The 43,006-nt window shown below is 55.5% G+C and carries 52 protein-coding genes and 4 tRNA genes (1 of these 56 running past the window's edge); 2 read left to right on the forward strand and 54 right to left on the reverse strand.

What is annotated here, in order from left to right; translation table 11 throughout:
• Window positions 1-8, reverse strand: partial view of a GlxA family transcriptional regulator gene (locus ACI512_RS31825; RefSeq protein ID WP_236378408.1) — the beginning only. 952 nt of this gene lie to the left of the window's left edge; only the first 8 of its 960 coding nucleotides appear in the window; the start codon lies at window positions 6-8; its stop codon lies off the left edge, out of view.
• 96 nt (window positions 9-104) lie between these two features.
• On the opposite strand from ACI512_RS31825, the gene ACI512_RS31830 reads away from it, so the two are divergent.
• The gene (locus ACI512_RS31830) at window positions 105-665 is read left to right on the forward strand and encodes a cysteine hydrolase family protein (protein WP_231808508.1); all 561 of its coding nucleotides are present in this window, start codon (window positions 105-107) and stop codon (window positions 663-665) included.
• A 21-nt stretch (window positions 666-686) separates the two neighbouring features.
• Here ACI512_RS31830 and tam read toward each other — a convergent pair whose 3' ends face one another.
• From tam to ACI512_RS31850, 4 genes are all read right to left on the reverse strand, one after another.
• The gene (gene tam / locus ACI512_RS31835) at window positions 687-1,448 is read right to left on the reverse strand and encodes a trans-aconitate 2-methyltransferase (protein WP_231808507.1); all 762 of its coding nucleotides are present in this window, start codon (window positions 1,446-1,448) and stop codon (window positions 687-689) included.
• 106 nt (window positions 1,449-1,554) lie between these two features.
• Entirely contained in the window at window positions 1,555-2,313 is a 759-nt protein-coding gene (locus ACI512_RS31840) for a DUF4365 domain-containing protein (protein ID WP_236378410.1), read from the reverse strand.
• A 169-nt stretch (window positions 2,314-2,482) separates the two neighbouring features.
• On the reverse strand, window positions 2,483-2,995 hold the full coding sequence (locus tag ACI512_RS31845; protein WP_236378411.1) for a single-stranded DNA-binding protein: 513 nt from the start codon (window positions 2,993-2,995) through the stop codon (window positions 2,483-2,485).
• Between the two features lie 9 nt (window positions 2,996-3,004).
• Window positions 3,005-4,399 (reverse strand): MFS transporter, encoded by a 1,395-nt coding sequence (locus ACI512_RS31850; RefSeq protein WP_064052234.1) that lies wholly within the window; start codon window positions 4,397-4,399, stop codon window positions 3,005-3,007.
• A gap of 178 nt (window positions 4,400-4,577) precedes the next feature.
• Between ACI512_RS31850 and uvrA the strand changes: the two genes are divergently transcribed.
• The gene (uvrA, locus tag ACI512_RS31855; RefSeq protein WP_015886132.1) at window positions 4,578-7,412 is read left to right on the forward strand and encodes an excinuclease ABC subunit UvrA; all 2,835 of its coding nucleotides are present in this window, start codon (window positions 4,578-4,580) and stop codon (window positions 7,410-7,412) included.
• A 65-nt stretch (window positions 7,413-7,477) separates the two neighbouring features.
• Here the strand turns inward: uvrA and bfr are convergent, their stop codons facing one another.
• From bfr to birA, 49 genes are all read right to left on the reverse strand, one after another.
• Entirely contained in the window at window positions 7,478-7,942 is a 465-nt protein-coding gene (gene bfr / locus ACI512_RS31860; protein ID WP_015886133.1) for a bacterioferritin, read from the reverse strand.
• Between the two features lie 155 nt (window positions 7,943-8,097).
• Window positions 8,098-9,546 (reverse strand): catalase, encoded by a 1,449-nt coding sequence (locus ACI512_RS31865; protein WP_236378413.1) that lies wholly within the window; start codon window positions 9,544-9,546, stop codon window positions 8,098-8,100.
• Window positions 9,547-9,784: 238 nt separating this feature from the next.
• Complete coding sequence (rplQ, locus tag ACI512_RS31870) at window positions 9,785-10,171, reverse strand: 50S ribosomal protein L17 (RefSeq protein WP_003176402.1); 387 nt, start codon at window positions 10,169-10,171, stop codon at window positions 9,785-9,787.
• Window positions 10,172-10,212: 41 nt separating this feature from the next.
• Window positions 10,213-11,214 (reverse strand): DNA-directed RNA polymerase subunit alpha, encoded by a 1,002-nt coding sequence (locus ACI512_RS31875; RefSeq protein WP_003176403.1) that lies wholly within the window; start codon window positions 11,212-11,214, stop codon window positions 10,213-10,215.
• A 22-nt stretch (window positions 11,215-11,236) separates the two neighbouring features.
• Window positions 11,237-11,857: a 30S ribosomal protein S4 gene (gene rpsD / locus ACI512_RS31880; RefSeq protein ID WP_003176404.1), complete on the reverse strand. Its 621-nt coding sequence runs from the start codon at window positions 11,855-11,857 to the stop codon at window positions 11,237-11,239.
• A gap of 18 nt (window positions 11,858-11,875) precedes the next feature.
• Window positions 11,876-12,265 carry a 30S ribosomal protein S11 gene (gene rpsK, locus ACI512_RS31885; RefSeq protein ID WP_002555466.1) on the reverse strand — a complete coding sequence of 130 codons (390 nt, stop codon included), beginning with the start codon at window positions 12,263-12,265 and terminating at the stop codon, window positions 11,876-11,878.
• A 30-nt stretch (window positions 12,266-12,295) separates the two neighbouring features.
• Window positions 12,296-12,652 carry a 30S ribosomal protein S13 gene (rpsM, locus tag ACI512_RS31890; protein ID WP_003210063.1) on the reverse strand — a complete coding sequence of 119 codons (357 nt, stop codon included), beginning with the start codon at window positions 12,650-12,652 and terminating at the stop codon, window positions 12,296-12,298.
• Between the two features lie 129 nt (window positions 12,653-12,781).
• Window positions 12,782-12,898 carry a 50S ribosomal protein L36 gene (gene rpmJ / locus ACI512_RS31895; RefSeq protein ID WP_002555468.1) on the reverse strand — a complete coding sequence of 39 codons (117 nt, stop codon included), beginning with the start codon at window positions 12,896-12,898 and terminating at the stop codon, window positions 12,782-12,784.
• 28 nt (window positions 12,899-12,926) lie between these two features.
• Window positions 12,927-14,255 carry a preprotein translocase subunit SecY gene (gene secY / locus ACI512_RS31900; RefSeq protein WP_003176406.1) on the reverse strand — a complete coding sequence of 443 codons (1,329 nt, stop codon included), beginning with the start codon at window positions 14,253-14,255 and terminating at the stop codon, window positions 12,927-12,929.
• Window positions 14,256-14,693, reverse strand: a complete 438-nt coding sequence (gene rplO / locus ACI512_RS31905) for a 50S ribosomal protein L15 (RefSeq protein WP_003176407.1) — start codon at window positions 14,691-14,693, stop codon at window positions 14,256-14,258. It abuts the gene before it with no gap.
• A gap of 3 nt (window positions 14,694-14,696) precedes the next feature.
• A complete protein-coding gene (gene rpmD / locus ACI512_RS31910) occupies window positions 14,697-14,873 on the reverse strand; it encodes a 50S ribosomal protein L30 (RefSeq protein ID WP_003176408.1) in 177 nt (58 codons plus the stop codon).
• A 2-nt stretch (window positions 14,874-14,875) separates the two neighbouring features.
• Window positions 14,876-15,376 (reverse strand): 30S ribosomal protein S5, encoded by a 501-nt coding sequence (gene rpsE / locus ACI512_RS31915; RefSeq protein ID WP_003176409.1) that lies wholly within the window; start codon window positions 15,374-15,376, stop codon window positions 14,876-14,878.
• 3 nt (window positions 15,377-15,379) lie between these two features.
• Window positions 15,380-15,730, reverse strand: a complete 351-nt coding sequence (rplR, locus tag ACI512_RS31920) for a 50S ribosomal protein L18 (RefSeq protein ID WP_015886135.1) — start codon at window positions 15,728-15,730, stop codon at window positions 15,380-15,382.
• A 10-nt stretch (window positions 15,731-15,740) separates the two neighbouring features.
• Window positions 15,741-16,274, reverse strand: coding sequence for a 50S ribosomal protein L6 (gene rplF / locus ACI512_RS31925; protein WP_003176412.1), 534 nt, complete (start codon window positions 16,272-16,274; stop codon window positions 15,741-15,743).
• Between the two features lie 12 nt (window positions 16,275-16,286).
• Window positions 16,287-16,679, reverse strand: coding sequence for a 30S ribosomal protein S8 (gene rpsH / locus ACI512_RS31930; RefSeq protein WP_010566853.1), 393 nt, complete (start codon window positions 16,677-16,679; stop codon window positions 16,287-16,289).
• Between the two features lie 208 nt (window positions 16,680-16,887).
• Window positions 16,888-17,193, reverse strand: a complete 306-nt coding sequence (gene rpsN / locus ACI512_RS31935) for a 30S ribosomal protein S14 (protein ID WP_003176414.1) — start codon at window positions 17,191-17,193, stop codon at window positions 16,888-16,890.
• A gap of 13 nt (window positions 17,194-17,206) precedes the next feature.
• Complete coding sequence (gene rplE / locus ACI512_RS31940) at window positions 17,207-17,746, reverse strand: 50S ribosomal protein L5 (protein WP_003176415.1); 540 nt, start codon at window positions 17,744-17,746, stop codon at window positions 17,207-17,209.
• Between the two features lie 20 nt (window positions 17,747-17,766).
• Entirely contained in the window at window positions 17,767-18,081 is a 315-nt protein-coding gene (rplX, locus tag ACI512_RS31945) for a 50S ribosomal protein L24 (protein ID WP_003176416.1), read from the reverse strand.
• Window positions 18,082-18,092: 11 nt separating this feature from the next.
• A complete protein-coding gene (rplN, locus tag ACI512_RS31950) occupies window positions 18,093-18,461 on the reverse strand; it encodes a 50S ribosomal protein L14 (protein WP_002555479.1) in 369 nt (122 codons plus the stop codon).
• A gap of 23 nt (window positions 18,462-18,484) precedes the next feature.
• Window positions 18,485-18,751 carry a 30S ribosomal protein S17 gene (gene rpsQ, locus ACI512_RS31955; RefSeq protein ID WP_003176419.1) on the reverse strand — a complete coding sequence of 89 codons (267 nt, stop codon included), beginning with the start codon at window positions 18,749-18,751 and terminating at the stop codon, window positions 18,485-18,487.
• A gap of 2 nt (window positions 18,752-18,753) precedes the next feature.
• On the reverse strand, window positions 18,754-18,945 hold the full coding sequence (gene rpmC / locus ACI512_RS31960; protein ID WP_002555481.1) for a 50S ribosomal protein L29: 192 nt from the start codon (window positions 18,943-18,945) through the stop codon (window positions 18,754-18,756).
• Window positions 18,945-19,358 carry a 50S ribosomal protein L16 gene (gene rplP / locus ACI512_RS31965; protein WP_003176421.1) on the reverse strand — a complete coding sequence of 138 codons (414 nt, stop codon included), beginning with the start codon at window positions 19,356-19,358 and terminating at the stop codon, window positions 18,945-18,947. The genes rpmC and rplP overlap by 1 nt, the downstream gene beginning before the upstream one ends.
• 12 nt (window positions 19,359-19,370) lie before the next feature.
• A complete protein-coding gene (gene rpsC / locus ACI512_RS31970) occupies window positions 19,371-20,057 on the reverse strand; it encodes a 30S ribosomal protein S3 (protein WP_003176422.1) in 687 nt (228 codons plus the stop codon).
• Window positions 20,058-20,070: 13 nt separating this feature from the next.
• Window positions 20,071-20,403, reverse strand: a complete 333-nt coding sequence (gene rplV, locus ACI512_RS31975; RefSeq protein ID WP_003103908.1) for a 50S ribosomal protein L22 — start codon at window positions 20,401-20,403, stop codon at window positions 20,071-20,073.
• An 11-nt stretch (window positions 20,404-20,414) separates the two neighbouring features.
• Window positions 20,415-20,690 (reverse strand): 30S ribosomal protein S19, encoded by a 276-nt coding sequence (gene rpsS / locus ACI512_RS31980; protein WP_003232420.1) that lies wholly within the window; start codon window positions 20,688-20,690, stop codon window positions 20,415-20,417.
• A gap of 16 nt (window positions 20,691-20,706) precedes the next feature.
• Window positions 20,707-21,531: a 50S ribosomal protein L2 gene (rplB, locus tag ACI512_RS31985; protein WP_003176423.1), complete on the reverse strand. Its 825-nt coding sequence runs from the start codon at window positions 21,529-21,531 to the stop codon at window positions 20,707-20,709.
• A gap of 14 nt (window positions 21,532-21,545) precedes the next feature.
• The gene (rplW, locus tag ACI512_RS31990; RefSeq protein WP_002555488.1) at window positions 21,546-21,845 is read right to left on the reverse strand and encodes a 50S ribosomal protein L23; all 300 of its coding nucleotides are present in this window, start codon (window positions 21,843-21,845) and stop codon (window positions 21,546-21,548) included.
• Window positions 21,842-22,444: a 50S ribosomal protein L4 gene (gene rplD, locus ACI512_RS31995; RefSeq protein WP_003176424.1), complete on the reverse strand. Its 603-nt coding sequence runs from the start codon at window positions 22,442-22,444 to the stop codon at window positions 21,842-21,844. Before rplD ends, rplW begins: the two co-directional genes overlap by 4 nt.
• Window positions 22,445-22,456: 12 nt before the next feature.
• Complete coding sequence (gene rplC, locus ACI512_RS32000) at window positions 22,457-23,092, reverse strand: 50S ribosomal protein L3 (RefSeq protein WP_003194649.1); 636 nt, start codon at window positions 23,090-23,092, stop codon at window positions 22,457-22,459.
• An 81-nt stretch (window positions 23,093-23,173) separates the two neighbouring features.
• Window positions 23,174-23,485, reverse strand: a complete 312-nt coding sequence (rpsJ, locus tag ACI512_RS32005; protein WP_003186070.1) for a 30S ribosomal protein S10 — start codon at window positions 23,483-23,485, stop codon at window positions 23,174-23,176.
• A gap of 159 nt (window positions 23,486-23,644) precedes the next feature.
• Window positions 23,645-24,838, reverse strand: a complete 1,194-nt coding sequence (gene tuf / locus ACI512_RS32010) for an elongation factor Tu (protein WP_003176426.1) — start codon at window positions 24,836-24,838, stop codon at window positions 23,645-23,647.
• A 30-nt stretch (window positions 24,839-24,868) separates the two neighbouring features.
• A complete protein-coding gene (gene fusA / locus ACI512_RS32015; protein ID WP_015886136.1) occupies window positions 24,869-26,974 on the reverse strand; it encodes an elongation factor G in 2,106 nt (701 codons plus the stop codon).
• A 30-nt stretch (window positions 26,975-27,004) separates the two neighbouring features.
• Window positions 27,005-27,475 carry a 30S ribosomal protein S7 gene (gene rpsG, locus ACI512_RS32020; protein WP_002555493.1) on the reverse strand — a complete coding sequence of 157 codons (471 nt, stop codon included), beginning with the start codon at window positions 27,473-27,475 and terminating at the stop codon, window positions 27,005-27,007.
• 118 nt (window positions 27,476-27,593) lie between these two features.
• Complete coding sequence (gene rpsL, locus ACI512_RS32025) at window positions 27,594-27,965, reverse strand: 30S ribosomal protein S12 (RefSeq protein WP_002555494.1); 372 nt, start codon at window positions 27,963-27,965, stop codon at window positions 27,594-27,596.
• Between the two features lie 216 nt (window positions 27,966-28,181).
• A complete protein-coding gene (gene rpoC, locus ACI512_RS32030) occupies window positions 28,182-32,381 on the reverse strand; it encodes a DNA-directed RNA polymerase subunit beta' (RefSeq protein WP_015886137.1) in 4,200 nt (1,399 codons plus the stop codon).
• 64 nt (window positions 32,382-32,445) lie between these two features.
• Window positions 32,446-36,519 (reverse strand): DNA-directed RNA polymerase subunit beta, encoded by a 4,074-nt coding sequence (rpoB, locus tag ACI512_RS32035; protein ID WP_015886138.1) that lies wholly within the window; start codon window positions 36,517-36,519, stop codon window positions 32,446-32,448.
• A gap of 219 nt (window positions 36,520-36,738) precedes the next feature.
• Window positions 36,739-37,104, reverse strand: coding sequence for a 50S ribosomal protein L7/L12 (rplL, locus tag ACI512_RS32040; protein WP_003210093.1), 366 nt, complete (start codon window positions 37,102-37,104; stop codon window positions 36,739-36,741).
• 78 nt (window positions 37,105-37,182) lie between these two features.
• Window positions 37,183-37,683, reverse strand: a complete 501-nt coding sequence (gene rplJ / locus ACI512_RS32045; protein ID WP_015886139.1) for a 50S ribosomal protein L10 — start codon at window positions 37,681-37,683, stop codon at window positions 37,183-37,185.
• A gap of 199 nt (window positions 37,684-37,882) precedes the next feature.
• A complete protein-coding gene (rplA, locus tag ACI512_RS32050) occupies window positions 37,883-38,578 on the reverse strand; it encodes a 50S ribosomal protein L1 (protein WP_003232403.1) in 696 nt (231 codons plus the stop codon).
• Window positions 38,578-39,009, reverse strand: coding sequence for a 50S ribosomal protein L11 (gene rplK, locus ACI512_RS32055; protein WP_003176435.1), 432 nt, complete (start codon window positions 39,007-39,009; stop codon window positions 38,578-38,580). Before rplK ends, rplA begins: the two co-directional genes overlap by 1 nt.
• A gap of 117 nt (window positions 39,010-39,126) precedes the next feature.
• Complete coding sequence (nusG, locus tag ACI512_RS32060) at window positions 39,127-39,660, reverse strand: transcription termination/antitermination protein NusG (RefSeq protein ID WP_003176436.1); 534 nt, start codon at window positions 39,658-39,660, stop codon at window positions 39,127-39,129.
• A 9-nt stretch (window positions 39,661-39,669) separates the two neighbouring features.
• Complete coding sequence (gene secE / locus ACI512_RS32065; RefSeq protein WP_003194658.1) at window positions 39,670-40,038, reverse strand: preprotein translocase subunit SecE; 369 nt, start codon at window positions 40,036-40,038, stop codon at window positions 39,670-39,672.
• 45 nt (window positions 40,039-40,083) lie between these two features.
• Window positions 40,084-40,159: transfer RNA gene (locus tag ACI512_RS32070), tRNA-Trp, on the reverse strand.
• A 161-nt stretch (window positions 40,160-40,320) separates the two neighbouring features.
• Window positions 40,321-40,396 (reverse strand) — tRNA-Thr (locus tag ACI512_RS32075).
• Window positions 40,397-40,422: 26 nt separating this feature from the next.
• Window positions 40,423-40,496, reverse strand: a tRNA-Gly gene (locus tag ACI512_RS32080).
• A 23-nt stretch (window positions 40,497-40,519) separates the two neighbouring features.
• Window positions 40,520-40,604: transfer RNA gene (locus ACI512_RS32085), tRNA-Tyr, on the reverse strand.
• A gap of 143 nt (window positions 40,605-40,747) precedes the next feature.
• Entirely contained in the window at window positions 40,748-41,194 is a 447-nt protein-coding gene (locus tag ACI512_RS32090; protein WP_015886140.1) for a hypothetical protein, read from the reverse strand.
• A gap of 7 nt (window positions 41,195-41,201) precedes the next feature.
• Window positions 41,202-41,951: a pantothenate kinase gene (locus tag ACI512_RS32095; RefSeq protein WP_231808501.1), complete on the reverse strand. Its 750-nt coding sequence runs from the start codon at window positions 41,949-41,951 to the stop codon at window positions 41,202-41,204.
• Window positions 41,941-42,900, reverse strand: a complete 960-nt coding sequence (gene birA / locus ACI512_RS32100) for a bifunctional biotin--[acetyl-CoA-carboxylase] ligase/biotin operon repressor BirA (RefSeq protein ID WP_236378415.1) — start codon at window positions 42,898-42,900, stop codon at window positions 41,941-41,943. The genes ACI512_RS32095 and birA overlap by 11 nt, the downstream gene beginning before the upstream one ends.
• Window positions 42,901-43,006 lie beyond the last annotated feature (106 nt).

Here is a 43,006-nt window from a genome sequence, read left to right on the forward strand (position 1 = left end):
ACGACCATTGTCAGTTTTCCCCCTGTTATTGTCGGTGCAGCCAATCCTAAGTGCAGGCGCCAGCTAACATACTGGGCCCATCAACCCATCACGAGGCAACACACATGGCCAAGCAAGCGCTCATCCTAATCGATATCCAGAACGACTACTTCCCCCAGGGCAAGTGGCCACTCGACGGCGTGGAGGCCGCGGCAGACAAAGCCGCGCAGGTGCTGCAGGCTTTCCGTCAGGCCGGCGATGCGGTGATTCATGTGCGTCATGAGTTCACGTCCGATGAAGCGCCGTTCTTCACGCCAGGCTCCGAGGGCGCGCACCTGCATAGCAAAGTGCTGAACGAGGGTAGTGAGCCGGTGGTGCTCAAGCATTTCGTGAATGCGTTTCGCGAGACCAACCTGCGTGCCTTACTGGAGCAACGCAGCATCACCGAAGTGGTGGTAGTCGGCAGCATGAGCCACATGTGTATTGACGGCGTGGTACGGGCGGCGGCGGACCTGGGTTACAAGGTCACGGTGATTCATGATGCGTGTGCGACGCGGGATCTGGAATTTAATGGCACGGTGATTCCAGCGGCGCAGGTGCATGGGGCTTATATGGCGTCGCTGGCGTTTGGTTATGCGGGCGTGGTGTCGGCGGATGAATACTTGAAGGCGCAAGCGGCGTCTTGACCACCGCTTGCTCAGGGCATATCAGCGAGTCGCGATGATGAACAAGCGCGGGAATGGCAGCAGTACGGTGCCGTCAGCCAGCGCTGGGTAAGCCTGGGTGATCCGCGCTTTGTATGCCTGAAGAAAAGCGGCTTTTTCGTCGTCACTCAACGGCGCCAGGAATGGACGTAGGGCTGAGGCCTTGAACCATTCCACCACGGCGCCGTGGTCCGCCAGCGGGTGCTGGTAGGTGGTGCGCCACACATCGACGGTGCTGCAATGTGTGCTCAGCAGCTCGTAGTAGTAACTCGCGGTGTGGCGCTCATTGTGTTTGACCGCGCCGATTTTGGCAGACCATGGGCCATCGGCCGCGACTTCGCGGGCGAGACGGTGGGCGGGTTCATCAAGGTTGTCCGGGGTTTGCACCGCCAACGTACCGCCTTGCGTCAGGTGCTTGATCAGGTGCGGATACAGCGTGGCATGGTCCGGCAGCCATTGCAGGGACGCGTTGGCCAGGATCACATCGAAGGCTTGCGCGGGGTTCCAGGCACCGATATCCGCCAGCTCGAAGTTCAGCGCGGGCAGGCGTTTACGGGCGTCGACCAGCATGTCGTCGGAGCTGTCCATGCCGGTGACGTGCGCGTGCGGGAAGCGCGCGGCCAGCACCTCCGTGGAGTTGCCGGGACCGCAGCCCAAGTCCACGGCATGGCGCACTTCAGCATTCGGAATGGCCGCGACCAAGTCACGGACAGGACGGGTGCGCTGCTGTTCGAACATCGTGTACTGCTGGGCTGACCAGGTCATCACGGCTTTCCTTGTTTTTGAGGGTGGGCGACAGCCTAATTCTTGTGACCTGCAATGCACAAACGCCAGTGCCTGTTCATGCCGGCGGAAAGAGCATCGTCGCCAATCAAAGGTGAGCAACCTCCAGACGCCGCCCCATCACCTCTCCACGATCAAAGGCCGCTATGGCCTGATCGATTTCCTCCTGGCACTCAGGGAAAAATTCAATCACCCACTCACGAATTCTCTCGAGTAAACCTTCGTCTCGCTTTATTTCATTCCTCAAAAACACCGCGTACCCATAGGAAAGGGTTAACACTTCATCTGACGCAAAAAAACGTAACCACTTAACCATCGCCTCCACATCACCACCAAAATTCAACATCAGATCAAGGCACCTGATGAGCTGCGCCGACGCGTTGTGCAACGTGTAATCACCCATCGTTAAGCACGCCTGACAGTGTTCGCCGGCAATCTCCTCAAGCAATGCGAAGCCACTCTCATCCAGTTCCTCGGACTCATCCAGACTAATCGCGCCATGGTTTGCCCGATTGCGCTCGGCCAGCAGAAACCTGATCGTGCCGCTCTCCACTTCAACCACGAAAAGGAAGACCGGCAGTGGCGAAATAGAAAGGTAGTTTTCAGTACTTTGCTTGAGTTTCAGGGCTCGTACCTTCTTTCTGGAGCCTTTGACTTGAACCTTGAAGATGATCCCAGTCGCATGACCACGCTCGCTGAATACTTCAACCTCGCCGTCGATGCCATAGTCTTTATCTTTTTCCAGACGGCGATAAATCCAGCCCCTGGCCGTGATAGCCCGTTCTACCAGAGACTCAGCCAGAGTCCCTATGACGTGAGAAGCTGGACGTTTAGGTAATGCCCTCATTGCTAGCTATCCCCCTCCAAAAGTGGCTTACATCATGCGGCCCCTGCTGAGGTCTACAGCGTGGCCAGCCATGTGATCTTTACTTTCTCGCAGGCAAAGAAAAAGCCCCGGAGGCTTATGCACCGGGGCTTTCAGGGTAAAACTCTACATCAAGTCTCTGAGCCGTATCCTAGAACGGGATATCGTCATCAAAACTGTCGAAATCCGGAGCCGGTTGCGGAGCGGCCTGTTGTGGCGCTGGACGCGACTCACGTTGTGGCTGCTGGCTTGGCTGTGGACGCGACTGCTGTGGACGCGGTGCCGAGTTGGTGCCGCCCTGGCCCTGTTGGTCGCCCTGTGGACGGCCGCCCAGCAGTTGCATGGTGCCTTGCATGTCGACCACGATTTCGGTGGTGTAACGCTTGATGCCGTCTTTTTCCCACTCGCGGGTTTGCAGTTTGCCTTCGATGTAGACCTGCGAACCTTTACGCAGGTATTCACCGGCGATCTCTGCAACCTTGCCGAACATCGACACACGGTGCCATTCGGTTTTCTCGACCTTCTGGCCGCTCTGCTTGTCGGTCCACTGCTCGCTGGTCGCCAGACTCAGGTTGGTCACGGCGTTACCGTTAGGCAAGTAGCGAACTTCGGGATCCTGGCCGCACGTACCGACCAATATGACTTTGTTAACCCCACGGGCCATAACGTTCTCCTAGGCTGGGCGCGCTGTCGGCACTGGGTTGACCAGTTGCTCGAGCGTCGCGCGATCCAATAATTCGGTGTCCAATTTGATGTAAATGGCCGCCTCTTCTGCGACCACAACTGCATCTGTTACCCCTACGACGGCCTTCAGGCGCTCTACCAGGCCGCTTTCACGGATCGCCTCAGGCGATAGCGGCAGACGCAGACTTGTGACGTAGGGAGGTTCGCGCATGGTAACAGCAAAGGCGAGCCAAAGTGCAGCCAGCCCGGCGCATCCGAGGAAGACAACCGACAAACCGCCATGCTGGAACATCCAGCCCCCCATGATGCCGCCCAGTGCCGAACCCAGGAACTGGCTGGTGGAGTACACCCCCATGGCCGTGCCTTTGCCGCCCGCCGGTGAAACCTTACTGATCAGCGAAGGCAATGACGCCTCCAGCAGGTTGAACGCGGTGAAGAACACCACCGTGCCGATTACCAGCGCCCGTAGGCTGTCGCCGAACTGCCAGAAGAATAGCTCAGTGAGCATCAGCGTCGCGACGGCGCCGAGCAGAACTCGTTTCATTTTGCGTTTTTTCTCGCCATAGATGATGAACGGGATCATGGCGAAGAACGAAATCAGCAGCGCTGTGAGGTAGACCCACCAGTGCTGTTCCTTGGGCAGGCCGGCTTTTTCCACCAGTGCCAGGGGCAGCGCGACAAAGCTGCACATCAGCATCGCGTGCAACACGAAGATACCTAAATCCAGGCGCAACAGGTCGGGATGCTTGAGCGTCGGCAACAGTACCTTGCGGGCCACACCCGACTCACGGTGCTGCAACGTCCCGGTGGAACGCGGCACCATAAAGGCCACGATCACAATACCGAACAGCGCCATGCCGCCGGTGGCCAGGAACAGCCCGTGCAGTCCGAACGCGCGGGTCAGCAAGGGGCCGACCACCATGGCTACGGCAAATGACAGGCCGATGGTCATGCCGATCATGGCCATGGCTTTGGTGCGGTGTTGTTCGCGAGTCAGGTCCGACAACAGCGCCATGACCGCCGCGGAGATCGCGCCGGCGCCTTGCAGGATACGACCGGCGATCACGCCCCAGATCGAATCTGATTGGGCTGCGAGCACACTGCCGAGGGCAAACACGATCAGCCCTAGGTAGATCACCGGGCGACGGCCAATGCGGTCGGAAATGATCCCGAACGGAATCTGAAAAATCGCCTGGGTCAGGCCATAGGCGCCAATCGCCAGGCCGATCAATGCGGGGGTCGCGCCTGCGAGATCCATTCCATAGGTCGCCAGCACCGGCAACACCATAAACATGCCCAGCATACGGAAGGCGAACACCAGGGCCAGACCGCTTGCCGCTCGGGTCTCGCCGCTACTCATGCGTTCGCTGTGGGGATCGTGCATGGAAAAACCTCGTGTGAACCGGCGGCGATTCTACCAGTCCCATCGATTGAGAGGGTATATGCGGCGCTTTGCCGCGCAGCTTTCATCTAAGGCTGCAAGCGGCCTTTTGACAGTGTATATTCATCCAGTCTTTAGCCGTATACTCCGGCATTATTTACGCCCGCCGTGCGAGGCCATCTTGGACAAGATCCTGATTCGTGGGGCTAGAACCCACAACCTGAAGAATATCGACCTGACCCTACCCCGGGACAAACTGATCGTCATCACCGGCTTGTCCGGCTCCGGCAAATCGTCCCTGGCGTTCGACACGCTGTATGCCGAAGGCCAACGTCGCTATGTGGAATCGCTGTCGGCCTACGCCCGCCAGTTCCTGTCGATGATGGAAAAACCCGACGTCGACACCATTGAAGGCCTGTCGCCGGCGATCTCCATCGAGCAGAAGTCGACTTCCCATAACCCGCGCTCCACCGTGGGCACCATTACCGAGATCTATGACTACCTGCGCCTGCTGTATGCGCGCGTAGGTATCCCGCGTTGCCCCGACCATGACATTCCCCTGGAAGCCCAGACCGTCAGCCAGATGGTGGACCTGGTGCTGGCCCAGCCGGAAGGCGCCAAGCTGATGCTGCTGGCACCGGTGATCCGTGAGCGCAAGGGCGAACACCTTTCCGTCTTCGAAGAGCTGCGTGCGCAAGGTTTTGTGCGCGCGCGGATCAACGGCAAGCTGTATGAGCTGGACGAAGCGCCGAAACTCGACAAACAGAAGAAACACTCGATTGATGTAGTCGTCGACCGCTTCAAAGTGCGCGCCGACCTGCAGCAGCGCCTGGCGGAATCTTTCGAAACCGCGTTGAAGCTGGCCGACGGCATTGCCCTGGTGGCGCCGATGGATGACGAGCCGGGCGAAGAGATCATCTTCTCCGCGCGCTTTGCCTGCCCTATCTGCGGCCACGCCATCAGCGAGCTGGAACCCAAGCTGTTTTCCTTCAACAACCCGGCTGGCGCCTGCCCGACCTGTGATGGCCTGGGGGTGAAGCAATTCTTTGACATCAAGCGCCTGGTCAACGGTGACCTGACGCTGGCGGAGGGGGCGATTCGCGGCTGGGACAGGCGCAACGTCTATTACTTCCAGATGCTCGGGTCGTTGGCGTCGCACTATAAATTCAGCCTGGAAGTGCCCTTCAACCAACTGCCGGCGGACCAGCAGAAGGTCATTCTCCACGGCAGCGGTTCACAGAATGTCGACTTCAAGTACCTGAACGACCGTGGCGATATCGTCAAGCGCTCACACCCGTTCGAAGGTATCGTGCCGAACCTCGAGCGTCGCTACCGTGAGACCGAGTCGGCGAGCGTACGCGAAGAGTTGGCGAAATTCCTCAGCACCCAGCCTTGCCCGGATTGCCGCGGTACTCGCCTGCGCCGTGAAGCCCGGCATGTTTGGGTGGGCGAGAAAACCTTGCCGGCGGTGACCAACCTGCCGATTGGTGATGCCTGCGAGTACTTCGGTGTGCTCAAGCTGACGGGCCGCCGTGGGGAAATCGCCGATAAGATTCTCAAGGAAATCCGTGAGCGGCTACAGTTCCTAGTCAACGTTGGCCTGGATTACCTGTCGCTGGATCGCAGTGCCGATACCTTGTCCGGCGGTGAAGCCCAGCGGATTCGCCTGGCCAGCCAGATTGGTGCCGGCCTTGTGGGCGTCTTGTACATCCTTGATGAACCGTCGATCGGCCTGCACCAGCGTGACAATGATCGCCTGCTGGGCACGCTGAAACACCTGCGGGATATCGGCAACACGGTAATTGTGGTCGAGCACGATGAAGACGCGATCCGCCTGGCGGATTACGTCGTCGACATTGGCCCGGGCGCTGGCGTGCATGGCGGGCATATTGTCGCCGAGGGCACGCCCGCCGAAGTCATGGCTCATCCGGATTCACTGACCGGCAAATACCTTTCCGGCCGTGTGAAGATCGCAGTGCCGGCAAAACGTACACCGCGCAACAAGAAGCTGGCGCTGCACCTCAAGGGCGCGCGTGGCAACAACTTGCGCAATGTCGACCTGGAGATTCCACTGGGTCTGCTGACCTGCGTGACCGGTGTTTCCGGCTCGGGCAAATCGACGCTGATCAATAACACGCTGTTCCCCTTGAGTGCCACCGCCCTGAATGGCGCGACCACCCTGGAAGCGGCTGCCCACGACAGCATCAAAGGCCTGGAACACCTGGATAAGGTGGTCGATATCGATCAGAGCCCGATTGGCCGCACGCCGCGCTCCAACCCGGCGACCTACACCGGGTTGTTCACGCCTATTCGTGAGCTGTTTGCTGGCGTGCCGGAGTCCCGCTCAAGGGGTTACGGGCCTGGCAGGTTCTCGTTCAACGTCAAAGGCGGTCGCTGTGAAGCCTGCCAGGGCGATGGCTTGATCAAGGTGGAGATGCACTTCCTGCCGGACATCTACGTGCCGTGCGATGTATGCAAGAGCAAGCGCTACAACCGCGAAACCCTGGAGATCAAGTACAAGGGCAAGAGCATCCACGAAACCTTGGAAATGACCATCGAGGAAGCACGGGTGTTCTTTGATGCGGTCCCGGCGTTGGCGCGCAAGCTGCAGACACTGATGGACGTGGGTTTGTCGTATATCAAGCTGGGCCAATCGGCGACTACGCTGTCAGGTGGTGAGGCGCAGCGGGTCAAGCTGTCTCGCGAGCTGTCCAAGCGCGATACCGGTAAGACCCTGTATATCCTCGATGAGCCGACCACCGGCCTGCACTTCGCGGATATCCAGCAACTGCTGGACGTGTTGCACCGCCTGCGCGACCACGGCAATACCGTGGTGGTGATCGAGCACAACCTTGATGTGATCAAGACCGCGGATTGGCTGGTCGACCTGGGGCCGGAAGGCGGCTCCAAGGGTGGCCAGATCATCGCCGTTGGCACACCGGAGCAGGTCTCCGAAATGCCGCAGTCGCACACCGGTTACTACTTGAAACCGTTGTTGGCACGCGACCGGGCCTGAGTTATTCAGGCCCAATAAAAAGCCCCTGTCACTTTGCAGTGACAGGGGCTTTTTTATAGCCGGAATCAGAACTGCGATTGCAGATAATTCTCCAGGCCCACCAGCTTGATCAGGCCCAGCTGCTTTTCAAGCCAGTAGGTATGATCTTCTTCGGTGTCATTCAACTGCACCCGCAGAATTTCCCGAGTGACATAGTCGTTGTGCTGCTCGCAGAGCTCGATACCCTTGCAGAGCGCGGCACGGACCTTGTACTCGAGGCGCAGGTCGGCAGCGAGCATGTCAGGTACCGTGGTGCCCACATCCAGATCATCGGGACGCATACGCGGCGTGCCTTCGAGCATGAGGATACGGCGCATCAGTGCGTCGGCGTGCTGTGCCTCTTCTTCCATCTCGTGGTTGATACGCTCGTAGAGCTCGGTAAAGCCCCAGTCTTCGTACATGCGCGAGTGGATGAAATATTGGTCACGAGCAGCCAGTTCGCCCGTCAGCAACGTGTTGAGGTAATCGATTACGTCGGGGTGACCTTGCATCGCCCTACATCTCCCTGCTTGAAAGTCTGTAGTTTGAACCATGATGACTTGAAGGTCACGGGACCAACGGCAGAAAAGTGAACATTTCCGGAGAAAAGTAGCTGAAATAACGCAAAAACCGCCCAAATGAGGGCGGTTCTGCTTATCGTTTAGAGTTAGTTAAGCGATACACCCAGTGCAGATGCGACCCCTTCTCCATAAGCAGGATCTGCCTTGAAGAAGTACTGCAACTGACGCTGAACAACGTCGCTGGAAACGCCCGCCATGGCGCCGGCAATGTTGCTGATCAGCAGGGCTTTCTGCTCATCATTCATCAGGCGGAACAACGCACCCGCGTGGCTGTAGTAATCGCTGTCTTCGCGATGATCATAACGATCCGCCGCGCCACTCAGTGCCAATGCCGGCTCGGCATACTGCGGAGCCTGCTTCGGTGCATCGGCGTAGCTATTTGGCTCGTAATTTGGAGCCGCACCGCCATTGCTGCCGAATGCCATCGAACCATCACGCTGGTAGCTGTTAACCGGGCTGCGTGGCGCGTTCACCGGCAGGTGCTGGTGGTTGGTGCCGACACGGTAGCGGTGGGCATCAGCGTAAGCGAACACACGACCTTGCAGCATGCGGTCCGGCGACAAACCAACGCCTGGAACCATGTTGCTTGGACCGAAAGCAGCCTGCTCAACCTCAGCGAAGTAGTTAAGCGGGTTACGGTTCAGCTCCAGCTCACCGACTTCGATCAATGGGAACTCTTTCTGCGACCAGGTCTTGGTCACGTCGAAAGGGTTCTCGTAGTGAGCGCCGGCCTGGGCTTCAGTCATGATCTGGATGCACACACGCCATTTCGGGAAATCACCGCGCTCGATAGCGCCAAACAGATCGCGTTGGGCGTAATCAGGGTCGGTACCGGCCAAGCGTGCAGCGTCAGCAGGCGACAGGTTCTTGATACCTTGCTTGGTCTTGTAGTGCCATTTGACCCAGTGACGCTCGCCCTTGGCGTTGATCAGGCTGTAGGTGTGGCTACCGAAGCCGTGCATGTGACGGTAGCCGTCCGGGATACCACGGTCCGAAAACAGGATGGTGACCTGGTGCAACGCCTCAGGGGAGTGCGACCAGAAGTCCCACATCATCTGCGCACTTTTCAGGTTGCTTTGCGGCAGGCGCTTTTGGGTGTGGATGAAGTCAGGAAACTTCAATGGGTCACGAATGAAGAACACAGGGGTGTTGTTACCCACGATGTCCCAGTTGCCCTCTTCGGTATAGAACTTCAGGGCGAAACCACGAGGGTCACGCTCGGTGTCAGCCGAACCGCGCTCACCGCCCACAGTGGAAAACCGCAGGAACGTCGGCGTTTGTTTGCCGATGGACTCAAACAGCTTGGCGCTGGTGTATTGCGTGATGTCTTGTGTGACCGTGAAGGTGCCATAGGCGCCCGAACCCTTGGCATGTACACGACGCTCAGGAATGTTTTCACGGTTGAAGTGGGCAAGCTTCTCGATCAGGTGAAAATCGTCGAGCAGCAACGGGCCACGCGGGCCGGCGGAACGGGAATTCTGATTGTCCGCAACGGGAGCTCCGCTGGCGGTAGTAAGGATTTTATTCTGGCTCATGCTCAATTTCCCTCAGGTCGGACTTGGAACTGCCGGCTAATCGGCTTGGAGGGAGTATTGATCATCAATATGACGCCTACAAATTCATTAAATTGTAGTCCCCGATAGAAAATAACTACCAATATACCCAAGCCTAATAGTGCCGAGCATAGCTCGAGTAAGCTTGTACAAATCGCGCTTTTATTACGCGCACAAAAAACCGGGCACTAGGCCCGGTTCTTCGTTACAGCTTGTCGTCTTACTCGGCGCTTACAGCTTCGCCGGCAGTAGCACGATCAACCAACTCGACGTACGCCATAGGCGCGTTGTCGCCAGCGCGGAAACCGCACTTGAGGATGCGCAGGTAGCCACCCTCACGGGTAGCGTAACGCTTGCCCAGGTCGTTGAAGAGCTTACCAACGATAGCTTTCGAACGAGTACGGTCGAAAGCCAGACGGCGGTTAGCCAGGCTGTCTGTCTTGGCCAAAGTGATCAGCGGCTCAGCAACGCGACGCAGTTCTTTAGCTTTCGGCAGTGTAGTTTTGATCAGCTCGTGCTCGAACAGCGACACCGCCATGTTTTGGAACATGGCCTTGCGGTGCGAGCTGGTACGGCTCAGGTGACGACCACTTTTACGATGACGCATGGTTCATTCCTTACCAAACTCACGTTCGGTGATTACGACGATCAGGCAGTCGCCTTGTCGTCCTTCTTAAGACTTGCAGGCGGCCAGTTGTCGAGGCGCATGCCGAGGGACAGACCGCGGGAGGCCAGAACGTCCTTGATTTCAGTCAAGGATTTCTTGCCCAGGTTCGGAGTCTTCAACAGTTCTACTTCGGTACGCTGAATCAGGTCACCGATGTAGTAAATGTTTTCCGCCTTAAGGCAGTTAGCCGAACGTACAGTCAGTTCCAGATCGTCAACCGGGCGAAGCAGGATCGGATCGATCTCGTCTTCCTGCTCGATTACCACTGGTTCGCTGTCACCTTTGAGGTCGACGAACGCAGCCAACTGCTGTTGCAGGATGGTTGCAGCGCGACGGATAGCCTCTTCAGGGTCCAGAGTACCGTTGGTTTCCAGATCAATAACCAGCTTGTCCAGGTTAGTACGCTGCTCGACACGGGCGTTTTCCACCACGTATGCGATACGGCGAACCGGGCTGAACGAAGAGTCAAGCTGCAAGCGACCAATGCTGCGGCTTTCGTCTTCATCGCTCTGACGCGAGTCGGCCGGTTCATAACCACGACCACGAGCTACGGTGAGCTTCATGTTCAGGGCGCCGTTAGACGCCAGGTTAGCGATTACGTGATCGGGGTTAACGATCTCGACATCATGATCCAGCTGAATATCGGCAGCGGTAACCACCCCCGAACCCTTCTTCGACAAGGTCAGCGTAACTTCGTCACGGCCGTGCAGCTTGATAGCCAGACCTTTAAGGTTCAACAGGATTTCAATTACGTCTTCCTGTACACCTTCGATGGCGCTGTACTCGTGGAGCACACCGTCAATCTCGGCCTCGACTACTGCACAGCCGGGCATTGAGGACAACAGGATGCGGCGCAGCGCGTTGCCCAGGGTGTGGCCAAAACCACGCTCGAGAGGCTCGAGAGTAATTTTGGCGCGGGTTGGACTGACAACCTGCACATCAATGTGGCGGGGTGTCAGGAACTCATTTACCGAAATCTGCATGGATGCACCTATTTTCTAGCCCTTACTTGGAGTAGAGCTCGACAATCAGGCTTTCGTTGATGTCGGCGGACAGATCACTGCGAGCAGGAACGTTCTTGAAAACGCCCGACTTCTTCTCAGTGTCTACTTCTACCCATTCTACGCGGCCACGTTGGGCACACAGATCGAGAGCTTGGACAATGCGAAGTTGGTTTTTTGCTTTCTCGCGGACTGCGACCACGTCACCAGCACGAACCTGGTAGGACGGAACGTTTACGGTCTGACCGTTAACGCTGATCGATTTGTGCGATACCAGCTGACGGGATTCGGCACGAGTCGAACCAAAGCCCATACGGTATACAACGTTGTCCAGACGGCATTCGAGCAGTTGCAGCAGGTTTTCACCGGTTGCACCTTTCTTGCCAGCAGCTTCTTTGTAGTAGCCGCTGAACTGACGCTCGAGAACGCCGTAGATACGACGGACCTTCTGCTTTTCACGCAGTTGGGTGCCGTAATCGGACTGGCGACCGCGGCGTTGGCCGTGGATACCAGGTGCTGCTTCAATGTTGCACTTCGATTCGATCGCGCGCACGCCGCTCTTCAAGAAGAGATCGGTGCCTTCACGACGAGCGAGTTTGCATTTTGGACCAATGTAACGAGCCATTCTTTACAATCTCCTGGATTACACGCGGCGCTTCTTCGGCGGACGGCACCCGTTGTGCGGGATTGGCGTCACGTCGGTGATGCTGGCGATCTTATAGCCACAGCCGTTCAAAGCACGGACAGCAGACTCACGACCTGGACCTGGACCTTTGACGTTAACGTCGAGGTTTTTCAGGCCGTATTCCAGCGCAGCTTGACCAGCACGTTCAGCAGCTACTTGAGCAGCAAACGGGGTGGACTTGCGGGAACCGCGGAAACCCGAACCACCGGAGGTAGCCCAAGAAAGCGCGTTACCTTGACGGTCGGTGATGGTCACGATGGTGTTGTTAAAAGATGCATGGATGTGGGCGATGCCATCAACCACTGTCTTTTTAACTTTTTTACGAGGACGAGCAGCAGGTTTTGCCATGATAATTTTCCTGTCGATTCGCGTGGGCGATTACTTGCGGATCGGCTTACGCGGACCTTTACGGGTACGCGCGTTAGTCTTGGTACGCTGACCGCGTACTGGAAGACCACGACGATGACGCAGACCACGGTAGCAACCGAGGTCCATCAAACGCTTGATTTTCATGTTGATTTCGCGACGCAGGTCACCTTCAGTGGTGAACTTCGCCACTTCGCCACGCAACAGCTCAATCTGCTCGTCGCTCAGATCTTTGATCTTTGCGGCTGGGTTTACCCCAGTATCTGCGCAAATTTTCTGCGCAGTAGTGCGACCAACACCATAGATGTAGGTCAGCGAGATAACAGTGTGCTTGTTATCTGGAATGTTAACGCCTGCAATACGGGCCATTCAGTGGGACTCCAATTGACAGCTACCTACGCCCCGGAAGCCAAGAAATAGGGCGCGAGATAATATCGCTGTAATAACAAATAATCAACCCGGCAGCGCACTAGCTGCCGGGCTTCAAGCGGATCACACTCAGCCTTGGCGCTGTTTGTGACGCGGTTCCGCGCTGCAAATTACTCGAACAACACCTTCGCGGCGAATAATCTTGCAGTTACGGCACAGCTTTTTCACCGATGCACGAACTTTCATCACCAACTCCTCGAACCTTATGGGGTACTCAGCGCAACATGCCGCTGCCGTAGCCCTTCAGGTTGGCTTTCTTCATCAGGGATTCGTACTGGTGCGAAACGAGGTGCGATTGTACTTGGGACATGAAGTCCATCACAACCACGACCACGATCAGCAACGAGGTCCCGCCAAGGTAGAACGGAACGTTTGCTGCAACCACCAGGAACTGGGGAAGCAAGCACACGGCCGTCATATATAGAGCACCGAACAGGGTCAAACGAGTCAGAACGCCATCAATGTAGCGCGCAGACTGCTCACCTGGACGGATGCCCGGAATAAAGGCACCGGACTTCTTCAGGTTTTCCGCTACGTCTTTCGGATTGAACATCAACGCCGTATAGAAGAAGCAGAAGAAAATAATCCCTGCACTAAACAGCAGAATATTCAACGGCTGACCAGGAGCGATCGACTGAGAGAGGTCCTGCAGCCAGCCCATATTTTCAGACTGACCAAACCAGGTACCCAACGAAGCCGGAAACAGCAAAATGCTGCTCGCGAAAATTGCCGGAATAACACCGGCCATATTCACTTTCAGCGGCAAGTGGCTGGTCTGCGCAGCAAAGACCTTACGGCCCTGCTGACGCTTGGCGTAGTGAACAGCAATACGACGCTGGCCACGCTCAATGAACACCACAAAACCGATAATCGCTACTGCCAGCAAACCGATGGCAACCAGGGCGAAAATATTGATATCACCCTGACGCGCAGACTCGAAAGACTGCCCGATTGCTCTCGGAAGACCGGCGACGATACCTGCGAAAATCAACATCGAGATACCGTTACCAACACCACGCTCAGTAATCTGCTCACCCAGCCACATCATGAACATCGCACCAGCCACAAACGTGGATACCGCGACGAAATGGAAGCCAAAGTCACCAGTGAACGCAACACCCTGCCCGGCCAAGCCAACGGACATGCCGATAGCTTGAACCAGGGCGAGGATGACAGTGCCGTAGCGGGTGTACTGGCTAATCTTGCGACGGCCAGCTTCACCTTCCTTCTTCAACTGCTCCAGCTGCGGGCTGACGGCGGTCATCAGTTGCATGATGATCGATGCCGAGATGTACGGCATGATCCCCAGTGCAAAGATGCTCATCCGTTCCAGCGCGCCGCCGGAAAACATGTTGAACAAGCTAAGAATGGTCCCCTCATTCTGTCGAAACAGGTCTGCGAGTCGGTCCGGGTTGATACCTGGAACCGGGATGTGTGCGCCTATTCGGTAGACGATAATCGCCAGGAACAGAAAACGCAGACGAGCCCAAAGTTCAGACATACCGCCTTTGCCGAGCGCTGAGAGAGCACCTTGCTTAGCCATTTATTCCTCGAACTTGCCGCCAGCTGCTTCGATAGCCGAACGCGCACCTTTGGTGGCGCCGATTCCCTTGCCGATAGTGACAGCGCGAGTCACTTCACCGGACAGCATGATTTTCACACGCTGTACGTTGACGTTGATCACGTTGGCATCTTTCAGGGTCTGCACAGTAACGATGTCGCCTTCCACTTTAGCCAGCTCGGACAGACGCACTTCTGCGCGATCCATAGCTTTCAGGGATACGAAACCGAACTTAGGCAGGCGACGATGCAGCGGCTGTTGACCGCCTTCAAAGCCTGGAGCGATGGTGCCACCGGAGCGGGAGGTTTGACCTTTGTGGCCACGGCCACCAGTCTTACCCAAACCGCTACCGATACCACGGCCCGGACGATGCTTTTCGCGACGGGAACCCGGCGCTGGACTCAGATCATTGAGTTTCATCGATTAACCCTCTACACGCAGCATGTAGTAAGCCTTGTTGATCATCCCGCGATTCTCGGGAGTATCCTGGACTTCTACAGTGTGACCGATGCGACGCAGACCCAAACCTTTAACGCACAGTTTGTGGTTAGGGATGCGGCCGGTCATGCTTTTGATCAGCGTTACTTTAACGGTAGCCATGATCAGAAGATCTCCTTGACAGTCAGACCACGCTTGGCAGCGATGGACTCAGGAGATTGCATAGCTTTCAAACCTTTGAAAGTGGCGTGAACCACGTTTACCGGGTTAGTCGAGCCGTAGCACTTGGCCAGAACGTTCTGAACACCAGCCACTTCGAGGACAGCACGCATAGCGCCGCCAGCGATGATACCGGTACCTTCAGAAGCAGGCTGCATGTACACCTTGGAAGCGCCATGGGCGGATTTCATTGCGTACTGCAGAGTGGTGCCGTTCAGATCAACTTGGATCATGTTGCGACGAGCAGCTTCCATTGCCTTCTGGATCGCAGCAGGCACTTCACGTGACTTGCCACGGCCGAAGCCAACACGCCCTTTACCATCACCTACCACGGTCAACGCGGTGAAAGTGAAGATACGGCCGCCTTTAACGGTTTTGGCTACGCGGTTAACTTGAACCAGCTTCTCAATGTAGCCTTCGTCGCGCTTTTGGTCGTTATTTGACATAACTTAGAACTCCAGCCCAGCTTCACGAGCAGCATCAGCCAGCGCTTTCACGCGACCGTGGTACTTGAAGCCAGAGCGGTCGAAAGCCACTTGCGAGACGCCGGCGGCCTTAGCACGCGTAGCGACCAGCTGGCCAACCTTTGTGGCCGCGTCGATGTTGCCAGTGGCACCATCACGCAGTTCTTTATCCAAAGTCGAGGCGCTTGCCAGGACTTTGTTGCCGTCGGCCGAGATGACCTGGGCGTAGATGTGCTGCGACGAGCGATACACGCAGAGACGCACGACTTCGAGTTCGTGCATTTTCAGGCGTGCTTTGCGAGCGCGACGCAGTCGAGTAACTTTTTTGTCGGTCATTTGCTATGCCCTACTTCTTCTTGGCTTCTTTACGACGGACGACTTCGTCCGCGTAGCGCACACCTTTGCCTTTGTACGGCTCTGGTGGACGGAAGTCGCGGATCTCAGCGGCCACCTGACCTACCAGCTGCTTATCGATGCCCTTGATCAGGATATCGGTTTGGCTAGGGGTCTCAGCGGTGATGCCTTCCGGCAGTTCGTAATCCACTGGGTGCGAGAAGCCAAGGGCCAGGTTCAAAACCGTGCCTTTTGCTTGCGCTTTGTAACCAACACCGACCAGCTGGAGCTTACGCTCGAAGCCTTGGCTTACGCCTTGGACCATGTTGTTTACCAACGCACGCGTGGTACCGGCCATTGCGCGAGTTTGTTGATCGCCATTGCGAGCAGCGAAACGCAGCTCACCAGCTTCTTCAACGATCTCAACGGACGAATGGATGTTCAGTTCAAGAGTACCCTTGGCACCCTTCACCGAAAGCTGTTGGCCTGCGAATTTGACTTCGACACCGGCTGGCAGCTTAACGGGGTTCTTAGCGACGCGTGACATGCTTATCCCCCCTTAGAACACAGTGCAAAGAACTTCGCCGCCGACACCGGCAGCGCGCGCAGCACGATCCGTCATCACACCTTTGTTGGTGGAGACGATAGACACACCCAGACCGCCACGAACTTTCGGCAGATCTTCGGCGGACTTGTACTGACGCAGGCCTGGACGGCTAACGCGCTTCACTTCCTCGATGACCGAACGGCCTTCGAAGTACTTCAGCTCGATGGACAGCAGTGGCTTGGTTTCGCTGCTGATCTGATAACCCGCAATGTAGCCTTCGTCTTTCAGGACTTTGGCAACAGCTACCTTCAACTTGGAAGATGGCATGCTTACGACGGACTTTTCAGCCATCTGGGCATTACGGATACGAGTTAGCATGTCCGCTAACGGGTCCTGCATACTCATGGGCTAGACGCTCCTAATACAAAAAAATTAGCCTTGCGGCTACATATGTCGCCGAGAATCTCCGAGCGTAAAAAACACGGGCTCAGGCGAGCCGCGTATTTTAGACACACTACGGAAATGAAACAAGCCCCAAAAGGGGCTTGTTCCAGATTCAAGGTCACCGGCGGTCAGTATCTTGCGACTCAGACCACCCGGACGTTGAAAGTACTTACCAGCTGGCTTTAACCAGACCTGGTACGTCACCACGCATTGCCGCTTCACGCAGTTTGTTACGGCCGAGGCCGAACTTGCGGTAAACGCCGTGTGGACGACCGGTCAGGCGGCAGCGGTTACGCATGCGCGAAGCGCTTGCGTCACGTGGCTGCTTCTGCAGGGCAACTGTAGCTTCCCAACGCGCTTCTGGACTTGCGTTCAGATCAACGATGATTGCTTTCAGTGCTGCACGCTTCTTGGCGTACTTGGCAACCGTGAGCTGACGCTTCAGCTCGCGGTTTTTCATGCTCATCTTGGCCATGGTCCTACTCCAATCAGTTGCGGAACGGGAATTTGAAAGCACGCAGCAGGGCGCGACCTTCATCATCGTTCTTGGCAGTGGTGGTCAGGGTGATGTCCAGACCGCGGAGAGCATCGATCTTGTCGTAGTCGATTTCCGGGAAGATGATCTGCTCTTTCACGCCCATGCTGTAGTTACCACGACCATCGAAGGACTTGGCATTCAGGCCGCGGAAGTCGCGAACCCGAGGCAGGGAGATCGACAGCAGACGATCCAGGAATTCGTACATACGCTCACGGCGCAGAGTCACTTTGACGCCGATCGGCCAACCTTCACGGACTTTAAAGCCAGCGATGGATTTCCGAGCGTAAGTCACAACGACTTTTTGACCGGTGATCTTTTCCAGGTCAGCTACAGCGTGTTCGATGACTTTTTTGTCGCCGACCGCTTCGCCAAGACCCATGTTCAGGGTGATTTTGGTAACGCGTGGAACTTCCATCACGTTCGAAAGCTTAAGTTCTTCCTTAAGTTTCGGTGCGATTTCTTTCCAGTAAATCTCTTTTAGTCGTGCCATGGTCTTCTACCTAGCAGTGTTCAAGCATCAACCGCTTTTTGGGTCGACTTGAAGACACGAATTTTCTTGCCATCTTCTACTTTGAAACCAACGCGGTCAGCCTTGTTGGTTTCGCCGTTGAAAATGGCGACGTTAGAAGCGTCCAGTGGAGCTTCTTTTTCGACGATACCGCCTTGTACGCCCGACATCGGGTTAGGCTTGGTATGACGCTTAACCAGGTTCAGACCACCGATAACCAGACGGTTATTAGCGAGAACCTTAAGCACCTTACCGCGCTTACCTTTGTCTTTGCCGGCGATCACGATGATCTCGTCGTCACGACGAATCTTTTGCATGTCGGATCTCCTTACAGCACTTCTGGGGCGAGCGAGACGATCTTCATGAACTTCTCAGTACGAAGTTCACGGGTCACTGGCCCAAAGATACGGGTGCCGATCGGCTCTTGCTTGTTGTTCAGAAGAACAGCAGCGTTGCCATCAAAGCGGATAATGGAGCCATCAGCACGGCGTACACCGTGACGAGTGCGGACTACAACAGCAGTCATCACTTGGCCCTTTTTCACTTTACCGCGAGGAATTGCTTCCTTCACGGTAACTTTGATGATGTCACCGATACCAGCGTAACGACGATGGGAGCCACCCAGCACCTTGATGCACATAACGCGGCGAGCGCCGCTGTTATCGGCCACATCGAGCATGGATTGAGTCTGAATCATATAATTTCTCCGACCCCTAGTCCTTAGACTTCCACAGCGCGTTCGAGAACATCAACCAGCGCCCAAGACTTGGTCTTGGCCAGCGGACGAGTTTCACGAATAGTGACTTTGTCGCCGATGTGGCACTGGTTGGTTTCGTCGTGCGCGTGCAGCTTAGTCGAACGCTTAACATATTTACCGTAGATCGGGTGCTTAACGCGACGCTCGATCAAAACGGTGATGGTTTTGTCCATCTTGTCGCTGACAACACGGCCAGTCAGCGTACGGACAGTCTTTTCGGCTTCAGCCATGATCACTTACCTGCCTGCTGGTTGAGCACAGTCTTCACGCGAGCAATGTCACGCTTAACTTGCGAGAGCAGATGAGACTGCCCCAACTGGCCAGTTGCTTTCTGCATACGCAGATTGAACTGGTCGCGCAGCAGGCCGAGCAGTTGCTCGTTCAGCTGCTGTGCGGATTTTTCACGAAGTTCATTCGCTTTCATCACATCACCGTCCGTTTAACAAAGGAGGTGGCGAGCGGCAGCTTTGCAGCAGCCAGGGCGAAAGCCTCACGCGCCAGCTCTTCAGAAACACCCTCGATTTCATACAGGACTTTACCTGGCTGAATCTGGGCTACCCAGTATTCCACGTTACCCTTACCTTTACCCATCCGAACCTCGAGAGGTTTTTTGGAGATCGGCTTGTCCGGGAATACACGGATCCAGATCTTGCCGCCACGTTTTACGTGACGGGTCAGAGCACGACGCGCTGACTCGATCTGACGAGCGGTGAGACGACCACGAGCTACAGACTTCAGCGCGAACTCGCCGAAGCTGACTTTGCTACCGCGCTGAGCCAGACCACGGTTGTGGCCTGTCATCTGCTTGCGGAACTTCGTACGCTTAGGTTGCAACATTTGGCGTACCCCTTACTTAGCAGCTTTTTTACGAGGCGCTGGTGCTTGTGGTTTCAGTTCTTCTTGGCGACCACCAATTACTTCGCCTTTGAAGATCCAAACCTTTACACCGATCACACCGTAAGTGGTGTGAGCTTCGTAGTTGGCATAGTCGATGTCGGCACGCAGGGTGTGCAGTGGCACACGACCTTCGCGATACCATTCAGTACGTGCGATTTCAGCACCGCCGAGACGACCGCTCACTTGGATTTTGATGCCTTTGGCACCAATGCGCATGGCGTTCTGTACAGCGCGCTTCATAGCGCGACGGAACATTACGCGACGCTCCAGCTGCTGAGCTACGCTCTGCGCAACCAGCATACCGTCGAGCTCCGGCTTACGGATCTCTTCGATATTGATGTGCACAGGCACACCCATTTGCTTGGTCAGGTCCTGACGCAGTTTCTCAACATCTTCACCTTTCTTCCCGATAACGATACCTGGACGAGCGGTGTGGATGGTGATACGTGCAGTTTGCGCCGGACGATGGATATCGATACGGCTTACGGACGCGCTTTTTAGTTTGTCTTGGAGATACTCACGCACCTTCAGATCAGCGAACAAATAGTCCGCATAAGTCCGACCGTCTGCGTACCAGACGGAGGTGTGCTCCTTGACGATTCCCAGGCGAATGCCAATGGGATGTACTTTCTGACCCATCTCTTCGACTCCGTTACTTGTCAGCAACCTTGACAGTGATATGGCAAGACCGCTTGACGATGCGATCAGCACGGCCTTTGGCACGTGGCATGATGCGCTTCAGCGAACGCCCTTCGTTGACGAAAACGGTGCTGACCTTCAGGTCATCAACGTCTGCGCCTTCGTTATGCTCGGCGTTGGCTACGGCCGACTCCAGCACTTTCTTCATGATCTCGGCGGCTTTCTTACTGCTGAAAGCCAACAGGTTGAGCGCTTCGCCCACCTTCTTCCCGCGGATCTGGTCGGCGACCAAGCGGGCTTTCTGGGCGGAGATTCGAGCGCCCGACAACTTAGCGGCTACTTCCATTTCCTAACCCCTTAACGCTTGGCTTTCTTGTCTGCCACGTGCCCACGATAAGTGCGGGTACCGGCAAACTCGCCTAGTTTGTGGCCGACCATGTCTTCGTTCACGAGAACTGGGACGTGCAAGCGACCGTTGTGTACAGCGATGGTCAAACCGACCATTTGTGGCAGGATCATCGAACGACGCGACCAGGTCTTAACTGGTTTGCGATCGTTCTTTTCCGCCGCCACTTCGATCTTCTTCAGTAGGTGAAGATCAATAAAAGGACCTTTTTTCAGAGAACGTGGCACTGTCGTATCCCTCTATTTACTTGCGACGACGGACGATCATTTTGTCGGTACGCTTATTACCACGAGTCTTCGCGCCCTTAGTCGGGAAGCCCCATGGCGATACCGGATGACGACCACCAGAGGTACGACCTTCACCACCACCGTGTGGGTGGTCAACCGGGTTCATGGCAACACCACGAACGGTTGGGCGAACGCCACGCCAGCGTTTGGCACCAGCTTTACCCAGCGAACGCAGGCTGTGCTCGGAGTTCGAGACTTCGCCCAGGGTCGCGCGGCATTCAGCCAGCACTTTACGCATCTCACCAGAACGCAGACGCAGGGTCACGTAGACACCTTCACGAGCGATCAGCTGAGCCGAAGCACCAGCGGAACGAGCGATTTGCGCGCCTTTACCTGGCTTCAATTCGATGCCGTGTACGGTGCTACCAACTGGAATGTTGCGCAGTTGCAGAGCGTTGCCCGGCTTGATCGGTGCCAAGGCACCTGCGATCAGCTGGTCACCAGCACTCACGCCTTTAGGGGCGATGATGTAGCGACGCTCGCCATCTGCGTACAGCAGCAGTGCGATGTGAGCAGTACGGTTTGGATCGTATTCAATACGCTCGACAGTGGCGGAGATGCCATCTTTGTCGTTGCGACGGAAATCGACCAGACGATAATGCTGCTTATGGCCACCACCGATGTGACGAGTGGTAATACGACCATTGTTGTTACGACCACCAGTCTTCGATTTTTTCTCGAGCAGCGGTGCGTGAGGAGCGCCTTTATGCAGCTCCTGGTTGACCACCTTGACCACAAAACGGCGGCCAGGGGAAGTCGGTTTGCATTTAACGATTGCCATGATGCACCCCTTCCTTACTCAGCACTGCTGCTGAAATCGAGATCTTGGCCTGGCTGAAGGGAGATAACTGCCTTCTTCCAGTCATTACGCTTGCCCAGACCGCGAGCAGTGCGCTTGCTCTTACCCAGAACATTCAGGGTAGTAACACGCTCTACTTTCACGCTGAACAGGCTTTCGACGGCCTTCTTGATTTCCAGCTTGGTTGCGTCAGTTGCAACCTTGAAAACGAACTGGCCTTTCTTGTCAGCCAGAACCGTAGCCTTTTCGGAAACGTGCGGGCCAAGCAGAACTTTAAATACGCGTTCCTGGTTCATCCCAGCAGCTCCTCGAATTTCTTCACGGCCGACACGGTGATCAACACCTTGTCGTATGCGATCAGACTAACTGGATCGGAACCTTGCACGTCACGTACATCAACGTGTGGCAGGTTGCGAGCAGCCAGGTACAGGTTCTGATCAACAGCTTCCGACACGATCAAAACGTCGGTCAGGCTCATGTTGTTCAGTTTGCCCAGCAGATCTTTGGTTTTTGGACTTTCAACAGCGAAATCCTGAACCACGACCAGACGGTCAGTACGCACGAGCTCAGCAAGGATGGAGCGCAGAGCTGCGCGGTACATCTTCTTGTTGAGCTTCTGCGAGTGATCCTGTGGACGAGCTGCGAAAGTGGTACCGCCGCCACGCCAGATTGGGCTACGGATAGTACCGGCACGAGCACGGCCAGTACCTTTCTGACGCCAAGGGCGCTTACCGCCACCACGAACGTCGGAACGGGTCTTTTGCTGCTTGCTACCTTGACGGCCGCCGGCCATGTAGGCCACGACTGCTTGGTGAACCAGCGTCTCGTTGAACTCGCCGCCAAACGTCAGTTCGGAAACTTCGATCGCTTGAGCGTCATTTACATTTAATTGCATGTCAGCTTCCCCTTAACCGCGAGCCTTGGCCGCTGGACGTACAACCAGGTTGCCGCCAGTAGCGCCAGGAACAGCACCCTTGACCAACAACAGATTGCGTTCAGCGTCGACGCGCACTACTTCGAGGGACTGCACGGTCACGCGCTCAGCGCCCATATGACCGGACATTTTTTTGCCCTTGAATACACGACCAGGAGTCTGGCACTGGCCAATAGAGCCCGGGACGCGGTGGGAAACGGAGTTACCGTGAGTGTTGTCTTGGCCACGGAAATTCCAACGCTTGATCGTACCCTGGAAGCCTTTACCTTTGGACTGACCGGTTACATCAACCAGTTGGCCAGCGGCGAAGATTTCAGCGTTGATCAGATCGCCAGCCTGGTAGTCGCCGTCTTCGAGACGGAACTCCATAACAGTGCGACCAGCTGCAACGTTTGCTTTAGCGAAGTGACCTGCTTGAGCAGCAGTCACGCGCGAAGCACGACGCTCGCCGACAGTGACTTGCACTGCACGATAGCCATCGGTCTCTTCAGTTTTGAACTGGGTGACGCGATTCGGTTCGATCTCAATGACCGTGACCGGAATGGAGACACCTTCTTCGGTGAAAATACGGGTCATACCGCATTTACGACCGACTACACCAATAGTCATGTTGTAAACCTCATGAGTGTACGGGGCTTTCACCCGCTATGGCCGCCCATTTCAGAGCGTTACACGACTAAGACCCAAGTCTTAGCCGAGGCTGATCTGTACTTCCACACCGGCCGCCAGATCGAGCTTCATAAGTGCATCAACGGTTTTATCCGTTGGCTGGACGATGTCCAGTACGCGCTTATGAGTACGGATCTCGTACTGGTCACGCGCGTCTTTGTTGACGTGCGGGGAGACCAGAACGGTGAACCGCTCTTTACGGGTAGGCAGTGGAATTGGACCACGCACTTGAGCACCAGTACGTTTCGCGGTTTCCACGATTTCCTGGGTGGATTGGTCGATCAGGCGATGGTCAAAAGCCTTCAACCTGATACGGATTTGCTGATTTTGCATTGGATTTCAGACTCCGGCTGCTATTCCCAGCGAGCGCAATACGCCCGTTAAAAGGAGGCGCAATTCTATAGACGCCCCAGATAGGTGTCAACCCAATAAAAAAGGCCCCCGCTAAGCGGGGGCCTTCTCAAAAAAACCGAGCTATCTCAGAAGAGATAATTACTCGATGATTTTAGCTACAACACCAGCACCAACGGTACGGCCGCCTTCGCGAATAGCGAAACGCAGACCGTCTTCCATTGCGATGGTTTTGATCAGGGTAACAACCATTTTGATGTTGTCGCCTGGCATTACCATTTCAACGCCTTCCGGCAGCTCGCAGTTACCAGTCACGTCAGTAGTACGGAAGTAGAACTGTGGACGGTAGCCTTTGAAGAACGGAGTGTGGCGACCGCCTTCTTCTTTGCTCAGCACGTACACTTCAGCTTCGAACTTGGTGTGCGGCTTAACCGAACCTGGCTTGACCAGAACCTGGCCACGCTCAACGTCGTCACGCTTGGTACCACGCAGCAGAACGCCGCAGTTCTCGCCAGCACGACCTTCGTCGAGCAGCTTACGGAACATTTCAACACCGGTGCAGGTGGTGACGGTAGTGTCACGCAGACCAACGATTTCCAGCGGATCTTGAACCTTAACGATACCGCGCTCGATACGACCAGTCACAACAGTACCACGACCGGAGATCGAGAATACGTCTTCGATTGGCATCAGGAACGGCTTGTCGATAACACGGACTGGATCTGGGATGTAGCTGTCCAGAGTCTCAACCAGTTTACGAACGGACGTGGTGCCCATTTCGTTGTCGTCTTTGCCTTCCAGAGCCATACGAGCGGAACCGATGATGATCGGAGTGTCGTCGCCTGGGAAGTCGTAAGTGCTCAGCAGATCGCGCACTTCCATCTCAACCAGTTCCAGCAGCTCAGCGTCGTCTACCAGGTCAGCCTTGTTCAGGTAAACCACGATGTACGGAACGCCTACCTGACGGGACAGCAGGATGTGCTCACGGGTTTGTGGCATCGGACCATCAGCGGCCGAGCAAACCAGGATCGCGCCGTCCATCTGGGCAGCACCGGTGATCATGTTCTTCACATAGTCAGCGTGACCTGGGCAGTCAACGTGAGCGTAGTGACGGATCAGCGAGTTGTATTCAACGTGCGCGGTGTTGATGGTGATACCACGAGCTTTCTCTTCTGGTGCGCTGTCGATTTTATCGAAATCAACGATTGCAGAACCGAATACTTCGGAGCAAACGCGAGTCAGAGCAGCAGTCAGAGTGGTTTTACCGTGGTCAACGTGACCGATAGTGCCAACGTTGACGTGCGGTAGGGAACGATCAAATTTTTCTTTAGCCACGACAATTAACTCCTTGCCTAAAGGACTGAATCAGCCTTGTTTTTTGGATACAGTTTCAGCGATGTGCGCCGGAGCTGTGTTGTATTTTTTGAATTCCATAGAGTAGCTTGCGCGACCCTGGGACATGGAGCGAACGTCGGTCGCATAACCGAACATCTCACCCAACGGAACCTCGGCGCGAATCACTTTGCCGGAAACCGTGTCTTCCATACCCAAGATCATGCCGCGACGACGGTTAAGGTCGCCCATGACATCACCCATATAGTCTTCAGGTGTAACAACTTCTACCGCCATGATTGGCTCAAGCAACTCACCACCGCCCTTTTGGGCCAGTTGCTTGGTTGCCATGGAAGCAGCCACCTTAAACGCCATCTCGTTGGAGTCGACGTCGTGGTAAGAACCGTCAAAAACGGTTGCTTTCAGGCCGATCAGCGGATAGCCGGCAACAACACCGTTCTTCATCTGCTCTTCGATACCCTTCTGGATAGCAGGGATGTATTCCTTAGGAACAACACCACCTACTACTTCGTTCACGAATTGCAGACCTTCCTGACCTTCGTCAGCAGGAGCAAAACGGATCCAGCAGTGACCGAACTGACCACGACCGCCGGACTGACGAACGAACTTGCCTTCGATTTCACAGTTCTTCGTGATGCGCTCACGATAGGAAACCTGAGGCTTACCGATGTTGGCTTCGACGTTGAACTCACGGCGCATCCGGTCAACCAGGATGTCCAGGTGCAACTCGCCCATGCCGGAGATGATCGTTTGACCAGTCTCTTCATCAGTTTTGACGCGGAAAGATGGATCTTCCTGAGCAAGCTTGCCCAGAGCGATACCCATTTTTTCCTGGTCATCCTTGGTCTTAGGCTCTACGGCAACCGAAATAACCGGCTCCGGGAAGTCCATGCGAACCAGGATGATTGGCTTATCAGCGTTGCACAAAGTTTCACCAGTGGTGACGTCCTTCATGCCAATCAAGGCCGCGATGTCACCAGCGCGTACTTCCTTGATTTCTTCACGGGCGTTTGCGTGCATTTGCACCATACGACCCACGCGCTCTTTCTTGCCTTTAACCGAGTTGATCACGCCGTCGCCGGAGTTCAACACGCCCGAGTAAACACGGACGAAGGTCAAGGTACCCACGAATGGGTCAGTGGCAATTTTAAATGCCAGAGCGGAGAACGGTTCTGCGTCGTCTGCATGACGCTCCAGTTCGATAGTCTCGTCATCCGGGTCAGTACCCTTGATGGCAGGAATATCAACAGGTGCTGGCAGATAGTCAATCACAGCATCGAGAACCAGGGGAACACCCTTGTTCTTGAACGAGGAACCGCAAACAGCCAAGACGATCTCACCAGCAATAGTACGCTGACGCAGAGCAGCCTTGATTTCCACATTGGTGAGTTCTTCACCTTCGAGGTACTTGTTCATCAGCTCTTCGTTGGCTTCAGCCGCAGCTTCAACCATGTTGTTGCGCCACTCGTCAGCCAGTTCCTGCAACTCTGCAGGGATAGGCTTGCGAACAGGAACCATACCTTTGTCAGCGTCGTTCCAGTAAACCGCTTCCATGGTCAGCAGATCGATCTGGCCTTGGAAGTTGTCTTCGGAACCGATAGCCAACTGGATTGGCACCGGGGTGTGACCCAGACGCTGCTTGATCTGACCGATCACGCGCAGGAAGTTGGCACCAGCACGGTCCATCTTGTTTACGTAAACAAGACGTGGAACGCCGTATTTGTTGGCTTGACGCCATACGGTTTCCGACTGAGGCTCAACACCCGAGGTGCCGCAGAACACAACGACAGCGCCGTCGAGTACGCGCAGGGAACGTTCAACTTCAATGGTGAAGTCTACGTGGCCCGGGGTATCGATTACGTTGAAACGGTGCTCGTCTTTGTACTGTTTCTCGGAACCCTTCCAGAAGGCGGTAATAGCAGCAGAAGTAATGGTAATACCACGCTCCTGCTCCTGAACCATCCAGTCTGTGGTCGCGGCGCCGTCATGCACCTCGCCCATTTTGTGACTTTTGCCGGTGTAAAACAGTACGCGCTCAGTGGTGGTGGTTTTACCAGCATCCACGTGAGCAACGATACCGATGTTACGGTAGCGGCTAATCGGAGTAGTACGAGCCATAAAGCCCTCGCAAAATTAGTGAAGCTAAGATTAGAAGCGGTAGTGCGAGAAAGCTTTGTTAGCTTCAGCCATACGGTGCACGTCTTCACGCTTCTTAACAGCAGCACCTTTACCTTCAGCAGCGTCCAACAACTCGCCGGCCAAACGCAGAGCCATAGACTTCTCGCCACGCTTACGGGCGAAGTCTACCAACCAGCGCATTGCCAGGGCGTTACGACGGGACGGACGAACTTCAACCGGAACCTGGTAAGTAGCACCGCCTACACGGCGCGACTTCACTTCGACCAGCGGAGCGATGGCGTCGAGAGCTTTCTCGAAGATTTCCAGGGGGTCGCTGTTCTTGCGTTCTTTAACCTTTTCCAGCGCGCCATAAACGATACGCTCGGCAACGGCTTTCTTGCCGCTTTCCATCACGTGGTTCATGAACTTGGCCAGAATTTGGCTTCCGTATTTTGGATCGTCAAGCACTTCGCGCTTGGCTGCTACGCGTCTTCTTGGCATGGATAAGCCCTCAAACGGTCTTCAGGTTCGCTCGGAATCGGTGCCCTTTCGGGACGCCTCCGACCTTACTCTTATCGACTCAGAAAATAAGATGATTCAGTTTTGCAAAAAGCCGCTACTACTTAGGCTTCTTGGTACCGTACTTCGAACGACCCTGGTTACGACCTTTAACGCCGGAAGTATCCAAGGAGCCGCGTACGGTGTGGTAACGAACACCTGGCAAGTCTTTTACACGACCGCCGCGGATCAGTACCACGCTGTGCTCTTGCAGGTTGTGACCTTCACCACCGATGTACGAGGAAACCTCGAAACCGTTGGTCAGGCGCACACGGCATACTTTACGCAGTGCCGAGTTAGGTTTTTTCGGCGTAGTGGTATACACGCGAGTGCATACGCCACGACGTTGCGGGCAGTTCTGCAGCGCAGGCACGTCGGATTTCTCGACGATACGCTTACGCGGCTGACGTACCAGCTGGTTGATAGTTGCCATCTACTAGCTCCACTGTTGTCTTGCGACGCTATTGTCTTGCAAGAAAAGCAAAATGGCAGGAACGAATTCCCGCCAAATTTAGGGGTACAAGAGTCTAAAGAGGATCTTGCCCCCAGTCAAGGCAAGGCCCCGACCTCCCCTCTCGTCGAACCGGGGCAAATTTGCCTCGTTCCGACGAATGGGGCTGCCAGGGCCCGGACTTATCTAGTGCAGAACTCAGTTACCGCTTGAGTTCAGTGCTTCGGTCAGTGCAGCTTCCACTTCACTGGCGCTTACGCGCAACGGCTTGTCAGCATCACGGCGGCGCTTGCGCTCGCTGTGGTAAGCCAAACCGGTACCTGCCGGGATCAGACGACCCACGACCACGTTTTCTTTCAGGCCGCGCAGGTAATCGCGCTTGCCGGTTACCGCTGCTTCGGTCAGTACGCGAGTGGTCTCCTGGAAGGAGGCCGCCGAGATGAACGACTCAGTGGACAACGACGCCTTGGTGATACCCAGCAACACACGAGTGAACTTGGAGACAAACTTGTCTTCCGCGCCCAGACGTTCGTTCTCTACCAGTACGTGAGTCAGTTCCATCTGGTCGCCCTTGATGAAACTGGAATCGCCGGATTCAGCGATTTCAACTTTACGCAGCATCTGACGCAGGATGGTCTCGATGTGCTTATCGTTGATCTTCACGCCTTGCAGGCGGTAAACGTCTTGGATCTCGTTAACGATGTACTTGGCCAGCGCGCTCACACCCAGCAGACGCAGGATGTCGTGTGGATCGCTTGGGCCGTCGGAGATAACTTCGCCGCGGTTTACCTGTTCGCCTTCGAACACGTTCAGGTGACGCCACTTCGGAATCAGCTCTTCGTACGGATCGCTACCGTCGTTCGGGGTAATAACCAGACGGCGCTTGCCTTTGGTCTCTTTACCGAACGCGATGGTGCCGCTGACTTCAGCCAGAATCGACGCTTCTTTCGGACGACGAGCTTCGAACAAGTCGGCAACACGCGGCAGACCACCGGTGATGTCGCGGGTTTTCGAAGTTTCTTGCGGGATACGCGCGATAACATCACCGATCGCGATCTTCGCACCATCCGCCACACCGACCAAGGCGTTGGCTGGCAGGAAGTACTGAGCGATTACGTCAGTGCCTGGCAGCAACAGATCCTTGCCGTTGTCGTCGACCATCTTCACGGCAGGACGGATGTCTTTACCGGCAGCTGGACGATCTTTGGCGTCGAGTACTTCAATGTTGGTCATACCGGTCAATTCGTCAGTCTGACGCTTGATCGTGATGCCTTCTTCCATGCCCACGTAGGTCACGGTACCTTTCATTTCGGTAACGATTGGGTGAGTGTGCGGGTCCCACTTAGCCACGATTGCGCCAGCGTCGACCTTGTCACCTTCTTTAACCGAAATCACAGCACCGTACGGCAGCTTGTAGCGCTCACGCTCACGACCGTAGTCATCAGCGATCGCCAGCTCACCGGAACGGGACACAGCAACCAGGTGGCCATCCACTCGCTCAACGTGTTTCAGGTTGTGTAGACGGACGGTACCGCCATTCTTCACCTGAACGCTGTCGGCTGCAGAGGTCCGGCTTGCCGCACCACCGATGTGGAACGTACGCATGGTCAGCTGGGTACCCGGCTCACCGATGGACTGGGCAGCGATAACGCCGACCGCTTCACCGATGTTCACTTGGTGACCACGAGCCAAGTCACGACCGTAGCACTTGGCGCAAATGCCGTAGCGGGTTTCGCAGCTGATCGGCGAGCGAACGATCACTTCGTCGATGCTGTTGAGTTCGATGAACTCGACCCACTTCTCGTCTACCAGGGTGCCGGCAGGAACAATAATTTCCTCGGTACCTGGCTTGAATACGTCACGGGCGATTACTCGACCCAGTACGCGCTCACCCAACGGTTCTACAACGTCGCCGCCTTCGATGTGCGGAGTCATCAGCAGACCGTGCTCGGTACCGCAGTCGACTTCAGTCACAACCAAGTCTTGTGCAACGTCTACCAGACGGCGAGTCAGGTAACCGGAGTTAGCGGTTTTCAACGCGGTATCCGCCAGACCTTTACGAGCACCGTGAGTCGAGATGAAGTACTGAAGTACGCTCAAACCTTCACGGAAGTTCGCAGTGATCGGCGTTTCGATGATAGAACCGTCCGGCTTGGCCATCAGGCCACGCATACCGGCGAGCTGACGGATCTGCGCAGCAGAACCCCGTGCGCCCGAGTCGGCCATCATGTACATCGAGTTGAACGACTCTTGATCGACTTCAACACCATGACGGTCGATAACCTTCTCTTTCGAAAGGTTAGCCATCATCGCCTTCGACACTTCGTCGTTGGCCTTGGACCAAAGGTCGATCACTTTGTTGTACTTCTCGCCCTGGGTTACCAGGCCGGATGCGTACTGGCTTTCGATCTCTTTCACTTCATCGGTAGCAGCACCGATGATCTGGGCTTTTTCATCCGGGATAACGAAGTCGTTAACACCGATCGAAACGCCGGAAATGGTCGAATAAGCAAAACCTGTGTACATCAACTGGTCAGCGAAGATCACGGTCTCTTTCAAACCAACCACGCGGTAGCACTGGTTGATCAGCTTGGAGATCGCCTTTTTCTTCATCGGCAAGTTAACAACGTCGTACGACAGACCTTTTGGCACAACTTGATACAACAGCGCACGGCCGACAGTGGTGTCGACGATACGGGTGTTGGTCACGCTGCCGCCATCACGGTCATTGACGGTTTCGTTGATCCGCACTTTGACCTTGGCGTGCAGTGCGGCTTCGCCGGCACGGAACACACGGTCAACTTCCTGCAGATCAGCGAATACACGACCTTCGCCCTTGGCGTTGATCGCTTCACGCGTCATGTAGTACAGACCCAATACAACGTCCTGCGACGGAACGATGATTGGCTCACCGTTGGCTGGCGACAGAATGTTGTTGGTCGACATCATCAACGCACGCGCTTCCAACTGGGCTTCCAGTGTCAGCGGTACGTGCACGGCCATTTGGTCGCCGTCGAAGTCGGCGTTGTACGCAGCACAGACCAGAGGGTGCAGCTGGATAGCCTTACCTTCGATCAGTACCGGTTCAAACGCCTGGATACCCAGACGGTGAAGGGTCGGTGCACGGTTGAGGAGAACCGGGTGTTCGCGAATCACTTCAGCGAGAACGTCCCAAACCTCTGGCAATTCGCGCTCGACCATTTTCTTGGCCGCTTTGATGGTGGTCGCGAGACCGCGCATTTCCAGCTTGCCGAAGATGAATGGCTTGAACAGCTCAAGTGCCATCTTCTTAGGCAGACCGCACTGGTGCAGACGCAGGGTCGGGCCTACGGTAATTACCGAACGACCGGAGTAGTCAACACGCTTACCGAGCAAGTTCTGACGGAAACGACCTTGCTTACCCTTGATCATGTCAGCCAGGGATTTCAGAGGGCGCTTGTTGGAACCGGTGATAGCGCGGCCACGACGACCGTTGTCAAGCAAGGCATCGACAGCTTCCTGCAACATACGCTTTTCGTTGCGCACGATGATGTCCGGAGCGGACAGATCAAGCAGGCGCTTCAAGCGGTTGTTACGGTTGATCACGCGGCGGTACAGGTCGTTAAGGTCGGACGTCGCAAAACGACCACCGTCCAACGGCACCAGCGGACGCAGGTCTGGCGGCAGAACCGGCAGAACGGTCAGCACCATCCACTCTGGCAAGTTGCCGGAACCCTGGAAGGCTTCCATCAACTTCAGACGCTTGGACAGCTTCTTGATCTTGGTTTCCGAGTTGGTTTGCGGAATTTCTTCGCGCAGGCGGCCAATCTCGTGCTCCAGGTCGATAGCGTGCAGCAGTTCGCGGACAGCTTCGGCACCCATGCGGGCATCGAAATCGTCGCCAAACTCTTCCAGCGCTTCGAAGTACTGCTCGTCGTTCAGCAGCTGACCTTTTTCAAGGGTGGTCATGCCTGGATCGATAACGACATAGCTCTCGAAATAGAGAACGCGCTCGATATCACGCAGGGTCATGTCCATCAGCAAGCCGATACGGGACGGCAGCGATTTCAGGAACCAGATGTGGGCAACCGGCGAAGCCAGTTCGATGTGCGCCATGCGCTCACGACGAACCTTGGCCAGTGCAACTTCAACACCGCACTTCTCGCAGATAACGCCACGGTGCTTCAAGCGCTTGTACTTACCGCACAGGCACTCGTAATCCTTTACCGGGCCAAAGATCTTGGCGCAGAACAGGCCGTCACGCTCAGGTTTGAACGTACGGTAGTTGATGGTTTCCGGCTTTTTAACTTCACCGAACGACCACGAACGGATCATCTCAGGCGATGCCAATCCAATACGGATGGCGTCGAACTCTTCGACTTGACCCTGGTTTTTCAGCAAATTCAGTAGGTCTTTCAAGGCCTTTCCTCCTGGCGGAGCAGAGAGCGGGCTAAACAGCCCCGCTCTCGATTCGCGTCACGTGTTATTCGGTTTCCAGATCGATATCGATGCCGAGGGAACGAATTTCTTTGATCAACACGTTGAAAGACTCGGGCATGCCCGGCTCCATACGGTGATCGCCGTCCACGATGTTTTTGTACATCTTGGTCCGACCGTTCACATCGTCCGACTTCACTGTGAGCATTTCTTGCAGAGTGTAAGCAGCACCGTATGCTTCCAGTGCCCAGACCTCCATCTCCCCGAAACGCTGACCACCGAACTGAGCCTTACCACCCAGCGGCTGCTGGGTAACCAGGCTGTACGAACCGGTAGAACGAGCGTGCATCTTGTCGTCTACCAAGTGGTTCAGCTTCAGCATGTACATGTAGCCAACAGTAACCGGGCGCTCAAACTTGTTGCCGGTACGGCCGTCGAACAGCTGCATCTGGCCGCTTTCTGGCAGATCTGCCAGTTTCAGCATGGCCTTGATTTCGCTTTCCTTGGCACCGTCGAACACCGGGGTAGCCATTGGAACGCCGCCGCGCAGGTTCTTCGCCAGATCCAGGATTTCCTGGTCGGAGAAGGTATCCAGCTCTTCTTTGCGGCCGCCGATCTCGTTGTAGATCTCGTGCAGGAACTTGCGCAGGTCAGCGACCTTGCGCTGCTCTTCGATCATACGGTTGATCTTCTCGCCCAAACCTTTAGCCGCGAGGCCCAGGTGGGTTTCAAGGATCTGACCAACGTTCATACGCGAAGGTACGCCCAATGGGTTGAGGACGACGTCGACCGGGGTGCCATTGGCATCGTGCGGCATGTCTTCAACCGGCATGATCACGGAGACCACACCCTTGTTACCGTGACGACCGGCCATCTTGTCGCCCGGCTGGATGCGGCGACGGATTGCCAGGTAAACCTTGACGATTTTCAGCACGCCTGGAGCTAGGTCATCGCCCTGCTGCAGTTTGCGCTTCTTATCTTCGAACTTGTCGTCCAGCAGACGGCGGCGATCAACGATGTAGGCCTGGGCCTTCTCGAGCTGCTCGTTCAGAGCATCTTCAGCCATGCGCAGTTTGAACCACTGGCCGTGCTCAAGACCGTCGAGGATTTCGTCGGTGATGTCCTGACCTTTTTTCAGGCCTGCGCCGCCTTCGGCCTTGTGGCCTACCAGCGCGGAACGCAGACGTTCGAAGGTCGCGCCTTCAACGATACGGAACTCTTCGTTCAGGTCCTTGCGGATCTCGTCGAGTTGAGTCTTCTCGATGGACAGCGCACGAGCATCACGCTCAACACCGTCACGAGTGAAGACCTGTACGTCGATGACAGTGCCCTTGGTACCGGTAGGTACGCGCAGGGAGGTGTCTTTAACGTCGCTGGCTTTTTCACCAAAGATGGCACGCAGCAGTTTTTCTTCCGGCGTCAGTTGGGTCTCGCCTTTCGGAGTGACCTTACCAACCAGGATGTCGCCTGCGCCTACTTCAGCACCTACGTAAACGATACCGGCTTCGTCCAGCTTGTTCAGTGCAGCTTCACCCACGTTCGGGATGTCTGCAGTGATTTCTTCTGGCCCAAGCTTGGTGTCACGTGCCACACAGGTCAGTTCCTGAATGTGGATCGTGGTGAAACGGTCTTCTTGAACAACACGCTCGGACAGGCAGATGGAGTCTTCGAAGTTGAAGCCGTTCCATGCCATGAACGCGATGCGCATGTTCTGACCCAGTGCCAATTCACCCATGTCGGTGGACGGGCCGTCAGCCATGATGTCGCTGCGCTGAACGCGATCACCCTTACGTACCAGCGGACGCTGGTTGATGCAGGTGTTCTGGTTCGAGCGGGTGTATTTGGTCAGGTTGTAGATGTCGACACCGGCTTCGCCAGTTTCAACTTCGTCATCGGCAACACGAACCACGATACGGCTGGCATCAACGGAGTCGATCACGCCGCCACGACGAGCCACGACGCAAACGCCGGAGTCACGGGCTACGTTACGCTCCATGCCGGTACCTACCAGCGGCTTGTCAGCACGCAGGGTGGGTACAGCTTGACGCTGCATGTTGGAACCCATCAACGCACGGTTGGCGTCATCGTGCTCCAGGAACGGGATCAGCGACGCAGCAACCGAAACTACCTGCTTCGGCGATACGTCCATCAAGGTGACGTCTTCCGGCGCCTTGACGGTGAACTCGTTCAAGTGACGAACAGCTACCAGCTCGTCGATCAGGACTTTCTTGTCGTTCATCGTGGCCGAAGCCTGAGCGATCACGTGATCAGCTTCTTCGATGGCGGACAGGAATACGATCTCGTCGGTGACCAGAGCGTCTTTCACCACACGGTACGGGCTCTCAAGGAAGCCATACTGGTTGGTGCGCGCATAAGCGGCCAGGGAGTTGATCAGACCGATGTTCGGACCTTCCGGCGTTTCGATCGGGCATACACGACCATAGTGCGTCGGGTGTACGTCACGAACTTCAAAGCCTGCACGTTCACGCGTCAGACCGCCCGGGCCCAGTGCGGAAACACGGCGCTTGTGGGTGATCTCGGAGAGCGGGTTGTTCTGGTCCATGAACTGCGAGAGCTGGCTGGAACCGAAGAACTCTTTCACCGCCGCAGCCACTGGCTTGGCGTTGATCAGGTCTTGCGGCATCAGGCCTTCGCTTTCAGCCATCGACAGACGCTCTTTGACCGCACGCTCAACACGTACCAGGCCAACGCGGAACTGGTTCTCGGCCATTTCGCCTACGCAGCGAACACGACGGTTACCCAGGTGGTCGATGTCATCGACAATGCCTTTGCCGTTACGGATGTCGACCAGAGTCTTCAGGACCGCAACGATGTCTTCCTTGCACAGCACGCCTGAACCTTCGATCTCGGTACGACCGATACGACGGTTGAACTTCATCCGGCCGACCGCAGACAGGTCATAACGCTCAGGGCTGAAGAACAGGTTGTTGAACAGGGTTTCGGCAGCGTCTTTGGTTGGTGGCTCGCCAGGACGCATCATGCGATAGATCTCGACCAGCGCTTCCAATTGGTTGCTGGTGGAGTCGATCTTCAATGTGTCGGAGATGAACGGACCGCAGTCGATATCGTTGGTATACAGGGTCTCGATGCGAACGACCTGAGCCTTGGCGATTTTTGCCAGGATCTCGGTGTTCAGCTCGGTGTTGCACTCAGCCAGGATTTCACCTGTGGCCGGGTGAACAATAACCTTAGCGGTGGTGCGACCCAGGACGTAGTCCAGAGGCACGTCCAGCGACTTGATACCGGCTTTTTCGATCTGGTTGATGTGGCGCGCAGTAATACGACGGCCAGCTTCAACAATGACCTTGCCCTTTTCATCCTGGATGTCCAGTACGGCAATTTCACCACGCAGACGCGAAGCAATCAGCTCCAGGCTGAGGGTTTCATCCTTCAGGCTGAATACGTTGGTGGTGTAGAAAGCGTCCAGCACTTGCTCAGTGGTATAGCCGAGCGCACGCAGCAGTACCGAGGCCGGCAGCTTGCGACGACGGTCGATACGCACGAACACGCAGTCTTTCGGGTCGAACTCGAAGTCCAACCACGAACCGCGGTACGGAATGATCCGCGCGGAGTACAGGAGTTTGCCGGAGCTGTGCGTCTTGCCGCGGTCGTGGTCGAAGAACACGCCCGGGGAACGGTGCAGCTGGGAAACGATAACACGCTCGGTACCGTTGATAACGAAGGTACCGTTCTCAGTCATCAATGGGATTTCGCCCATGTAGACTTCTTGCTCTTTGATGTCCTTGATCGCTTTGTTCGACGATTCTTTGTCGAAAATGATCAGGCGGACTTTTACCCGCAAAGGTACGGCGTACGTGACACCGCGCAACACGCATTCTTTGACATCAAATGCCGGTTCGCCCAGGCGATAACCGACGTACTCCAGCGCAGCATTGCCGGAGTAGCTGATGATCGGGAAAACGGATTTGAAGGCCGCATGCAGGCCCACGTCGCGGAACTGATCTTTGGTCGCTCCCGCCTGCAAGAATTCACGATACGAATCCAGCTGGATAGCCAGAAGGTACGGGACATCCATGACGTCCGGCAACTTGCTAAAGTCCTTGCGGATACGTTTTTTCTCAGTATATGAGTAAGCCATCAGCGTTCCCCAGCTTGGTCACCTGCTTGTTTGGCCCTCCCGACGGGAGCAGCCAGAAAATCTCGCAAACCCCATGGTTTGCACCACCGCATCGGGTGGCTACAGCACGTTAATGGCGGCGACCGAGTCGACAGCCAAGAACGGAAAAAGGCCGGTGGCAAGAGCCACCAGCCATCAGCCTTCAGCTTAACGCTTGGGCTGGAGACGCAAGGTCGATGCTTACTTCAGCTCGACTTTAGCGCCTGCTTCTTCCAGAACAGCTTTGGCTTTGTCAGCGGCGTCTTTCGACACTGCTTCCAGAACCTGGGCTGGAGCGCCGTCAACTACAGCCTTGGCTTCTTTCAGGCCCAGACCGGTCAGTTCACGTACTGCCTTGATCACGTTTACTTTCTTCTCGCCAGCTTCCAGCAGCATGACGTTGAATTCGGTTTGCTCTTCAGCAGCGACAGCAGCAACAGCTGGGCCAGCGGAAGCAGCGGCAGCGGAAACGCCGAATTTTTCTTCGAAAGCTTTGATCAGCTCAACAACCTGCAGAACCGACATTTCAGCTACGGCGTTGAGGATATCGTCTTGGGAGATAGACATTGCTGTATTTCCTGAATTGGGGGACGGCCTACGCGGCCATCGAAATAAACAAAAATACGCGAGAGAAGTTGTTCAGCCTTAGGCTGCGGCAGCTTCTTTTTGCTCGCGAACTGCGGCCAGAGTACGAGCCAACTTGCTGGTAGCGCCTTGAATCACGCTCATCAGCTGAGAAATAGCTTCGTTACGGGTCGGCAGTGTTGCCAGTACGTCGATTTGGTTAGCTGCGAGGAACTTGCCCTCGAACGCAGCTGCCTTGATCTCGAACTTATCCTGACCCTTGGCGAATTCCTTGAACAAACGGGCAGCAGCGCCAGGATGGTCGGTGGAGAACGCAATCAGGGTCGGGCCGGTGAACACGTCGTTGAGGACACTGTATTCAGTGTCAGCAACAGCGCGCTTGAGCAGGGTGTTACGTACAACACGTACGTATACGCCAGCTTCACGAGCCTCTTTACGGAGTCCGGTCATAGCGCTTACTGTCACACCACGGGCATCAGCCACGACAGCGGACAGAGCAGCTTTGGCAGCCTCGTTGACTTCAGCGACGATGGCCTTCTTGTCTTCGAGATTAATTGCCACGGGTTTAACTCCTGCTTGTTACCGTTTCATCTGGCCGGAGCCGGATGTCGTTTTGGTGTCTGATTCGGTAAGGAACCGGGAGCACCATCTGCGTAGGCTTGAGGTTTAAGACTTACGTCGCCTACGGTCTTGGATAGCCCCCGCCAGGCAGGGACCCCAATTTTTTCAATTGACGCGATTTCTCGCGTCAACCTGTGTCTTATACGTCCAGCGAGCCTTGGTCGATGACCAGACCTGGGCCCATAGTGGTGCTCAGGGTAACGCGCTTGACGTAGATACCTTTCGAGGAAGCCGGCTTGATACGCTTCAGATCAGCGATCAGGGCTTCAACGTTTTCCTTCAGCTTGACGGCGTCGAAGCCGACTTTGCCAACGGAGGTGTGGATGATGCCGTTTTTGTCGGTGCGATAACGAACCTGACCAGCCTTGGCGTTTTTAACCGCGGTGGCTACGTCTGGGGTTACGGTGCCGACTTTAGGGTTAGGCATCAGACCACGTGGACCGAGGATCTGACCCAACTGACCCACAACGCGCATTGCATCCGGGGAAGCAATAACTACGTCATAGTTCAGGTCGCCGCCTTTCATTTCGGCAGCCAGGTCGTCCATGCCAACGCGGTCAGCGCCAGCGGCCAGAGCAGCTTCAGCTGCCGGGCCTTGGGTGAAGACAGCTACACGTACAGTCTTGCCAGTACCGTGTGGCAGCACAGTTGCGCTACGAACGACCTGGTCGGATTTACGTGGGTCAACACCCAGGTTTACAGCAACGTCAACGGACTCGCTGAACTTGACAGTCGACAGCTCGGTCAGCAGGGCAGCAGCGTCTACAAAGTTGTAGGCCTTGCCTGCTTCGATTTTGCCGGCGATAGCCTTTTGGCGCTTGGTCAGCTTAGCCATTACACACCCTCCACGTTAAGGCCCATGCTACGAGCAGAACCGGCGATGGTACGCACGGCTGCATCCATATCAGCTGCAGTCAGATCCGCGTTTTTGGTTTTCGCGATTTCTTCCAGCTGAGCACGAGTCACGGTGCCAACCTTAACGGTGTTCGGACGAGCGGAACCGCTAGTCAGACCAGCAGCTTTCTTCAACAGAACCGAAGCCGGGGTCGACTTGGTTTCGAAAGTGAAGCTACGGTCGCTGTATACAGTGATGATCACTGGAGTTGGCAGACCTGGCTCAAGACCCTGAGTACGGGCGTTGAAGGCCTTGCAGAACTCCATGATGTTCACGCCGTGCTGACCCAGAGCTGGACCAACGGGTGGGCTAGGGTTGGCCTGAGCGGCCTTCACTTGCAGCTTGATGTAAGCGGTAATCTTCTTGGCCATGAGGCACTCCAATTACGGGTTCAAACGCCTCGAAAGGCTCCCCGGTTACTTGCGCGTTTATCCCAGTGACGACAAAACCCCACAGCCCAGGGCTGCGGGGTTGGGATGCTTGCTCAGCTAGACCTTCTCGACCTGACTGAACTCCAACTCTACCGGGGTAGAGCGACCGAAAATGAGCACTGCCACTTGGATCCGGCTCTTTTCGTAGTTAACTTCTTCGACAGTACCGTTGAAATCAGCAAACGGACCATCTGTGACACGAACAACCTCACCCGGCTCGAAGAGCGTCTTCGGCTTAGGCTTGTCGCTACCATCAGCAACACGACGCAGAATTGCTTCCGCCTCTTTGTCGGTGATCGGAGCAGGCTTATCAGCGGTACCGCCAATGAAACCCATAACACGAGGAGTGTCCTTGACCAAGTGCCAAGTACCTTCGTTCATGTCCATCTGTACTAGCACGTAGCCAGGGAAGAACTTACGTTCACTTTTACGCTTCTGGCCATTCCGCATTTCAACCACTTCTTCAGTGGGAACCAGAATTTCGCCGAAGCCATCTTCCATGCCTGCCAGCTTTACGCGCTCCAGCAAAGAGCGCATAACATGCTTCTCGTAACCCGAGTAAGCATGCACAACGTACCAACGCTTAGCCACGGGACACCCTTAGCCAACAATCAAGGAAACAAGCCAGCCGAGCAGGGAATCAAGCCCCCACAACAGCAACGCCATAACCAGAACAACAGCCACAACAATCAACGTGGTCTGCGTGGTTTCTTGGCGAGTCGGCCAAACGACTTTACGGATTTCGGTGCGAGCTTCCTTTACCAGGACCGCGAAAGACTTGCCTTTGGCGGTCTGCAGGCCCACAAAGGCAGCTACAGCAGCAAGGGCAAGCAAAGCGAGCACACGGTACAGGATCGGCGAAGCAGAATAGTACTGATTGCCAACAACGCCTACGACCACCAAGGCGACTACAGCGAGCCACTTGACCAGATCGAAACGAGAGCTTTGAGCTTCAGCCTTAGGAGTCATCTATGAAGATCCTGTGAAAAGAAAGCCAGATACACCACGTGAATCTGGCAGGTCAGGAGGGAATCGAACCCCCAACCTACGGTTTTGGAGACCGTCGCTCTGCCAATTGAGCTACTGACCTAAAACAAAATCAGGCCGACCATTATGCAGGCCTGAAAAAGACTTTACAACAACCAACCCCTATAGACTTGAAATCACCTAGCAACAAAGCCAAGCACAACACCATCAAGCCGAGGCAGCTGTTAAAACAAAGGCAGATATTTTCATATCTGCCTTGTTATATGGAGCTCTTGAGCGGATTTGAACCGCTGACCTCACCCTTACCAAGGGTGTGCTCTACCAACTGAGCTACAAGAGCAAAACACCGTGCACAACCTGCAAACTTGGAGCGGGTAGCGGGAATCGAACCCGCATCATCAGCTTGGAAGGCTGAGGTTCTACCACTAAACTATACCCGCGGAGCTTGCAGCTCACGCTAAAATGGTGGAGGGGGAAGGATTCGAACCTTCGAAGTCGTAGACGTCAGATTTACAGTCTGATCCCTTTGGCCGCTCGGGAACCCCTCCTAAGCGAGCCGGCATTTTACATTACGCCGACCTTCTGTCAAGCATTTTCTCATTTAAAAATATGAGGTTAGCTGCATTGACCTTAGCTTCACGCTGTCGACCTTAAAGGTCTTCACTGCGAAGCGGGCGCCATTCTATGCAAACTATTCGAGAGTTGCAACGCCTTCGCACAACATTATTTTATGTTTTAACTCATTGAATTCCTTAGCAAGGTTTTCAAAGGGCAGATCGTCAGCCAGGCGTCGACTTTCAGGGGCCACACGCAGCCAGTAGCCAGATGCGTCCGCAGTATTCAGCAGCTGAACCTTGACCTTTATATCCAAGCTTAGGAGCCGCTGCTCAACAGACTGCGCTTGACGCTGGTCCGCAAACCCACCGATATACAGGCAAGTATTTTGCGCTTCAGATGCTTTTGCGCGCTCTCTACGCACCACAGCATCGGAGGACTCACTGAGCAGTCGAATATCCTGCTGCGAGCCCTTGTAAAGGCTCAGAGGCGTGACATCTTTAGCGCGCAAAGGGGCTTCTTGCTGATGCCAAATGTAATAGAAGGCATTGAGAACAAGTAAAAGCAAAAATAGCCAACGCATAATCACCTCAGGACAAAGGACAAGCCATCGCCAAACCGACAAATACCAGATCGGGCACGAGCTCCGCCTGCGGCACTGCATCCACCACCAAATCAGCATCCCCCCCGGTCAGAAATACGGTGAAGTCATCGCCCCAGTAGCTTCGCGCCAACTCTAACTGAGTCAGTACAAACCCTCTCAGCATCAGCGTACAACCGCGCTCCACGGCCTCCACCGTCGTACGACCGGGAGAAAGACGCTCCAGCGCCCTTTCCGCGGCGTCGTCGTCATACCGAATCTTGCGCGTATGCGTTCGCAGTTGGTTGCGCATGAGGGGCATACCTGGGCAAATGAAGCCACCCAAGTGCTCACCATCCGCCGCAACAAAATCTGCTGTGGCAGCCGTACCAAAATCAAGTACCAGGCAAGCGCCGCGCGCCAGCTTGAATCCACCCAGCATCGCCAGCCAACGATCGAGCCCCAGACGCTCGAAATCTTCGTAGCCGTTGCGTACTCCGGCCATTTCTCGTGCCGGGGCAGCGCAGGAAACGGTAACGCCAAAAGCCTCGTGCAAGGCGTCGACCAGCTTACTTGTTTCTTCCAGGGCCCGAACGCTGACCAATCGGCAGCGCGTCAGCAGCAATCGAGGCAGCGCTGACAGATTTTCAATCAATGCCAGATCAGAACGAACAACCCCCTCCGCAGAGGCACTTGCGGAACCCGAATCAAGCACACGCCACTTGATAAAGCTATTCCCACAGTCGAGCTCAAGAATCATCACGCAACCTCAGGCTTAACTCACCACCACTGTATATTTTCTCAACGCCCTCAACACTCAAACGCAACGCCCCCTGACGGTCTACACCCAGTACAACCCCATCGACCTGGTTGACACCCGCAATGAGAGACACCTGCCGCCCCTGCCAAGCGTGACTCTGCTCCCACTCCTCTTGAAGCGCGACAAAACCACCCTCCCGATGTCGGTCAAGGTAGCGCTGCAGCTGTACACCCAATTGCGCCACCAGAGCATTGCGATCAACAGAAGAGCCTGTCTCAAGCAGCACCGAAGTCCATTGCTGATCCACCTCGTCAGCCCTCTGCATGTTCACATTTATGCCTATTCCGAGGACAACGTGACAGATATCAGCCGGGTCTCCTACCAACTCCAGCAAAATCCCGGCGATCTTCTTCTGCCCTACCAGCACATCGTTTGGCCATTTCAGTGCCGCCCCACGTACGCCTGACTCGCGTAAAGCCTGCATCACCGCCAAGCCCACAACGAGACTTAGGCCCTCCAATTGCCGAAGGCCAGACTCAATGCGCAATACAAGGCTGTAATAAACATTTTGTGCGAACGGACTGACCCACTTTCGCCCTCTTCTGCCTCTTCCCGCGGTTTGCTGCTCGGCAAGCACCAGGAACGGCGCCGCACATCCAGCATCGACAAGGCGCAAAGCTTCGGCATTCGTGGAGTCAATGGAATCAGAGATATGAACGGGCCATGCCAAGACAGGCGCATTCATCGCGATACCTTCAGCACTCAAGAACACCAGCGGTGACGCCAACTGATATCCCTTGCCACGAACCTTATGAATGGACAGATTCAATTCAGCCTCAAGGTGCTGGAGCTGCTTCCAGACAGCACTACGGCTAACGCCCAGGGCAGCACCCAGTGCTTCTCCGGAGTGGAATCGTCCATCTTTCAGAAGTTTTAACAACGTCAGCATGCAAGTATCGCCTCACAAAGAGGCACGCATGATAGCCATGCGCAGGGTCATTGCATAGAAACGCCGGACTTTAGGACTGAAAGCAACCGTAGTGCACCTCTATGCA

Origin of the sequence: Pseudomonas petroselini (assembly GCF_045037875.1) — a bacterium.
GTDB lineage: Bacteria > Pseudomonadota > Gammaproteobacteria > Pseudomonadales > Pseudomonadaceae > Aquipseudomonas > Aquipseudomonas petroselini.

Coding starts and splice junctions, on each gene's coding strand:
- ACI512_RS31830 (WP_231808508.1), top strand. CDS start 105: ATGGCCAAGCAAGCGCTCATCCTAATCGATATCCAGAACGACTACTTC.
- tam (WP_231808507.1), bottom strand. CDS start 1,448: ATGACCTGGTCAGCCCAGCAGTACACGATGTTCGAACAGCAGCGCACC.
- ACI512_RS31840 (WP_236378410.1), bottom strand. CDS start 2,313: ATGAGGGCATTACCTAAACGTCCAGCTTCTCACGTCATAGGGACTCTG.
- ACI512_RS31845 (WP_236378411.1), bottom strand. CDS start 2,995: ATGGCCCGTGGGGTTAACAAAGTCATATTGGTCGGTACGTGCGGCCAG.
- ACI512_RS31850 (WP_064052234.1), bottom strand. CDS start 4,399: ATGCACGATCCCCACAGCGAACGCATGAGTAGCGGCGAGACCCGAGCG.
- bfr (WP_015886133.1), bottom strand. CDS start 7,942: ATGCAAGGTCACCCCGACGTAATCGATTACCTCAACACGTTGCTGACG.
- ACI512_RS31865 (WP_236378413.1), bottom strand. CDS start 9,546: ATGAGCCAGAATAAAATCCTTACTACCGCCAGCGGAGCTCCCGTTGCG.
- rplQ (WP_003176402.1), bottom strand. CDS start 10,171: ATGCGTCATCGTAAAAGTGGTCGTCACCTGAGCCGTACCAGCTCGCAC.
- ACI512_RS31875 (WP_003176403.1), bottom strand. CDS start 11,214: ATGCAGATTTCGGTAAATGAGTTCCTGACACCCCGCCACATTGATGTG.
- rpsD (WP_003176404.1), bottom strand. CDS start 11,857: ATGGCTCGTTACATTGGTCCAAAATGCAAACTCGCTCGTCGTGAAGGC.
- rpsK (WP_002555466.1), bottom strand. CDS start 12,265: ATGGCAAAACCTGCTGCTCGTCCTCGTAAAAAAGTTAAAAAGACAGTG.
- rpsM (WP_003210063.1), bottom strand. CDS start 12,652: ATGGCCCGTATTGCAGGCGTTAACATTCCAGATAACAAGCACACTGTT.
- rpmJ (WP_002555468.1), bottom strand. CDS start 12,898: ATGAAAGTTCGTGCATCGGTGAAAAAGCTGTGCCGTAACTGCAAGATT.
- secY (WP_003176406.1), bottom strand. CDS start 14,255: ATGGCTAAGCAAGGTGCTCTCTCAGCGCTCGGCAAAGGCGGTATGTCT.
- rplO (WP_003176407.1), bottom strand. CDS start 14,693: ATGAAACTCAATGATCTGAGTCCAGCGCCGGGTTCCCGTCGCGAAAAG.
- rpmD (WP_003176408.1), bottom strand. CDS start 14,873: ATGGCTACCGTTAAAGTAACGCTGATCAAAAGCATGACCGGCCGCATC.
- rpsE (WP_003176409.1), bottom strand. CDS start 15,376: ATGTCAAATAACGACCAAAAGCGCGACGAAGGCTACATTGAGAAGCTG.
- rplR (WP_015886135.1), bottom strand. CDS start 15,730: ATGACCGACAAAAAAGTTACTCGACTGCGTCGCGCTCGCAAAGCACGC.
- rplF (WP_003176412.1), bottom strand. CDS start 16,274: ATGTCACGCGTCGCTAAGAACCCCGTTAAGCTGCCAGCCGGTGTCGAA.
- rpsH (WP_010566853.1), bottom strand. CDS start 16,679: ATGAGTATGCAGGACCCGTTAGCGGACATGCTAACTCGTATCCGTAAT.
- rpsN (WP_003176414.1), bottom strand. CDS start 17,193: ATGGCCAAGATGAGCATGAAAAACCGCGAGCTGAAGCGTCAGCTCACG.
- rplE (WP_003176415.1), bottom strand. CDS start 17,746: ATGGCACGACTAAAAGAGATTTACTGGAAAGAAATCGCACCGAAACTT.
- rplX (WP_003176416.1), bottom strand. CDS start 18,081: ATGCAAAAGATTCGTCGTGACGACGAGATCATCGTGATCGCCGGCAAA.
- rplN (WP_002555479.1), bottom strand. CDS start 18,461: ATGATTCAGACTCAATCCATGCTCGATGTGGCCGATAACAGCGGCGCT.
- rpsQ (WP_003176419.1), bottom strand. CDS start 18,751: ATGGCTGAAGCCGAAAAGACTGTCCGTACGCTGACTGGCCGTGTTGTC.
- rpmC (WP_002555481.1), bottom strand. CDS start 18,945: ATGAAAGCGAATGAACTTCGTGAAAAATCCGCACAGCAGCTGAACGAG.
- rplP (WP_003176421.1), bottom strand. CDS start 19,358: ATGTTGCAACCTAAGCGTACGAAGTTCCGCAAGCAGATGACAGGCCAC.
- rpsC (WP_003176422.1), bottom strand. CDS start 20,057: ATGGGTCAGAAAGTACATCCCATTGGCATTCGCCTGGGAATCGTCAAG.
- rplV (WP_003103908.1), bottom strand. CDS start 20,403: ATGGAAGTAGCCGCTAAGTTGTCGGGCGCTCGAATCTCCGCCCAGAAA.
- rplB (WP_003176423.1), bottom strand. CDS start 21,531: ATGGCAATCGTTAAATGCAAACCGACTTCCCCTGGCCGCCGTTTTGTG.
- rplW (WP_002555488.1), bottom strand. CDS start 21,845: ATGAACCAGGAACGCGTATTTAAAGTTCTGCTTGGCCCGCACGTTTCC.
- rplD (WP_003176424.1), bottom strand. CDS start 22,444: ATGCAATTAAATGTAAATGACGCTCAAGCGATCGAAGTTTCCGAACTG.
- rplC (WP_003194649.1), bottom strand. CDS start 23,092: ATGACTATTGGTGTAGTCGGTCGTAAATGCGGTATGACCCGTATTTTC.
- rpsJ (WP_003186070.1), bottom strand. CDS start 23,485: ATGCAAAATCAGCAAATCCGTATCAGGTTGAAGGCTTTTGACCATCGC.
- fusA (WP_015886136.1), bottom strand. CDS start 26,974: ATGGCTCGTACTACTCCGATTAGCCGCTACCGTAACATCGGTATCGTT.
- rpsG (WP_002555493.1), bottom strand. CDS start 27,475: ATGCCAAGAAGACGCGTAGCAGCCAAGCGCGAAGTGCTTGACGATCCA.
- rpsL (WP_002555494.1), bottom strand. CDS start 27,965: ATGGCAACTATCAACCAGCTGGTACGTCAGCCGCGTAAGCGTATCGTC.
- rpoB (WP_015886138.1), bottom strand. CDS start 36,519: ATGGCTTACTCATATACTGAGAAAAAACGTATCCGCAAGGACTTTAGC.
- rplL (WP_003210093.1), bottom strand. CDS start 37,104: ATGTCTATCTCCCAAGACGATATCCTCAACGCCGTAGCTGAAATGTCG.
- rplA (WP_003232403.1), bottom strand. CDS start 38,578: ATGGCTAAGCTGACCAAGCGCCAAAAGGCTATCGCCGGCAAAATCGAA.
- rplK (WP_003176435.1), bottom strand. CDS start 39,009: ATGGCCAAGAAGATTACCGCTTACATCAAGCTGCAAGTGAAGGCCGCT.
- secE (WP_003194658.1), bottom strand. CDS start 40,038: ATGACTCCTAAGGCTGAAGCTCAAAGCTCTCGTTTCGATCTGGTCAAG.
- ACI512_RS32090 (WP_015886140.1), bottom strand. CDS start 41,194: ATGCGTTGGCTATTTTTGCTTTTACTTGTTCTCAATGCCTTCTATTAC.
- ACI512_RS32095 (WP_231808501.1), bottom strand. CDS start 41,951: ATGATTCTTGAGCTCGACTGTGGGAATAGCTTTATCAAGTGGCGTGTG.
- birA (WP_236378415.1), bottom strand. CDS start 42,900: ATGCTGACGTTGTTAAAACTTCTGAAAGATGGACGATTCCACTCCGGA.